At 64.2% G+C, this 54,480-nt stretch carries 60 protein-coding genes (2 of these 60 cut by a window edge); 34 read left to right on the plus strand and 26 right to left on the minus strand.

Annotated elements, in window-relative coordinates:
* The 3 genes in view from G1E_RS04155 to G1E_RS04165 are tightly spaced (each overlapping or abutting the next) and all read right to left on the minus strand, a layout consistent with a single transcriptional unit that may run on beyond the window.
* A protein-coding gene (locus G1E_RS04155; RefSeq protein WP_009686508.1) for a lipocalin-like domain-containing protein crosses the window boundary here: on the minus strand, positions 1 to 887 show its 5' portion. Its footprint begins 169 nt before the window's first position; only the first 887 of its 1,056 coding nucleotides appear in the window; its start codon is at positions 885 to 887; its stop codon lies beyond the left edge, outside the window.
* On the minus strand, positions 877 to 3,339 hold the full coding sequence (locus tag G1E_RS04160; RefSeq protein ID WP_009686507.1) for an FtsX-like permease family protein: 2,463 nt from the start codon (positions 3,337 to 3,339) through the stop codon (positions 877 to 879). The genes G1E_RS04155 and G1E_RS04160 overlap by 11 nt, the downstream gene beginning before the upstream one ends.
* On the minus strand, positions 3,336 to 4,004 hold the full coding sequence (locus tag G1E_RS04165; protein WP_009686506.1) for an ABC transporter ATP-binding protein: 669 nt from the start codon (positions 4,002 to 4,004) through the stop codon (positions 3,336 to 3,338). Before G1E_RS04165 ends, G1E_RS04160 begins: the two co-directional genes overlap by 4 nt.
* Positions 4,005 to 4,205: 201 nt before the next feature.
* Here G1E_RS04165 and G1E_RS04170 point away from each other — a divergent pair, with 201 nt between their 5' ends.
* Together G1E_RS04170 and G1E_RS04175 are read left to right on the plus strand one after the other, a co-directional pair.
* Complete coding sequence (locus tag G1E_RS04170) at positions 4,206 to 5,273, plus strand: aromatic ring-hydroxylating dioxygenase subunit alpha (RefSeq protein ID WP_009686505.1); 1,068 nt, start codon at positions 4,206 to 4,208, stop codon at positions 5,271 to 5,273.
* A 12-nt stretch (positions 5,274 to 5,285) separates the two neighbouring features.
* Positions 5,286 to 6,236 (plus strand): PDR/VanB family oxidoreductase, encoded by a 951-nt coding sequence (locus G1E_RS04175; protein ID WP_009686504.1) that lies wholly within the window; start codon positions 5,286 to 5,288, stop codon positions 6,234 to 6,236.
* On the opposite strand, the gene G1E_RS04180 is transcribed toward G1E_RS04175, so the two are convergent.
* Together G1E_RS04180 and G1E_RS04185 are read right to left on the minus strand one after the other, a co-directional pair.
* Positions 6,216 to 6,956 (minus strand): GntR family transcriptional regulator, encoded by a 741-nt coding sequence (locus G1E_RS04180; RefSeq protein WP_009686503.1) that lies wholly within the window; start codon positions 6,954 to 6,956, stop codon positions 6,216 to 6,218. The two genes, G1E_RS04175 and G1E_RS04180, sit on opposite strands and share 21 nt — an antisense overlap.
* A gap of 56 nt (positions 6,957 to 7,012) precedes the next feature.
* Positions 7,013 to 8,350, minus strand: coding sequence for an MFS transporter (locus G1E_RS04185; RefSeq protein ID WP_009686502.1), 1,338 nt, complete (start codon positions 8,348 to 8,350; stop codon positions 7,013 to 7,015).
* A gap of 562 nt (positions 8,351 to 8,912) precedes the next feature.
* Between G1E_RS04185 and mrdA the strand changes: the two genes are divergently transcribed.
* Entirely contained in the window at positions 8,913 to 10,808 is a 1,896-nt protein-coding gene (mrdA, locus tag G1E_RS04190; protein WP_047149654.1) for a penicillin-binding protein 2, read from the plus strand.
* Positions 10,809 to 10,869: 61 nt separating this feature from the next.
* Here mrdA and G1E_RS04195 read toward each other — a convergent pair whose 3' ends face one another.
* Entirely contained in the window at positions 10,870 to 11,502 is a 633-nt protein-coding gene (locus tag G1E_RS04195) for a glutathione S-transferase family protein (RefSeq protein WP_009686498.1), read from the minus strand.
* Between the two features lie 189 nt (positions 11,503 to 11,691).
* Here G1E_RS04195 and G1E_RS04200 point away from each other — a divergent pair, with 189 nt between their 5' ends.
* Positions 11,692 to 12,009 (plus strand): DUF2388 domain-containing protein, encoded by a 318-nt coding sequence (locus G1E_RS04200; protein ID WP_009686497.1) that lies wholly within the window; start codon positions 11,692 to 11,694, stop codon positions 12,007 to 12,009.
* 60 nt (positions 12,010 to 12,069) lie between these two features.
* Here the strand turns inward: G1E_RS04200 and glcC are convergent, their stop codons facing one another.
* Positions 12,070 to 12,834 (minus strand): transcriptional regulator GlcC, encoded by a 765-nt coding sequence (gene glcC / locus G1E_RS04205; RefSeq protein WP_009686496.1) that lies wholly within the window; start codon positions 12,832 to 12,834, stop codon positions 12,070 to 12,072.
* A gap of 195 nt (positions 12,835 to 13,029) precedes the next feature.
* On the opposite strand from glcC, the gene glcD reads away from it, so the two are divergent.
* The 6 genes from glcD to G1E_RS04235 all read left to right on the plus strand — a co-directional run bounded on the left by glcD (position 13,030) and on the right by G1E_RS04235 (position 19,205).
* Positions 13,030 to 14,529, plus strand: coding sequence for a glycolate oxidase subunit GlcD (gene glcD, locus G1E_RS04210; RefSeq protein WP_047149655.1), 1,500 nt, complete (start codon positions 13,030 to 13,032; stop codon positions 14,527 to 14,529).
* Entirely contained in the window at positions 14,529 to 15,581 is a 1,053-nt protein-coding gene (glcE, locus tag G1E_RS04215) for a glycolate oxidase subunit GlcE (protein ID WP_047149656.1), read from the plus strand. The genes glcD and glcE overlap by 1 nt, the downstream gene beginning before the upstream one ends.
* A 9-nt stretch (positions 15,582 to 15,590) precedes the next feature.
* A complete protein-coding gene (glcF, locus tag G1E_RS04220) occupies positions 15,591 to 16,826 on the plus strand; it encodes a glycolate oxidase subunit GlcF (RefSeq protein WP_009686491.1) in 1,236 nt (411 codons plus the stop codon).
* The gene (locus G1E_RS04225) at positions 16,819 to 17,217 is read left to right on the plus strand and encodes a heme-binding protein (protein WP_047149657.1); all 399 of its coding nucleotides are present in this window, start codon (positions 16,819 to 16,821) and stop codon (positions 17,215 to 17,217) included. The genes glcF and G1E_RS04225 overlap by 8 nt, the downstream gene beginning before the upstream one ends.
* Positions 17,218 to 17,348: 131 nt before the next feature.
* On the plus strand, positions 17,349 to 17,687 hold the full coding sequence (locus G1E_RS04230; RefSeq protein WP_033691133.1) for a hypothetical protein: 339 nt from the start codon (positions 17,349 to 17,351) through the stop codon (positions 17,685 to 17,687).
* Positions 17,688 to 17,771: 84 nt separating this feature from the next.
* On the plus strand, positions 17,772 to 19,205 hold the full coding sequence (locus G1E_RS04235; protein ID WP_009686488.1) for a PLP-dependent aminotransferase family protein: 1,434 nt from the start codon (positions 17,772 to 17,774) through the stop codon (positions 19,203 to 19,205).
* Here the strand turns inward: G1E_RS04235 and G1E_RS04240 are convergent.
* A complete protein-coding gene (locus tag G1E_RS04240) occupies positions 19,198 to 20,391 on the minus strand; it encodes a CynX/NimT family MFS transporter (RefSeq protein WP_009686487.1) in 1,194 nt (397 codons plus the stop codon). The genes G1E_RS04235 and G1E_RS04240 overlap by 8 nt on opposite strands.
* 200 nt (positions 20,392 to 20,591) lie before the next feature.
* On the opposite strand from G1E_RS04240, the gene G1E_RS04245 reads away from it, so the two are divergent.
* Positions 20,592 to 21,032 carry a carboxymuconolactone decarboxylase family protein gene (locus G1E_RS04245; protein WP_009686486.1) on the plus strand — a complete coding sequence of 147 codons (441 nt, stop codon included), beginning with the start codon at positions 20,592 to 20,594 and terminating at the stop codon, positions 21,030 to 21,032.
* Between the two features lie 45 nt (positions 21,033 to 21,077).
* Here the strand turns inward: G1E_RS04245 and G1E_RS04250 are convergent, their stop codons facing one another.
* On the minus strand, positions 21,078 to 22,088 hold the full coding sequence (locus G1E_RS04250; protein WP_009686485.1) for an AraC family transcriptional regulator: 1,011 nt from the start codon (positions 22,086 to 22,088) through the stop codon (positions 21,078 to 21,080).
* A 170-nt stretch (positions 22,089 to 22,258) separates the two neighbouring features.
* On the opposite strand from G1E_RS04250, the gene G1E_RS04255 reads away from it, so the two are divergent.
* The 3 genes from G1E_RS04255 to G1E_RS04265 are packed head-to-tail and all read left to right on the plus strand — an operon-like array spanning position 22,259 to position 24,898.
* On the plus strand, positions 22,259 to 23,443 hold the full coding sequence (locus tag G1E_RS04255) for an acetyl-CoA C-acyltransferase family protein (RefSeq protein ID WP_029887040.1): 1,185 nt from the start codon (positions 22,259 to 22,261) through the stop codon (positions 23,441 to 23,443).
* 12 nt (positions 23,444 to 23,455) lie between these two features.
* On the plus strand, positions 23,456 to 24,304 hold the full coding sequence (locus tag G1E_RS04260) for a 3-hydroxybutyryl-CoA dehydrogenase (protein ID WP_009686483.1): 849 nt from the start codon (positions 23,456 to 23,458) through the stop codon (positions 24,302 to 24,304).
* A gap of 12 nt (positions 24,305 to 24,316) precedes the next feature.
* A complete protein-coding gene (locus tag G1E_RS04265) occupies positions 24,317 to 24,898 on the plus strand; it encodes a TetR/AcrR family transcriptional regulator (protein WP_009686482.1) in 582 nt (193 codons plus the stop codon).
* Positions 24,899 to 24,946: 48 nt separating this feature from the next.
* Here G1E_RS04265 and G1E_RS04270 read toward each other — a convergent pair whose 3' ends face one another.
* Genes G1E_RS04270 through G1E_RS04290 form a run of 5 tightly spaced genes read right to left on the minus strand, consistent with a single transcriptional unit; the run spans position 24,947 to position 31,447 of the window.
* Complete coding sequence (locus tag G1E_RS04270; protein WP_009686481.1) at positions 24,947 to 25,324, minus strand: response regulator; 378 nt, start codon at positions 25,322 to 25,324, stop codon at positions 24,947 to 24,949.
* Between the two features lie 45 nt (positions 25,325 to 25,369).
* Positions 25,370 to 26,596, minus strand: a complete 1,227-nt coding sequence (locus G1E_RS04275) for a hybrid sensor histidine kinase/response regulator (RefSeq protein ID WP_009686480.1) — start codon at positions 26,594 to 26,596, stop codon at positions 25,370 to 25,372.
* Positions 26,590 to 27,165: a chemotaxis protein CheB gene (locus tag G1E_RS04280; RefSeq protein ID WP_009686479.1), complete on the minus strand. Its 576-nt coding sequence runs from the start codon at positions 27,163 to 27,165 to the stop codon at positions 26,590 to 26,592. Before G1E_RS04280 ends, G1E_RS04275 begins: the two co-directional genes overlap by 7 nt.
* Positions 27,162 to 27,983, minus strand: a complete 822-nt coding sequence (locus G1E_RS04285; protein WP_009686478.1) for a protein-glutamate O-methyltransferase CheR — start codon at positions 27,981 to 27,983, stop codon at positions 27,162 to 27,164. The genes G1E_RS04280 and G1E_RS04285 overlap by 4 nt, the downstream gene beginning before the upstream one ends.
* Positions 27,980 to 31,447, minus strand: coding sequence for a response regulator (locus G1E_RS04290; RefSeq protein WP_047149658.1), 3,468 nt, complete (start codon positions 31,445 to 31,447; stop codon positions 27,980 to 27,982). Before G1E_RS04290 ends, G1E_RS04285 begins: the two co-directional genes overlap by 4 nt.
* Between G1E_RS04290 and G1E_RS28220 the strand changes: the two genes are divergently transcribed.
* Positions 31,446 to 31,613 (plus strand): hypothetical protein, encoded by a 168-nt coding sequence (locus tag G1E_RS28220; RefSeq protein WP_155273753.1) that lies wholly within the window; start codon positions 31,446 to 31,448, stop codon positions 31,611 to 31,613. The two genes, G1E_RS04290 and G1E_RS28220, sit on opposite strands and share 2 nt — an antisense overlap.
* Before the next feature lie 82 nt (positions 31,614 to 31,695).
* Positions 31,696 to 32,046, plus strand: a complete 351-nt coding sequence (locus G1E_RS04295) for a response regulator (protein ID WP_009686475.1) — start codon at positions 31,696 to 31,698, stop codon at positions 32,044 to 32,046.
* A 60-nt stretch (positions 32,047 to 32,106) separates the two neighbouring features.
* Here the strand turns inward: G1E_RS04295 and cobF are convergent, their stop codons facing one another.
* Together cobF and G1E_RS04305 are read right to left on the minus strand one after the other, a co-directional pair.
* Positions 32,107 to 32,856: a precorrin-6A synthase (deacetylating) gene (gene cobF, locus G1E_RS04300; protein WP_009686474.1), complete on the minus strand. Its 750-nt coding sequence runs from the start codon at positions 32,854 to 32,856 to the stop codon at positions 32,107 to 32,109.
* Between the two features lie 68 nt (positions 32,857 to 32,924).
* Positions 32,925 to 34,214: an OprD family porin gene (locus G1E_RS04305; RefSeq protein WP_047149659.1), complete on the minus strand. Its 1,290-nt coding sequence runs from the start codon at positions 34,212 to 34,214 to the stop codon at positions 32,925 to 32,927.
* Positions 34,215 to 34,574: 360 nt separating this feature from the next.
* Here G1E_RS04305 and G1E_RS04310 point away from each other — a divergent pair, with 360 nt between their 5' ends.
* The 3 genes from G1E_RS04310 (at position 34,575) to G1E_RS04320 (ending at position 36,015) form a co-directional block, all read left to right on the plus strand.
* Positions 34,575 to 34,934, plus strand: a complete 360-nt coding sequence (locus G1E_RS04310; protein ID WP_009686471.1) for a histone-like nucleoid-structuring protein, MvaT/MvaU family — start codon at positions 34,575 to 34,577, stop codon at positions 34,932 to 34,934.
* 226 nt (positions 34,935 to 35,160) lie between these two features.
* Positions 35,161 to 35,688, plus strand: a complete 528-nt coding sequence (gene gloA, locus G1E_RS04315) for a lactoylglutathione lyase (protein WP_009686470.1) — start codon at positions 35,161 to 35,163, stop codon at positions 35,686 to 35,688.
* Positions 35,689 to 35,772: 84 nt separating this feature from the next.
* Complete coding sequence (locus G1E_RS04320; RefSeq protein WP_009686469.1) at positions 35,773 to 36,015, plus strand: hypothetical protein; 243 nt, start codon at positions 35,773 to 35,775, stop codon at positions 36,013 to 36,015.
* Positions 36,016 to 36,088: 73 nt separating this feature from the next.
* Here the strand turns inward: G1E_RS04320 and G1E_RS04325 are convergent, their stop codons facing one another.
* The gene (locus G1E_RS04325; RefSeq protein ID WP_009686468.1) at positions 36,089 to 36,910 is read right to left on the minus strand and encodes a shikimate 5-dehydrogenase; all 822 of its coding nucleotides are present in this window, start codon (positions 36,908 to 36,910) and stop codon (positions 36,089 to 36,091) included.
* Between the two features lie 159 nt (positions 36,911 to 37,069).
* Here G1E_RS04325 and G1E_RS04330 point away from each other — a divergent pair, with 159 nt between their 5' ends.
* Positions 37,070 to 37,417, plus strand: a complete 348-nt coding sequence (locus G1E_RS04330) for a hypothetical protein (RefSeq protein ID WP_009686467.1) — start codon at positions 37,070 to 37,072, stop codon at positions 37,415 to 37,417.
* A 94-nt stretch (positions 37,418 to 37,511) separates the two neighbouring features.
* Positions 37,512 to 37,694, plus strand: coding sequence for a hypothetical protein (locus G1E_RS04335; RefSeq protein ID WP_009686466.1), 183 nt, complete (start codon positions 37,512 to 37,514; stop codon positions 37,692 to 37,694).
* 97 nt (positions 37,695 to 37,791) lie between these two features.
* Here the strand turns inward: G1E_RS04335 and G1E_RS04340 are convergent, their stop codons facing one another.
* A complete protein-coding gene (locus G1E_RS04340; protein WP_009686465.1) occupies positions 37,792 to 38,103 on the minus strand; it encodes a hypothetical protein in 312 nt (103 codons plus the stop codon).
* Positions 38,104 to 38,262: 159 nt separating this feature from the next.
* Here G1E_RS04340 and G1E_RS04345 point away from each other — a divergent pair, with 159 nt between their 5' ends.
* Complete coding sequence (locus tag G1E_RS04345; protein ID WP_047149660.1) at positions 38,263 to 39,087, plus strand: S24 family peptidase; 825 nt, start codon at positions 38,263 to 38,265, stop codon at positions 39,085 to 39,087.
* A gap of 38 nt (positions 39,088 to 39,125) precedes the next feature.
* Here G1E_RS04345 and G1E_RS04350 read toward each other — a convergent pair whose 3' ends face one another.
* Positions 39,126 to 39,446 (minus strand): DUF1654 domain-containing protein, encoded by a 321-nt coding sequence (locus G1E_RS04350; protein WP_029887030.1) that lies wholly within the window; start codon positions 39,444 to 39,446, stop codon positions 39,126 to 39,128.
* 226 nt (positions 39,447 to 39,672) lie between these two features.
* On the opposite strand from G1E_RS04350, the gene G1E_RS04355 reads away from it, so the two are divergent.
* Entirely contained in the window at positions 39,673 to 40,347 is a 675-nt protein-coding gene (locus G1E_RS04355; RefSeq protein WP_009686461.1) for a polysaccharide lyase family 7 protein, read from the plus strand.
* A 281-nt stretch (positions 40,348 to 40,628) separates the two neighbouring features.
* Positions 40,629 to 41,555: a D-alanyl-D-alanine endopeptidase gene (pbpG, locus tag G1E_RS04360; RefSeq protein ID WP_029887028.1), complete on the plus strand. Its 927-nt coding sequence runs from the start codon at positions 40,629 to 40,631 to the stop codon at positions 41,553 to 41,555.
* Between the two features lie 30 nt (positions 41,556 to 41,585).
* Here the strand turns inward: pbpG and G1E_RS04365 are convergent, their stop codons facing one another.
* Complete coding sequence (locus G1E_RS04365; protein WP_009686459.1) at positions 41,586 to 42,032, minus strand: hypothetical protein; 447 nt, start codon at positions 42,030 to 42,032, stop codon at positions 41,586 to 41,588.
* Between the two features lie 173 nt (positions 42,033 to 42,205).
* On the opposite strand from G1E_RS04365, the gene G1E_RS04370 reads away from it, so the two are divergent.
* From G1E_RS04370 to G1E_RS04410, 9 genes are all read left to right on the plus strand, one after another.
* The gene (locus tag G1E_RS04370; RefSeq protein ID WP_047149668.1) at positions 42,206 to 43,540 is read left to right on the plus strand and encodes a lysine N(6)-hydroxylase/L-ornithine N(5)-oxygenase family protein; all 1,335 of its coding nucleotides are present in this window, start codon (positions 42,206 to 42,208) and stop codon (positions 43,538 to 43,540) included.
* Positions 43,541 to 43,716: 176 nt separating this feature from the next.
* The gene (locus tag G1E_RS04375; RefSeq protein ID WP_009686456.1) at positions 43,717 to 44,910 is read left to right on the plus strand and encodes a PepSY domain-containing protein; all 1,194 of its coding nucleotides are present in this window, start codon (positions 43,717 to 43,719) and stop codon (positions 44,908 to 44,910) included.
* Entirely contained in the window at positions 44,907 to 45,446 is a 540-nt protein-coding gene (locus G1E_RS04380; RefSeq protein WP_009686455.1) for a hypothetical protein, read from the plus strand. Before G1E_RS04375 ends, G1E_RS04380 begins: the two co-directional genes overlap by 4 nt.
* Positions 45,443 to 45,763 (plus strand): hypothetical protein, encoded by a 321-nt coding sequence (locus tag G1E_RS04385; protein ID WP_009686454.1) that lies wholly within the window; start codon positions 45,443 to 45,445, stop codon positions 45,761 to 45,763. The genes G1E_RS04380 and G1E_RS04385 overlap by 4 nt, the downstream gene beginning before the upstream one ends.
* On the plus strand, positions 45,760 to 46,329 hold the full coding sequence (locus G1E_RS04390; RefSeq protein ID WP_047149661.1) for a DUF6162 family protein: 570 nt from the start codon (positions 45,760 to 45,762) through the stop codon (positions 46,327 to 46,329). The genes G1E_RS04385 and G1E_RS04390 overlap by 4 nt, the downstream gene beginning before the upstream one ends.
* Positions 46,330 to 46,345: 16 nt before the next feature.
* Positions 46,346 to 47,248 (plus strand): metal ABC transporter substrate-binding protein, encoded by a 903-nt coding sequence (locus G1E_RS04395; RefSeq protein ID WP_009686452.1) that lies wholly within the window; start codon positions 46,346 to 46,348, stop codon positions 47,246 to 47,248.
* Positions 47,245 to 47,991: a metal ABC transporter ATP-binding protein gene (locus G1E_RS04400; RefSeq protein ID WP_009686451.1), complete on the plus strand. Its 747-nt coding sequence runs from the start codon at positions 47,245 to 47,247 to the stop codon at positions 47,989 to 47,991. The genes G1E_RS04395 and G1E_RS04400 overlap by 4 nt, the downstream gene beginning before the upstream one ends.
* The gene (locus tag G1E_RS04405; RefSeq protein ID WP_009686450.1) at positions 47,991 to 48,890 is read left to right on the plus strand and encodes a metal ABC transporter permease; all 900 of its coding nucleotides are present in this window, start codon (positions 47,991 to 47,993) and stop codon (positions 48,888 to 48,890) included. The genes G1E_RS04400 and G1E_RS04405 overlap by 1 nt, the downstream gene beginning before the upstream one ends.
* Positions 48,887 to 49,750 carry a metal ABC transporter solute-binding protein, Zn/Mn family gene (locus G1E_RS04410; RefSeq protein WP_047149662.1) on the plus strand — a complete coding sequence of 288 codons (864 nt, stop codon included), beginning with the start codon at positions 48,887 to 48,889 and terminating at the stop codon, positions 49,748 to 49,750. Before G1E_RS04405 ends, G1E_RS04410 begins: the two co-directional genes overlap by 4 nt.
* Before the next feature lie 100 nt (positions 49,751 to 49,850).
* On the opposite strand, the gene G1E_RS04415 is transcribed toward G1E_RS04410, so the two are convergent.
* The 6 genes from G1E_RS04415 to G1E_RS04440 form a co-directional block, all read right to left on the minus strand.
* Positions 49,851 to 50,906 (minus strand): DUF1615 domain-containing protein, encoded by a 1,056-nt coding sequence (locus G1E_RS04415; protein WP_305728869.1) that lies wholly within the window; start codon positions 50,904 to 50,906, stop codon positions 49,851 to 49,853.
* A 23-nt stretch (positions 50,907 to 50,929) separates the two neighbouring features.
* Positions 50,930 to 51,481 (minus strand): hydrolase, encoded by a 552-nt coding sequence (locus tag G1E_RS04420; RefSeq protein ID WP_009686446.1) that lies wholly within the window; start codon positions 51,479 to 51,481, stop codon positions 50,930 to 50,932.
* Between the two features lie 57 nt (positions 51,482 to 51,538).
* On the minus strand, positions 51,539 to 52,258 hold the full coding sequence (locus tag G1E_RS04425) for a thioesterase II family protein (protein WP_029887292.1): 720 nt from the start codon (positions 52,256 to 52,258) through the stop codon (positions 51,539 to 51,541).
* A complete protein-coding gene (locus G1E_RS04430) occupies positions 52,255 to 52,476 on the minus strand; it encodes an MbtH family protein (RefSeq protein WP_009686443.1) in 222 nt (73 codons plus the stop codon). The genes G1E_RS04425 and G1E_RS04430 overlap by 4 nt, the downstream gene beginning before the upstream one ends.
* A gap of 92 nt (positions 52,477 to 52,568) precedes the next feature.
* Entirely contained in the window at positions 52,569 to 52,970 is a 402-nt protein-coding gene (locus G1E_RS04435; RefSeq protein ID WP_033691107.1) for a hypothetical protein, read from the minus strand.
* A gap of 66 nt (positions 52,971 to 53,036) precedes the next feature.
* Positions 53,037 to 53,921, minus strand: a complete 885-nt coding sequence (locus G1E_RS04440; RefSeq protein WP_047149663.1) for a LysR family transcriptional regulator — start codon at positions 53,919 to 53,921, stop codon at positions 53,037 to 53,039.
* Positions 53,922 to 54,067: 146 nt separating this feature from the next.
* Between G1E_RS04440 and G1E_RS04445 the strand changes: the two genes are divergently transcribed.
* Positions 54,068 to 54,480 carry the 5' end (the start) of an alpha/beta hydrolase gene (locus G1E_RS04445; protein WP_009686440.1) on the plus strand. The gene runs 607 nt beyond the window's last position, so 413 of the gene's 1,020 nt are visible here — the first part of the coding sequence; its start codon is at positions 54,068 to 54,070; the stop codon falls past the right edge of the window.

Here is a 54,480-nt window from a genome sequence, read left to right on the forward strand (position 1 = left end):
TGCTTGCCATTGCCCTGTCGGGCCCAGGCCAGCGGCTGCAAGCGGATCTGTGCCGGCAACAGCGCTACCCCCTGGCCCTGCGGGTCGATCCAGGTGCCGGCGCGATACGCCTCCCCGTGCGCTTCGCGCACCTGAAACAGCATCAGCTTGGCGCCGCTGTCCAGGTGCAGCGAGAACCAGTCCCAGCCCGTTTGCCCGGCATCCAGCGGCTGGCTGCTCCATTCCCGGTCCAGCCAGGCCTGGCCAGCCACCGCGATGCACAGGCCGTCGCGCTCGACCTCGCCGCGCACCCGGTAGAACGGCTGGCTGTAGTAGTAAGAAGCCTGGCCCTTGCCCGACTTTTCGCTGTAGCCCTGCTGGCCGTGCAGCACCAGAGGCCGCTCGCTGCGCAACTGCAGGTCGTAGCGAAAACCTTTGCCAGCGGCCGTCATGCGCAGGTTGTCGATACCGCCCGGCCCCTGCAGCGACCAATCGTCGATCCACGCCCGAAACGGCTGGGCCTGCACACCCGCCTGGCCAATCCCGCCACGGGCCAGGGTTTCAGCTGACCGATGGCCGCCGGGGCCGGTCAACGCGGCGTGGCCCATCCACAGGTTCGGGCTCTGCCAATCGCCGGTCTCCGGGCCGGGGCGCAGGGCTGAGCGGAACAGCGTCCACTGCGCGCCCCAGTCACGCCCTTGGGTGTCTTTGAGGTTGGCGGTGACGTACCACCACTCGATGCGGAAACCATCGTGGGCCGCATGGTCCCGTGGGAATTCCAGGCGATGGCCGCGGGTGACCTGGCTGAACCCGCCTGCCGGCTGGCCGAGGCCGGCATAGCTTTGCGGTGCCGGCTGATCACAACCGCACAACAGGCTGCAGAGCAACAGCCAGGCTTTACGTTTCATCGGCAAACGGCCTCAACAGTTCGCGCGGCTGACGCCGGGCCAGTTGCCAGAGTGGCCAGGCGCTGGCCAACAGGCTGGTGAGCAGGCCCAGCAGGGCCAGTTGCAGCAACTGGGCGGGAAACACATGCAGCGGCAAACGCCAACCGAATGCCTGAACATTCACCACCGCGACCAGGCACCAGGCCAGCAACAGGCCCAACGGCAGCGCCAACAGCACGGTCAGGCTGCTGAGCAGCAGTGCCTGGCCAAGGCTCAGCCACACCAGCTGGGTACGCCGTACCCCCAGGGCCCATAGCGGCGCCAGCTGGCGCAGACGGGACTGGCCCAAGGTCAGCAGGTTGATGAACAGCGCCACGCCGGCCACGCCCAGGGTCAGGCTGTTGAGCGCGGCGGTGGCGGCGAAGGTGCGGTTGAATACCTCGGTCGACCACCGCTTCAACTGCGCCTGCTGCACGACCCGGCTGTCGTCGAGGTGAAAGCGCTGTTGCAACGCGGCTTTCAAGGCGGCCCCCTGGGGGTCGAGCAGGTCGACGCTCAAGCCTGTCAACGCAGCATCCGGCCAATGCGCGCGCAGCGATTGGGCATTCACCAGCATTTGGCCCTTGGGGTTGCCATAGTCGGCGTACAGGCCAACGACGAGCAAGCCGCGAGACGGGTCCGTGGGCAGCTTCAGGTGGTCCCCCAAGTGCAAACGCAACCGCCGCGCCAGCTGCTCACTGAGCATCACGGCCTGCCCCTCGGCCAATAGCTGCCAGGCCTGCGGCTGCTGTTCCAGCAACGGCCACCGGCTGTGATAAACGGGATGGTCGACAATGCCCTGCACCTGGACCGGCCAGCCTTGCACCTGCGTTTCGACGCGCCAGCCAGGCAGAACCACCCGCACGGCAGGTTGCTGCCCCAGCCACTGGGCTATCTGCAGGCCTTGCGCGGTATCGCTTGGGCTCACGTACAGGTCGGCGGACAAGCGCTGGTCCAGCCAGCCGACAAAGGTCTTGCGAAAACCCTCGGTCATGCTGCCCACACCTACGCTGGCAGCCAGCGCCAGCAGCAAGGCCATCAGCGCCAGGCTCAAGGCAGACAACTGCTGGCGGCTGTCGGCAACGAACCACTGGGCCAACGGCCGCTGACAACGGCGCGCCAACCAGGCCAGCACCCTGTCGAGCCAGGCTGGCAACGCCAATGCCGCCCCCAGCAACAGCGCCGCCAGCATACCGAAGGCGCCGGGCAGGCTGTCACCGAACACCCCGCAAGCTGACGCCAGCACCAGCAACAGGCCCGCTACCCAAGCCTGACGGCTCAGCCACGGCCCCTGTGCCAAGCGCCATGCTTGCGGCTGCGCCAACGCCAGCAAGGGCAAGCGTGCGGCGCGCAGGATGCTGCCCAGCCCGGCCAGCAGTGCACCGAGTACGCTCACCATCACGCCCCACAACCACCACTGCGCAGGCAGGTTCAGCGTGCCTGCGACCTGCGCGCCATACAGCCCGCGCAGACTGGCGGCGACATCGGGCAGCAACCAGGCCGCCACCGCGTAGCCACTGGCTACCCCGGCCAGCCCGCCAAGCACTGCGAACAGCCCCAGCTCCAGACCCAGGGCACACAGCAGGGTAGCCAGGCTGACACCACAGGCGCGCAGGTTGCGAATCAGCCCGCGCCGCTGTTCCAATGCCAGGCCAATCGCGGCATGGGCGATGAACAGGCCGACGACGAAGGCCAACAGGCCTAGCGCAGTGAGGTTGAGGTGGAAGCTGTCGGTCAGGCGCTGCAAACCGCCATCATCCTGCCGGGGTTGCACGACAAGGTCAGCCGCAATGTCGGCAGGCAAAGGCCCCGGGCTTGCCGCTACCAGCAGGCGTGACAACTGCCGCGGTGCCTGCAGCAAGGCCTGCGCATGGCCGATATCGACCACGATCACCCCGGGGGCCAGCTCGGCTTGCACCAGCAACGGCGGCAGCGGTTGCCCATCGCGGTCGTGGGCCACCTGCCCTGCGGTCATGTTCAACAGGCGCAAGGTGTCTGGCCCGACCCAGGCCTGCCCGGGCACGCCGATGAACGCCTGCAGGTCGAACGCCTGGGGCTGCACCCCGGCGATACTGCTGGCCGCCGGCAGGCTCAATGGCTCGATGCCGATCAGGCGCACACTGCGCCCGGGCTCGCCTGGCAGGCGCAGGCGCCCCTCCAGCACCGGCGACACCGCCCAACCCAGCCTGCGCAGTTGCACGTACAGCGCCTGGTCAAAGCGTTCGCCGTGGCGTGGCAGCAGTTGCGTCTGCAGCGGCCCGGCCAGTACCGCACTGGCCCTGGCGTAGTCGCTGCGTGCCTGGCTGTTCAAGGCCTGCACCCCGGTCCATAGCGCCGTGGCCAGCCACAGCCCGGTGAAGATGCTGAAAAACTGCACGCGGTGGCGCCGCCAGTGGCTGAGCAAAGCCAACAGGGCCAGCGACAGCAGCCTCATGCGCCCTGCCCGCTGCGCACACGGCCACCCTGCAGGTAGCAACGTTGCTGCAGCCGCGCCGCCAGCCGGGGGCTGTGGGTGACCATCAGCAGGCCGCTGCCAGCCTCGCTGACCAGTTGCAGCAACAGGCTCAGCACTTCGTCGCTGGTGGCTTCGTCAAGGCTGCCGGTGGGTTCGTCAGCCAATAACCAGGCCGGGCGCCCAGCCAATGCGCGGCCGATGGCCACGCGTTGCTGCTGGCCGCCCGACAGTTGTTCAGGGTAACGCCCGAGCAGGTCAGCCAGGCCCAGGCGTTGAGCCAGGTGGGCGCCCCATTCGGGGTCGTGCCGGTTGGCCAGCCGGGCCTGGAATGCCAGGTTGCTGCCCACGTCCAGGCTGCTGATCAGGTTGTACTGCTGGAACACCAGGCCAATCCCCTGTCGCCGCCACAGTGCCAGGGACGCCTCCGAGCGGCTGTCCAGGGCACTGCCGTCAATCAGGATGCGCCCGCTGTCGGCACGGTCCAGGCCGGCCACCAGGTGCAGCAAGGTGCTCTTGCCACTGCCAGACTCGCCCATCAAGGCCAGGCTGCTGCCGCGCGCCAGGCACAGGTCGACGCCCTGCAACACCGGCAACGGCCCTTGGGGGGTGGCAAATGATTTGTGCAGGTTTTCGATGGCCAGCATCGGGGGGGCCTTGGGGTCTCGGGTGACTATCCAGTAATAGCAGGTCACGGACACATAGGAGAGACGCGCCCATCAATGGATCCACAGACGATTCGATAATCGCACAAATAGCGCTATTCATTGCGTAAATGCAGATTGACCACGCACGCGCATATGGCTCTAATGGATCCATTAAACAAAAACAAAACTTGGAGAGCCTTCATGTACCCGAAAAACACCTGGTACGTTGCCTGCACCCCTGACGAAATTGCCGACAAGCCCTTGGGCCGACAGATCTGCGGCGAAAAAATCGTCTTTTACCGTGGCCAGCAGAACCGTGTAGCCGCTGTCGAGGACTTCTGCCCGCACCGAGGCGCGCCGTTATCCCTGGGCTACGTGGAAGACGGCAACCTGGTCTGCGGCTATCACGGCCTGGTCATGGGCTGCGACGGCAAGACGGTGTCGATGCCTGGCCAGCGGGTTCGCGGCTTTCCGTGCAACAAGGCGTTTGCCGTCGTGGAGCGCCATGGCTTCATCTGGGTCTGGCCTGGCGACCAGGCGCAGGCCGACCCAGCGCTTATCCCGCATTTGGAATGGGCAGACAATGAAGAGTGGGCGTACGGCGGAGGGCTGTTCCACATTGGCTGCGACTATCGCCTGATGATTGACAACCTCATGGACCTGACCCACGAAACCTACGTGCATGCCTCCAGCATCGGCCAGAAGGAAATCGACGAAGCCCCGCCCGTCACCACCGTCACCGGCGACGAAGTGGTCACCGCCCGGCACATGGAAAACATCATGGCCCCGCCCTTCTGGCGCATGGCCCTGCGCGGCAACGGCCTGGCCGACGATGTGCCGGTGGACCGCTGGCAGATCTGCCGCTTCACCCCACCCAGCCACGTCCTGATCGAAGTGGGTGTGGCACATGCCGGCAAGGGTGGCTACCACGCTGCAGCGCAGCACAAGGCCGCGAGCATCGTGGTCGACTTCATCACCCCGGAAAGCGACACCTCGATCTGGTACTTCTGGGGCATGGCGCGCAATTTTGCCGCGCACGACCAGAACCTGACCGCCGACATCCGCGAGGGCCAGGGCAAGATTTTCAGCGAAGACCTGGAAATGCTCGAGCGCCAGCAACAGAACCTGCTGGCCAACCCTGGGCGCAACCTGCTGAAGCTGAACATCGATGCCGGTGGCGTGCAATCGCGCAAGGTGCTGGAGCGGATCATCGCCAAAGAGCGTGCAGCACAGCCGCAACTGATCGCCACCAGCGCCACCCCTGCCTGAGGAGCCACCGACATGATCGATGCCATCGTGGTATCCCGTAACGATGAAGCGCAGGGTATCTGCAGTTTCGAGCTGGCCTCGGCAGATGGCAGCCTGCTGCCGGCATTCAGCGCCGGGGCCCACATTGACGTGCACCTGCCCGATGGCCTGGTGCGCCAGTATTCGCTGTGCAACCACCCGCAAGAGCGCCACCGCTACCTGATCGGCGTACTCCATGACCCGGCTTCGCGGGGCGGCTCACGCAGCCTGCACGAGCAGGTGCAGGTCGGCGCGCGGCTGCAGATCAGTGCGCCGCGCAACCTGTTCCCGCTGGCCGATGGGGCGCGGCGCAGCCTGCTGTTTGCCGGCGGCATCGGCATTACCCCGATCCTGTGCATGGCCGAGCAGTTGGCCCACAGTGGCCACGATTTCGAGCTGCACTACTGCGCCCGCTCCAGTGAGCGTGCCGCATTCGTCGGGCGTATCCGCAACGCGCCCTTTGCCGACCGCTTGTTCGTGCATTTTGACGAGCAGCCGGAAACGGCGCTGGACGCTCGCCAGGTGCTGGGCAACCCGCAAGCTGACGTGCACCTGTATGTGTGCGGGCCGGGCGGGTTCATGCAGCATGTGCTGGGCAGCGCCAGGGAGCTGGGCTGGCAGGAGGCCAACCTGCACCGCGAGTATTTCGCAGCCGCACCCGTGGACGCCAGCAACGACGGCAGCTTCTCGGTACAGGTCAACAGCACCGGCCAAGTGTTCGAGGTGCCAGCCGACCAGACCGTGGTACAGGTACTGGAGCAAAACGGCATCGAGATCGCCATGTCGTGCGAGCAAGGTATTTGCGGCACGTGCCTGACCCGCGTACTGCAGGGCACGCCAGACCACCGCGACCTGTTCCTGACCGAAGAGGAACAAGCCCTCAACGATCAGTTCACGCCTTGCTGCTCGCGCGCGAAAACACCGTTACTGGTGCTGGATATCTGAAGCGGCCAGCGCACTGGGAAGGATCACCTGCATGCCGGTGCCCGAGGCGTTTGCGCCGAAGGTTTCGGCATAGCGCAAGGTTGCATTGGCATGCTCGCGCATGATCGCTTCGGCGCGGGCACCCTGGCGGTTGACCAGGGCATCGAACACGGCATGGTGCTGCATGTGGGCGAAGTTGAAGCGCCGGTATTCACGGGCCAGGTCGTGGCGGTCTACCGCCAGCGCCGTGACCGAGGCGAATGGCAGGTGGTCGTTGCGCGCCAGCGCCACGGTAATGGCCGGGTTGTGGCTGGCTTCGATGATCACCTGGTGAAAGCGCATGTTCAGATCGTGGTAGGCCTGCAGGTCTTCTTCGGTCACGAAGCCCTTGTCGAACAGCTGGTCGCCCTCTATCAGGCACTGCTGCAGTGCCGCACGGGCCGGCGCGGCCAAGCCGCGCTCGGCAGCCTGGCGGGCGGCCAGGCCTTCGAGCACACCGCGCACCTCGACTGCACCGGCAATGTCATCGGCGCTCACCGAACGCACTTGAAAGCCCCGGCCGCCGAAGCGGACCAGCAGGCCTTCCTGTTCGAGCGTGCGAAAGGCCATGCGCACCGGCATGCGTGAAACGCCGAACAGTTCGGCAGTGGGAACTTCCATCAGGCGCTCGCCGGCCGCCAGCTCGCCTGAGGCGATCATCTTGCGCAACGCGACCAGCACCATTTGACCGGGCTTGCTCATCCAGGCAACTTCCAGGGAAACGAGCCGGCATCTTAGCGCAAGCCGGGCTCGAGTAGTCAGTGGCTCAGCGCATCGCTGACCGCCACTGGGGCCGGCCTGGGTGAGCGCAGCAGTAGCAGGCACCCCGCCGCCAGCATGAACACACTGGCAAACACCCCATACAAGTGCAGCGGCTGCCAGCCGCCATCGAGCAGCACACCCGCCACGGTGGGCGACACAATGGCGCCCATACGCCCGATGCCGATGCCCCACCCCACGCCGGTGGCGCGCACCGATGCGTCGTAGACCACCGGCGACAAGGCATACAAGCCGGCCACGCAGCCGTTGGCGAACAGCCCGATCAACAGGCCCAGGGCCAATGCCGCGCTAGCCGAGCCCCCGTTGGCCACGAACAGCACCAGCAGCGCCGCAGTGGTCAGCATGAACAGCGCCAGCACGCGGGTAAGCGGCCAGCGCGAGGCCAGCCCGCCGATCAGCGCCGCACCGAGGATGCCGCCCACGCTCAACAGAACACCGCCCGTAATGCCTTGCTGCGCGGACAGCCCGGCAGCCACCAGCAGCTTCGGGGTCCAGCTCATGACGAAGTAGAAACCGAACATGACCAGGAAGAACAGCAGCCAGATCACCAGCGTGGTCCGGCGCATGGCCGGCACCAACAGTTGCCGGAAACCGCTGGCACTGCCCGGCACCCTGGCCGCAAGCGCTGGCAGCTGCGCCAGTGCCGGGTGGCCTAGCCTTACGGCCAAGCGATTGACCCGCACCAGGGCGTTGGCTGGCCGGCGTGCCAGCAGAAAGTCCAGCGACTCCGGCAACCACAACCAGACCAGCGGTAACACGCAGACGGTGACGATGCCGCCGAACAGAAACACCGACCGCCAACCCCACTGCCCCAGCAGCCACACCGCCAGTAAACCGCCCAGGGTTGCCCCCAGGGCATAGCCGGTGGACTGCAGGCTGACCGCCAGGCCGCGCCAGCGTTTGCTGGCATATTCGCTGGCAATGACGTTGCTGCTGGCCAGGATGCCGCCAATGCCCAGGCCCGTCAGCCCACGCAACAGGGCCAGTTGCATCGGGCTCTGGCTCAACGCCGAGAGCAGCATGCCGACCCCCGACAGCACCAGGCATAGCAGGATCAGCGGGCGCCGCCCGAAACGGTCAGCCCAGGGTGCGATGAACAGCGAGCCCGCCGCCATGCCGAACAGGCCGGCACTGAGCAGCAAGCCCACCTGCGCCCCGTTGAGGTTCCACTCGGCAGACACCGAGGCAGCGGTAAAGGCCATGACCAGCACGTCGAAGCCGTCGATCATGTTGAGCAGGATGCATATGCCGATGGCCAGGCACTGAAAGCGCCCCATCGGGTCGTTGTCCAGGCGCTGCTTGAGGTCGTTATTCATAGCGCCACCTGCCGCTTTGCAGGTGGCACAACGGCAACGCACGCGCAGGCAAAGCGCAAGGAACCCTGACGGTTCCATACCCTGGAAAAGCCATTCATGACTGAACCCTTCTTGTAGTTGTCGGCGCATCAGGCTGGAGGGCTCCAGCCGATGTCAGGCGCTAATCAAACAAATAATGGATCCACAAACAATCCATGGGGCTAAAGCAAGCACGGCTCAGGCCGGTGATGACATTCTGATCAGCCCAAAAACCAAAAATTTAAATCTTAATTATCAGTACTTTACATATTCATGATTACCGTTAATTCGCGTTCGTTTATCGAACAGATTCAGTGCATGGATCCATATCGATCACGGCATTACCGCATAGGCCTGTCATCGCACCCGGCGCCATGAACAAATCTTCATATAGCGCCCCAGCGCCCTGACCATGCGGCGCACAGCGCAAGCCAGGCTACCGCCAGCCACCACCAGGCTTGAGGCTGCCGGGTGGGTTGCGTAGCATCCCCCGCCCGTTCGCGCGCCTGCACATCGGCGCGAAACCCGCACAAAAGAGCCCCGAATGCCGCAACCTATCCCCCTCAAGGACCACGAAAAGGAAAAGCACCTGGTCAACCGCCGGCTTCTGGCCTGCGCCGCCCTGGTCTTCAGCCTGTGTGCCGTGCTGGTGGGTCGGCTCTATGTGCTGCAGGTGCTGCAGCACGACCAGCAGAGCGCCGTCTCGGAAAACAACCGCGTGCATGTGCTGCCCATCGCCCCTGAGCGCGGGCTTATCTACGACCGCAACGGCGTGGTGCTGGCCGACAACAAGCCCAGCTTCGACCTGACCATTACCCGCGAGCGGACCGGCGGCAATTCGGCCAAGGTGCTCGATACCCTGACCCAGGTACTGGGGCTGAACGAGGACGACCGCAAGCAGTTCGACAAGGACCTGCGCCGGGGCCGCAAGCCGTTCGAGCCGGTCACCCTGATAGTGGGGCTGAGCGAAGAGCAGATCGCCCTGGTGGCGGTCAACCAGTTCCGCCTGCCGGGCCTGGAGGTCGAACCACAGTTCATCCGCGAGTACCCGCTGGGCGCGCATTTCGCCCATTCGGTTGGCTACGTGGGGCGCATCAACGAGAAGGAGGCCAAAGTACTCGACAGCACCGAATACCGGGGCACCCAGTCGATTGGCAAGACCGGCATCGAGCGCTTCTACGAAAGCCAGCTGCATGGCCATGTGGGCTATGAGGAAGTCGAGACCAACGCCCAGGGCCGGGTGATGCGCGTGCTCAACCACAAGGCCCCGACACCCGGGCAGGACATCGTGCTGACACTGGACGCCCGCCTGCAAGTCGCTGCCGAAAAGGCCCTGGGCGACCGCCGTGGCTCGGTGGTGGTGCTGGACCCGGCCAATGGTGACGTGCTGGCCATGGTCAGCAACCCCAGCTTCGACCCCAACCTGTTCGTCAAGGGCATCAGCTTCAAGCAGTACGCACAATTGCGCGATTCGATCGACCGCCCACTGTTCAACCGCGTGCTGCGCGGCCTGTACGCGCCCGGCTCGACGGTGAAGCCGGAAGTGGCCATCGCCGGCCTCGACAGCGGCGTGATCACCCCCGGCAGCCGGGTGTTCGACCCGGGCTACTACGAGCTGCCCAACTACGCCCACAAATACCGCAACTGGAACCGCAGCGGTGACGGCTGGGTAGACATGTACACAGCCATCATGCGCTCCAACGACACTTACTTCTACGACCTGGCGCACAAACTGGGCATCGATCGCCTGCACGACTACATGGCGGAGTTCGGCCTGGGCCAGAAGGTGTCGCTGGACATGTTCGAAGAGGCCGCCGGCCTGATGCCTTCGGCCCAATGGAAACGGGCCACCCGGCGCCAGGCCTGGTTCCCTGGCGAAACACTGATCCTTGGCATCGGCCAGGGCTACATGCAGGTCACCCCGTTGCAGCTGGCCCAGGCCACCAGCCTGCTGGCCAGCAAGGGCGTGTGGCACCGCCCGCACCTGGCCATGACCGTAGGCGGCGATGCACCGGTCGACCCCCACCCGATGCCCGACATCGTGCTGCATGACAAGCACGCCTGGGACCAGGTCAGCCAGGGCATGCAGATGGTCATGCACGACCCGCGGGGTATCGCCCGTGCGGCCGCGGCCGGCGCGCAGTACCGGATTGCCGGCAAAAGCGGCACCGCACAGGTGGTGGCGATCAAGCAGGGTGAACGCTACAACCGTGACAAGACACTGGAACGGCACCGCGACAATGCCCTGTTCGTCGGCTTTGCCCCGGCTGACCACCCGGCCGTGGTGGTGGCGGTGATGATCGAGAACGGCGAAGCCGGTGGCCGGGTGGCGGGGCCTGTGGTGCGTGAAGTGATGGACGCCTACCTGCTGGACGAACAGGGGCACCTGAAGCCCGAGTATGCGGGTGCCGTGCCACCGCGCACTACGCCGCATACCTGATGCTGCGCGGGCCTGCTGGCTGAGCGGGCCCGTGCTTCAAGCCCAGAGCAGCCCCGTGCCCTCAGTGCTGCCCACCGGTACGAGGCATCAGCTCGTAGGGGTGCTTCCACCCTGGCATGGCTTGGATGCGTGCCTTCCATGCCTCGATGTGGGTGAACTCGGCCAACGCCATACCGGTGTCCTCCGGCATGAACACATACCCCGCCAGCGACAGGTCGGCGATGGTCAACCGCCCGCCCACCATGAACGGGGCCTTCGCCAGATGGGCATCGACAATGCGGTACGCGGCGGTGGCACGCTCGCGCAAGAACTGCGTCACGTCGGTTTCGCCCGTGTTCTTCAGGCAGAACAGGAAACGCAGCGCCGCGTAATAGCTGGTGAACTTATGGTTGTCGAACAGCATCCAGCGCCAGATTTCGCGCTTTTCGTCCGCGTCGCGGGGGCCGAATTGCCCGGTCTGCTGCGCAAGGTACTCCAGAATCAGCGCAGACTGGGTCAAGGACTTGCCAGCGTGCTCCAGCACCGGCACCTCACCCTGTTCATTGACCTCATCGCGCCAGGCTTGCTCGCGGGTCTGGCCGTTGAAGAAATCGACGAACACCGGCTGCCAGTTCTGGCCAGTCAATTGCAGCATCAGCGCGGCCTTGTAGGCGTTGCCGGATTCGGCGAAGCAATGCAGCTTGTAGTCAGGCATGGGCGAACCTTGCGGTGGCTGTGATGAGCGAATGGCAGAGCAGACCACGCGCACCGCGAGGCGGTCAATGCCCGGTACCACCTGCGGGCATGCATTCTGCCAACGAACAACGGAACTACTTTCACACTGATGCTTTCTTAACCTCTGAGTGGTTTATTCCTTGGGCTTCACCCTTCTGGAGAACACGACATGCGCCACCTACTCATCGCCCCTGCGCTGCTGCTCCTGCTGCCTGCCGGTGCCGCACTGGCCCGCGTCGATGCGGGCGACGTCGCCACCTCGGCCGGTGTTTCCGCTTCGCTGTATTCCACCTTCAAGGATGACAAACGGATCATTCCTGCCCGCGACGAGCTTTCGGCGTTCGTTGCCAGTGGGGGTGCGATTCGCGGCGCTTATGTCGAAGCCGCACTGGAACAGGCCCGCAAGGACCACCCAGGGCTACAGGCCGACGACGAAGAGCTGGCCAGGGCCATTCTGTCGCAGGATGACCGCATCGCTGATCGTTGAATCAGACTTGCACCTGCCTCTGCGTGAATCTACCCACGCCGGGGCCGGCGCAGGTTCGGCTCACCCCCAACCATCCATACGCATGGTCGCCCTGACCAGGCGCTGCTCCTCCTGTTCGATCTCCCGCAAACTGTCGCGAATGCCATGGATGTGCTCGCGCGCCGCGCGCTGGGCCTGTTCCGGCAACTGCTCCATCACCGCGTGATACAGGCGTGCATGCTGGCGATCGATCTGGCGTTTCTGCGCCGGCCGGCAGTACAGGTTGTTGACCGACGCAAACACTGTGTTCAGGGTCAGATCGCTCAGCGATTGCAGGGTATGTACCAGCACGGGGTTGTGCGAGGCCTCGCTGATCGCCCGATGGAACGCATGATCGCGGTGGGCGTGCTCACGGGCATCAATGGCCTCGACGGCCTGATGCGCGGCCAGCATCTCCTCATAGCGGCGGCGGATCAGCAAGCGGTCCACGTCGGTGGCGCGCAACGCTGCCAGCCGGGCAGATTCGGCCTCGAGCAAGGCGCGCACTTCCAGCAAGTCAAACAATGTGCGCGGCTGTGAGCTGAACAGATGCATCAACGGCGTGTAGCCCGCGTGCCCGGTGAGGTCGGCGACAAAGGAGCCGCGCCCGTGCTCGGTGTCGATGATGCCGCGCCCGCGCAGCACCCGCAGCCCCTCACGCAGTGCAGAGCGCGAACACCCCAGCTTCTCGACCAGCCGCCGCTCCGAAGGTAATGCCTCGCCCACCTTGAGCACGCCTTCGACAATCAGCCGCTCGACCCGCCCGGCCACCTGGTCGGCCACCTTCGCCCTGCCCTCGTTCGCCATAGCGCACCCTCCTGCTGGTAGGACCACTTGCACACCCGCCTGCAATCTAGCCAAGCCAGGCCACCAACGGCCAGTACCCAGCGGAAAAACTGGTAGGACCAGTGGCGAGCCCACTCGACCCAGACTAGCACCGCGCGCAGGCTGCAAGCGTGACCGCTTTGCCAACAACAATAAAAACCGTTGCCGAGTGAGCCAATGACCATTCTCTACGACGAACGCGTCGATGGTGCGCTGCCCAGCAGTGACCGCGAGGCGCTGTTGCGGGCATTGCAGGCTGCCCTGCCCGACCTGCACGTTTTGCACCGCGAAGAAGACCTCAAGCCCTACGAGTGCGACGGCCTGTCGGCCTACCGCACCGTACCGTTGCTGGTCGTGCTGCCCGAACGCCTGGAGCAGGTGCAGACGCTGCTCAAGCTGTGCCATCAACGCGGCGTACCGGTAGTGGCGCGTGGCGCCGGTACCGGCCTGTCCGGTGGCGCCCTGCCACTGGCCAAGGGCATTCTGCTGGTCATGGCGCGCTTCAACCGCATCCTGGAGGTCAACCCGCAGGGTCGCTTCGCCCGGGTGCAGCCCGGGGTACGCAACCTGGCCATTTCCCAGGCCGCAGCCCCCCATGGCCTGTACTACGCACCTGACCCCTCTTCGCAAATAGCCTGCTCCATCGGCGGCAACGTGGCTGAAAACGCCGGCGGCGTGCACTGTTTGAAGTACGGCCTGACCGTGCACAACCTGCTCAAGGTCGAAATACTCACCGTCGAGGGTGAACGCCTGACCCTTGGCAGCGATGCCCTCGACTGCCCTGGCTTCGACCTGCTGGCGTTGTTCACCGGCTCCGAAGGCATGCTCGGCATCGTCACCGAAGTGACCGTCAAGCTGCTGCCCAAACCGCAAGTCGCACGGGTACTGCTGGCGAGCTTCGACAGTGTCGAGGACGCCGGCCGCGCCGTGGCCCAGATCATTGCTGCCGGGATCATCCCCGGCGGCCTGGAGATGATGGACAACCTGGCAATCCGCGCCGCCGAGGACTTCATCCACGCGGGCTACCCGGTGGAGGCGGCGGCCATCCTGCTGTGCGAGCTGGACGGTGTCGAGGCCGATGTGCACGCTGACTGCGAACGGGTCGCGGCCGTGCTGGCGCAAGCCGGCGCCCGCGACGTGCGGCTGGCCTGCGACGAGGCCGAGCGGGTGCGTTTCTGGGCCGGGCGCAAGAATGCCTTCCCGGCCGTGGGGCGCATTTCACCCGACTACTACTGCATGGACGGCACCATCCCACGCCGCGAGCTGCCGCGCGTGCTGAAAGGCATCAGCGACTTGTCCAGCGAATACGGCCTGCGCGTGGCCAATGTGTTCCATGCCGGCGACGGCAACATGCACCCGCTGATCCTGTTCGATGCCAACCTGCCGGGTGAACTGGAGCGCGCCGAGGCCATCGGCGGCAAGATTCTCGAACTGTGCGTGGCCGTGGGCGGCAGCATCACGGGTGAACACGGGGTCGGCCGGGAAAAGATCAACCAGATGTGCGCACAGTTCAACAGCGACGAAATCACCTTGTTCCATGCGGTGAAGGCTGCGTTCGACCCACAAGGCCTGCTCAACCCCGGCAAGAACATCCCCACCTTGCACCGCTGCGCCGAATTCGGCGCGTTGCACGTGCACCACGGGCAACTGCCTTTTCCCGAGCTGGAGCGTTTCTAATGAGCATGGACCACGACGACAGCCAGGCCCTGCTCGAACAGGTGAACCAGGCGCTGAACCAAGGGACGGCACTGCGCATTCAGGGTAGCGGCAGCAAGGCCATGCTCGGCAACCCGGTGGTGGCTGAAGTGCTGGACCCCCGCCGCCACCGGGGCATCGTCAGCTATGACCCGACCGAACTGGTGCTGACCGCCCGCGCTGGCACGCCGCTGCGCGAAATCGAGGCAGCGCTGCACCAGGCCGGCCAGATGCTGCCGTGCGAACCGCCCCACCTGGGGCCTGATGCGACGTTGGGCGGCATGGTCGCGGCCGGGTTGTCCGGCCCCAGGCGGCCCTGGGCGGGGTCGGTGCGCGATTACCTACTGGGTACACGCGTGGTTACCGGCCACGGCAAGCTGCTGCGCTTTGGCGGCGAGGTCATGAAGAATGTCGCTGGCTACGATGTGTCGCGCCTGATGGCGGGCAGCTTCGGTTGCCTGGGCTTGTTGACCGAGGTGTCGCTGAAGGTGCTGCCACGCCCGCGCCAGTGCCTGAGCCTGCGGCTGCCGATGGGCCGCCACGAGGCGTTGGCCGAACTGGCCGAATGGGGCCAGCAGCCGCTGCCGATCAGCGCCGCCTGCCACCACGGCGATGCCCTGTACCTGCGCCTGGAAGGCGGCGAGGGTTCGGTGCATTCGGCGCGCCTGCGGCTGGGCGGTGAAGCGCTGGACAGCCGGTTCTGGAACGACCTGCGCGAACAGCGCATGGCCTTTTTCAACGGCCCCGCCCCGCTGTGGCGGCTGTCCGTACCCATTGCCTGCGGCGAGCTGGCATTGCCCGGCGAGCAATTGATCGACTGGGGCGGTGCCCAGCGCTGGCTCAAGTCTGACGCAGAGGCGCACAACATTCGCGAGGCGGTTGCCAGGGTGGGCGGCCACGCGACCGCCTACACCCCTGGTGCGGCCAGCAGCCCGCCACTGCCCGCTGCGCTGATGCGCTACCACCAGGCGCTCAAGCAACAGCTCGACCCCCAGGGGGTATTCAACCCCGGCCGCCTGTACCCGGACCTGTGAGGCCAGACCATGCAAACCAACCTCAGCGAAAGCGCTCGCCGCCTGCCCCGTGCCGACGAAGCCGAAAGTATCCTGCGCGCCTGTGTGCACTGTGGTTTCTGCACCGCCACCTGCCCCACCTACCAGTTGCTGGGTGACGAACTGGATGGCCCGCGCGGCCGCATTTACCTGATCAAGCAGATGCTCGAAGGCGAGCCGGTCAGCGCCAGCACCCAACTGCACCTGGACCGTTGCCTGAGCTGCCGTAACTGCGAGTCAACCTGCCCGTCCGGGGTGCGCTACCACGACCTGCTGGACATTGGCCGCGCCGTGGCCGAGCAGCAGGTGCCGCGACCACTCGGCCAGCGCCTGCTGCGCCAGGGCCTGCGCGCGGTGGTCCCGCGCCCGGCACTGTTCAAGGCGCTGACCCGCAGCGGCCAGGCCCTCCGAGCGCTGCTACCGGCCACGCTCAAGGGCAAAGTGCCGGCATCAGTGACACCGCCCGGCGTGCGCCCGTCGCCGCGCCATGCCCGCCGGTTGCTGATGCTCGAAGGCTGCGTGCAGGCGGCGTTCTCGCCCAATACCAACGCCGCTGCCACGCGGCTGCTCGACCGGCTGGGGATCAGTGTGCAGCCGATCCGCCAGGCAGGCTGCTGTGGCGCCGTGGACTATCACCTCAACGCCCAGGCGCAGGGCCTGCAGCGTGCAAGGCGCAACATAGACGCCTGGTGGCCCGCCATCGAGGCGGGTGCCGAGGCCATCGTGCAAACGGCCAGTGGCTGCGGCGCGTTCGTGCGCGACTACGGCCACCTGCTGGCACAAGACCGCCAATACGCAGCCAAGGCGGCGCGCGTCAGCGCGCTGGCCCGCGACCTGGTGGAGGTGCTGGCTGCCGAGCCCGTCGAGCAGTTAGGCCTGTGCGCTGAACAGCGCCTGGCCTTTCACTGCCCATGCACCCTGCAACATGCCCTGAAACTGGGCGGGGCGGTGGAGGCATTGCTGACCCGCCTGGGCTTCACCCTGACCGCCGTGCCCGATGGCCACCTGTGTTGCGGGTCGGCGGGCACCTATTCGCTGACCCAGCCGGACCTGGCCCTGCAACTGCGCGACAACCGCCTGAACGCGCTGGAAAGCGGCAAGCCGCACATCATCGCTACGGCCAACATCGGCTGCCAGACCCACCTCGCCGGTGCAGGGCGCACCCCCGTCAGGCACTGGGTGGAAATCGTCGAAGCCGCCTTGCGGCCGGAGAACGCCCATGCATAGCAAACCCGTGATCCGCCTGGCCGAGGTTACCCGTGTACTTGAGGCTGCGCGCCAGCATGCGTTGGCCGAACAGTGGCCTGTGACCATCGTGGTGGTCGACGACGGCGGGCACCCTCTGGCCCTGCAGCGTCTGGATGGGTGTGCGCCAGCCGGTGCCTACATTGCCATGGAAAAGGCCCGCACCTCGGCGCTGGGGCGCAAGGAAACCCGGGACTACGAAGACATGGTCAATCGCGGGCGCACCGCGTTCGTCACCGCACCGCTGCTGACCTGCCTGGAGGGCGGTGTACCGCTGCAGGTGCAGGGCCAGGTGGTGGGTGCCATTGGCGTGTCGGGGGTCAAGCCCGACCAGGACGCACAAGTGGCCAAGGCGGGCGCAGCAGCCTTGTGAAGGCTGCACAGAGGGTTGCCACTCGGGCAGACTCAGAATTCCCCTACAAAATGTTCGGACGCGTCTTACTTGCCGCCTCAGCGTTGAGAAAACAAGATCGGCGCAGCATGACCAGCCAGGGGAAACGCCGCATGCACCCGTACGCACGCTCCATTGCCGAACTGCGCAGCAGCCTGCGCGAAATGCTCGCCCATGACATCAGCAACCCTGATGACGACCCGCACCTGTCAGGGGTGATGTTCTTCTGCGCTACAGACGAACAGACCCGTTTGCTGATCGAGCGCATCGAGCTGCTGGCCAGCGAGGTGCTTTTCGACCCGAACGGGCGCGCCATTGCCGAGCACATGCGCGCGGCGGCAATCGACGGCGTATGCATCAAACGCAACCGCAAGGCAGCCACAGACGAAACCCAGATACGCATTGCGCTGGCGGGCAAAGGCTACATCACCATCAGCACCGCCCGGCTCTGACAGCCGTAGCGCAAGGCTCGCGGCCCGGCGCACACGGCGCAGCCAATCCGCTATCCTGTGGGCACCCCCGCTCCGGACCGTTCCATGGAACTGCACATTCGCCTGGATGGCCGCAAAGGCCTCACCGACCAGCTTTACCAGCAATTGCGCGCTGGCATCGACAGTGGCCACCTGGCAGCTGGTACCCAGCTGCCACCCACCCGTCTGCTGGCCGAACAACTGGGTGTGTCGCGCAAGACGGTAGCCGAAGCCTACTCACGCCTGACCTATGACAACCTGCTCAGCGGTGTGGTGGGCCGTGGCACATTCGTCACACCGCGCCAGCCGCTGCGCAGCAGCGAACCTGGCGCCATCACCCTGGCCGCCAGTGCATCGCTCGAACGCTGGCAAGCGCGCGCCACGGTGCTCAGCCAACGCCAGGCGCAGGCCCCTTCACGCTACGATTTCATCGGCGGCGTATCGAGCAAGGCCCAATTCCCCTTCGACCAGTGGCGCAGTTGCCTGAACTACGCCCTGCGGCGCAGCCAGCGCCACCCCGACCGGCATTTTACGGCCCAGGGTTTGCCTGAACTACGCCAGGCCATCGCCCACCACATCGCCTACACCCGTGGCGTGCACTGCAGCGCAGCCGACCTGCTCGTGTGCAACGGCGCCCAGCAGGCCCTGGACCTGATCGCCCGCGTGCTGGTCGAGCCAGGTTGCCAGGTGGCCATGGAAGACCCCGGTTACCCACCGGCACGGCAGCTGTTCATGGCCCTGGGCGCGCATCTGCAGTCGGTACCGGTCGACGACCAGGGCCTGTGCGTCGAGCACATCGCCGACGGCACCCGGCTGATCTACGTCACGCCATCGCACCAGTTCCCGCTGGGCATGCCGATGAGCGAGGCGCGCCGGCACGCGCTGCTGGCGCGGGCTGCGCAGCTGGGGGCGCTGATCATCGAAGACGACTACGACTGTGAATTCCGCTACCAGGGGCCCGCTGCGGATGCCTTGCAGCGCCTGGACCGACAGGGGCTGGTGGCCTACGTGGGCACGTTTTCCAAGACCCTTTTGCCTGAGCTGCGCCTGGGCTACGCCGTGCTGCCGCCTGCCGTACTGCAGGCTGCCTGCGTGGCCAAGCACCTCAGTGACTGGCACAGCCCGAGCTTGCTGCAGTGGGCCTTGGCGCGTTTCCTTGCCGAGGGCCACCTGCACAAGCACATTCGCCGTTGCCATGAGGTCTACAGCGCGCGCCGCGAACGCATTCTGGCGCGCCTGCAGGGCGACCTGGCCCCTTGGTTCAGCGCGGTTCCGGCCAGCGCCGGCTTTCATCTGAGCGCGTTGGCCAGACCAGGGGTCGACGTGGAATTGCTGGCCAACATGGCGCGCAAGGTCGAGGTCGGCCTGTACCCACTGGCGCCATTCTTCAGCGAAGCGCCTGCGCGGCAGGGCTTGCTGATGGGTTTCGGTGCCATTGAACTGCTGGATATCGACCCCGCACTGGATCGCGTGCGCGACACCCTGCAGCACCTCAATTGACCGGTGCCGCCTTGCCGGTTGCCGGGCGGGCGATGGCGGCCGAGTAACCGCGCGGGTTGAAAAACGCGGTGACCCACAGCATGGCCAGCACGGTGACCGTCAACAGTGTCCACGACGCCTGGAAGTCACCACTGACATCCCGCAGCCAACCGGTGATGTAGGGCACGATCCCGGTAATGATGAAGCCGATGCCCTGCACAAATGCCGCCAGGCTGCCCGCCTCGGCTGGCGTTTGCAAATGCTCCAGGGTCAGCGTAAGGCACTGGCTGAAGCAAGCGCCCAGGCCGAAACCGATCAGCGCCACCCACAGCCCCGGGGCCACGGTGGGGGCCAGTAACAGGCCGAGAAAGCCGACCAGCTGGATTGCCAGCGCCAGCCACAAACCGGGGCGCCGGTCAGCATAGCGCCGCAGCAACAGCGGCAAACCGAGCGCGCCGGCCACCTGGAAAAAGGTCATCAGGCCCACCAGGTCGGCGCCACCCTGGGCGCTGCCGCCGTGCTCGGTGTGGTAGGCCGGCAACCACGCCACCATGCTGGTGTAACCGCCATTGATCAAGCCGAAGTACAGGGCCAGCAACCAGGCCCGGCGCGTGCCGAACCAGTGTCCACCGGATGCCCCTGCCAGCTTCGCTGTGCCATGGCGTGGCCGCAGCACGGCCCAGGCCAGCAACGCCAGCACGGCCGGCACCGCCCACAGGCCCAGGCCGGCCTGCCAGTGGCCGAAGTGCGCACTGATGTGCGGGCCCAGCACTGCCGCCAGGCCACCGCCACTCATCAGCGCCGCCGAATACAGGCCCATGGCCGCCGCCAGGCGGCGGGGGAACCAGCGGTTCACCAGCCCCGGCATCATGCCCTGTACCACCGCTACGCCCAGGCCAGCGACCACCGCACTGGCGATCAATGCCCAGGCACTGTCCAGTTGCAGGCGCCACAGGCAAGCCATGGCAATCGCCGCCAGGCCGCCCAGCATACCGCCGTGCTCGCTGAGCCAGCGCCGCAGCCACGGCTGCAGCAACGGCACCAGGCCCATGCAGAGCACCGGCAAAGCGGTCAGCAGGGCGGCCTGCTGGTAGCCCAGCCCGGTAGTGGCGCGCATGGGCTCGAGCAAGGGGCCGATACTGGTCAGGATCGGCCGCAGGTTCAGGGCCAACAAAATCACCAGCAACAGGTTCAGCGCAGGTCTCATGGTCGTTCGTTTCTCTTCGTGCAAGATCGACCATTATCCCGGCTTGGCTGGCTGCGCAGAAATGAAGAGATTGGATGCCTGTCAGTGGCCAGCTGAATGGACATTGGCCTCCTGCGCAAGCGTGCAATTGGCTATCGGGGTGGCCAATCAACGGCGCTACAGTAGCGCCATCACCCCCCACATCCGCATTGGAGACAGCCATGCACAACCGTATCGAATGGGCCAAGCACGCGCCCGAAGCCTACAAAGCCATGGTCGGCCTGGAACAGGCGCTGGCCAGGTGCGGCCTGGAAAACTCGCTGCTGGAACTGGTGCGCCTGCGCGCCTCGCAGATCAACGGCTGCGCCTATTGCGTCAACCTGCATGCCAACGATGCGCGCAAGGCCGGTGAGCCCGAGGCACGCCTGCAAACACTGTGCGTGTGGCAGGAAACCGCGTACTTCACCCCGCGTGAACGGGCAGCACTGGCCTGGCTCGAGAGCCTTACCCGCCTGCCTGAACGGGGTGCGCCGCAGGGCGAATACGAAGCCCTGCTGCAGCACTTCGAGCCGGCCGAAGTGGTCAACCTGACCTTGGCGATCGCCACCATCAATGCCTGGAACCGCTTCGGGGTGGGCTTCGCCATGGTGCCGGCGGGCTGAGTGTTGGCGCGGTGGCACCCGCGCAAGGGTCGGCACTGGCCAAGATCAGCGCCCGGCCAACCGTGCGCGGTAGCTACCGGGGCTCTGCCCGGTCCATTTCTTGAACGCCCGGTGGAACGCGCTGGGCTCCTGAAAGCCGGCCTGCTCGGCGATCTCGGCAATGCTCAGCACGCCTTCGCGCAAGCGCTCGAAAGCCATCGCCCGGCGTACCTCGTCCTTGATCTGCTGGTAGGAGCGCCCCTCGCGCTCCAACTGCCGGCGGAAGGTGCTGGCACTGATACCCTGCTGCTGTGCCAGCGACGCCAACGTGGGCCACTGCCCATAGCCACGCGCCCGTAAATGCCGGTACACCTCGGCCACCAGGCCGTTCTGGTTGCGAAAGCGAATGACCAGCCCCTGCGGCGCGCTGCGCAGGAAGGTTTTCAGCGCCGCCACGTCCTGGACCACCGGCCGGCGCAGGCAGGCACTGTCGAACTCCACCTCGGTACGCCCGCTGCCCAGGCGCAGGTCCGGCCCCCACAACAGCAGGTCATCCTCCTGGGCTGGGCGGGCCACTGCCAGTTCGGTCCGGTCAATCGCCACCCTGCGCCCGCCCAGCCAACACAGCAGGCCGACCATCAGCACCAGGTAGGTTTCCTCGGCGTATACCCGGGTCAACGGGTCGGCGATGCTCGACTGCACGCTGATCAGCGCCCGGCTACCGCGCACGGTCAGGCTGCCGCGCAGATCGTGCAGGAACAGACCAAAGCCTGCCAGGCACTGGCGTAGAGCCTTTTCCAGGTTGGGTTCCAGGATCAGGCCCCGACAGATCAGGGCGAAACTGCCCAACGGCATGCCATGGCTGTCGAGGCGGAAGAACTCATCGTCCAGGCGCCGGATCATTGCCAGCCACAGCTCGGCGAAGGCCCGGGCCGGCACCCGCGCCTGCGGCTGGTCGAGCAGGTGCGGGTCGATGCCCACCGCACGCAAATGCGCGTCACGCTCGGCGGGGCAATCGCGCAGGGCATGCAGCATGGCGTTGAGGAAGTACACGGCGACCGAATCGCTATCGCGCATGGCGGTGTTCGCTGTCTATGCTGAGTGGCAAAAAGTGCCAGGTTGTTTGAACAGTTCCGGCATAGGCTGCGACAGAGCCTTTGCCTAGACTCGGACCCACTTCGGGACCTCGCCGGCCATTCTCGCAGAGCCTGGCCCAGTCCCGCCATGCCTATGCAATCGGAGCCTCTATGAGCAGCGCAGAAATCTACGTCGTCAGTGCCGTCCGTTCAGCCATCGGTGGCTTTGGCGGCTCCCTCAAGGACCTGCCGCTGGCCGACCTGGCCAGCGCCATCACCCGCGCCGCCATCGAGCGCTCGGGGCTGGCCGCCGAACAGATCGGCCATGTGGTAATGGGCACGGTGATCCCTACCGAACCCCGTGATGCCTACCTGGCACGGGTTGCGGCCATGAACGCCGGCATCCCCAAGGAAACGCCGGCGTTCAATGTCAACCGCCTGTGTGGCTCGGGCCTGCAGGCCATTGTTTCGGCGGCCCAAGGGCTGCTGCTGGGCGACACCGACGTGGCCATTGCCGCTGGCGCCGAGTCCATGAGCCGCGGCCCTTACCTGCTGCCACAGGCACGCTGGGGCGCGCGCATGGGTGACCTGCAAGGCATCGACTACACCGTCGGGGTACTGCACGACCCCTTCCAGCACTTCCACATGGGCATCACCGCCGAGAACGTCTCGGCCAGCCAGGGCATTACCCGCGAAATGCAGGACGAGCTGGCCCTGACCAGCCAGCGCCGGGCCGCTCGCGCCATTGCCGAGGGCCGCTTCACCAGCCAGATCGTGCCGCTGGAACTCAAAACCCGCAAAGGCAGCGTGCAGTTCAGTGTCGATGAACATGTGCGCGGTGAGGTCACCGCCGAGCAACTGGCCGGCATGAAGCCGGTGTTCAAGAAAGACGGCACCGTGACTGCCGGTAACGCCAGTGGCATCAACGACGGCGCCGCTGGCCTGGTGCTGGCCAGCGGTGACGCGGTGCGGCGCCTGGGCCTCAAGCCACTGGCCCGGCTGGTGGGCTACGCACATGCCGGGGTGGAACCCGAGTTGATGGGCCTGGGGCCGATCCCCGCCACCCGCAAGGTGCTGGAGAAGACCGGCCTGAAGGTGCAGGACCTGGATGTGATCGAGTCCAACGAAGCCTTCGCCGCCCAGGCTTGCGCGGTGGCCCGCGAACTGGGCTTCGACCCGGAAAAGGTCAACCCCAACGGTTCGGGCATTTCCCTGGGCCACCCGGTGGGTGCCACCGGCGCGATCATCGCCACCAAGGCCATCCATGAATTGCAGCGCATTCAGGGGCGCTACGCCCTGGCCACCATGTGCATCGGTGGCGGCCAAGGCATCGCCGTGGTCTTCGAGCGGGTTTGAGGAAACTGAAAGATGAACATTGAACAGATCGCCGTGATCGGCGCCGGCACCATGGGCAACGGCATCGCCCAAGTGTGCGCGGTGGCAGGCTACCAGGTGCTGCTGGTGGACGTGGCCGACGCCGCCCTGGAGCGCGGGCTGGCAACGCTGGGCAAGAACCTCGAACGCCAGGTCAGCAAAGGGACCCTCGCCGCCGAGCAGGCAGCGGCAGCCAAAACCCGGGTCCGCACCAGCACCGACTACGGCCAGCTGGCCACGATGCAGATGGTGATCGAAGCGGCCACCGAGAACCTGCAGCTCAAGCAACGCATCCTGCAGCAGGTGGCAGGCAACGTCGCCGCCGATTGCCTGATCGCGACCAATACCTCGTCGCTGTCGGTGACCCAGTTGGCCGCCAGCATCGACCACCCCGAGCGCTTCATTGGCGTGCACTTTTTCAACCCGGTGCCGATGATGGCGCTGGTCGAGATCATTCGTGGCCTGCAGACCAGCGACGGTACCTACGCCCAGGCATTGCTGGTGACAGAGAAGCTGGGCAAGACCCCGATCGCTGCTGGCAACCGGCCGGGCTTCGTGGTCAATCGCATCCTGGTGCCGATGATCAACGAAGCGATATTCGTACGCCAGGAAGGCCTGGCCAGCGCCGAGGACATCGACACCGGCATGCGCCTTGGCTGCAACCAGCCGATCGGCCCACTGGCGCTGGCCGACCTGATCGGCCTGGACACCTTGCTGGCGATCATGGAGGCCTTCCATGAGGGCTTCAACGACAGCAAGTACCGCCCTGCCCCGCTGCTCAAGGAGATGGTGGCGGCCGGCTGGCTGGGGCGCAAGAGCGGCCGCGGCTTCTTCATCTACTGAGGCCCAGGCGCCATGCCCCCGATCAATGCCGCGATGCGTTGTGCCAATTTCGAAGAGCGACGTGAACAGGCCATGGCGCTGTTTGCCGAAAAAGGCTTTGGCCAGGTCAGCATGCGCGAATTGGCCGCACATGTCGGGCTGACGGCCGGCTCGCTGTACCACCACTTTCCCAGCAAGCAGGACCTGCTGTTCGACTTGATCGAGGAACTGTACGAGGAGTTGCAGGCCCTGCTGGACCAGGGGCGGCGGGCCATGGCCCGCGGCGCTTCAGCCTTGAATTGCCTGATCGCGGCGCATTGGCAGTTGCATGCCGAGCGGCCGCTGCAGTTTCGTTTGGCTGAGCGTGATTTCTGTTGCCTGAGCGAGGCCCAGCAGGCACGCCTGACGCAGTTGCGCGGGCGTTATGAGGCCGGGCTGTTGCGGCTGATCGCACCGCAGGCGAAGCTCCAGGGGCCAGCTTTGGTGGCCACCGCCCAGGTGGTTGCAACGCTGCTGAACCGATTGCCCGGCGCGCTGCAGGCATTGCCTGAAGCGCAAGCGCTGGTGTTGATGGAGAGCATGTTGCTGGGTGGGCTGGAGCGGACCTTGCGTTGATCAGCACCGGCCCGTCAGCGCGCGCCGGTGACAGGGCCTTGACGGGTATCAGCGCAGCAGTGCCTGAATCTGCTCGTGCAAGGTGTCCAGGTCGAACGGCTTGGCCAGGATCGGCGCCTTGCGGGTGATCGGGCTTCCGGACTCGAGGATCTCGGCGGGGTAGCCGCTGATGAAGATCACTTTCAGGTCGGGCCGCAACTTCACCGCCGGCTCGGCGATTTCTACCCCGGAGATCCCGCCCGGCAGGCGGAAGTCGGTCACCATCAGGTCCAGGTGCGGCTTGCTGGCCAGAATGGCGAACGCCTGTTCACCGTCCTCGGCGACCAGCACGTGGTAGCCCTCGCCCGCCAGGTAGTCCCGCAGAATCATGCGTATCGCTGGTTCGTCCTCGACCACCAGCACTACGTCTTGTGCATCTTCACTCATGTTAACGCCTTGAAAATTCTTCCAGTTGGCCATCAGACCCCAGGCTTATGCAGAGGTTGCCCACGCCTGGTCGTTTAGTTGTTCCACTGCAGCCAGGGGCAGTTGCAGGGTGAAGGTCGCACCTTTGCCCACCTCGCTTTGCACCACAATCCGCCCGCCATGCGCTTGCACGATCTGGTCGGAAATATACAGGCCCAAGCCCAGGCCACCCGTAGCTTGCTGAGTTGCGACGCGCTCGAACTGCTGAAAGATACGTTGCTGGTTAGCCATGTCGATACCAATGCCTTGGTCCTGCACCTGCACGCACGCCAGGCCGTCCTGCTCGTACAGCCTTACCTGCACCGGTTTGCGTTCACCATAACGCAAGGCATTGGACAACAGGTTGGCCAGTACTTGTTCAATCCGAAATTCGTCCCACTCACCCTGCAGTGGCTGGCAATGCTGCAACTCGATGAACGTATCCAGTGCCGTGGCCTGGGCGGTGAAATTTTCCACCAACCGCTGCACCAGCTCGCTCAGGTCGAACGCTTTGGGCCGCAGCGACAGCTTGCCGGTACGAATGCGCGAAACATCGAGCATGTCTTCGATCAGGCGGATCAGGCTGTTGATCTGGCGCTCGTCGCGCTCGACCATGGCCTGCAGCTTGTCGGCGCTGAACGCCGCCAGGTTGCCCCGCGCCAGGTGCAGCTTGCGCAGTTGGGTTTCCAGGATCAGCCCGTTGAGCGGTGTACGCACCTCGTGGGACACGATCGACATGAAGTCATCGCGCATGCGCACCGCATGCTCCAGCTCACCGCGCGCCGCCTGCAGCTGGCCCAGCAGCACTTCCTGCTCCTGGCGGCTGCGCTCCAGCGCCTGCAACTGGCGGTCAAGCACCTTGCGCTGGCGGTAAAGGTCGACGAACACCGACACCTTGCTCTTCACCGCCGCGGTATCCAGCGGTTTGTGCAGGAAGTCCACGGCGCCACTTTCGTAGCCCTTGAAGGCGTAGTTCATTTCACGCCCGGCTGCGGTGACGAAAACGATAGGGATGTGGCGGGTTTTTTCCGTACCGCGCATCAGTTCGGCCAGTTCGAAGCCGTTCATGCCCGGCATCTGCACATCGAGAATGGCCAGCGCGAACTCGTGTTCGAGCAACAGCGACAAGGCGGCTTCGGCAGACTGGGCCTGGTGCACCTCACGGTCCTCGCCCTGTATCAGGGCATCGAGGGCCAACAGGTTCTCTGGCAGGTCGTCGACGATCAGCAGTTTGGCGATAGTGTTGCTTAGCATGCGCTGGGTTCCAGGGCGGCGAGCAACTGCTCGATCCCACTCAAGGTAAGAATATGGTCGGGCTGATGGAGGGCCAGGGCGGCCTCGGGCATCAGCGCCACCTGTGCGTCGCGAGGGTCCTGGACGATGGTCCGGCCGCCGCTGTTCTTGATGTAAGCCAACCCCTGGGCACCGTCTTCATTGGCACCGGTGAGCAGCACGCCAAGCAGGCCGGCACCGTAGGCATCAGCCGCGGAAATGAACAGGTAGTCGATGGCCGGCCGGGAAAAATGCACCGGTGGTTCCTGGCTCAACGACAGGGTGAAGTCGCGTTCTACCGATAAATGATAGCCCGGCCCGGCCACGTAGATCTGGCCAGGGCTCAGCGGTTGCTTGTCACGTGCCTCACACACGGGACGAAGCAGGCGGCGTTGCAGCACCTCGGCCAGTTGGCTGTGGCGGTCATCCGGCAGGTGCAACACACAGACTACCGGAATGGCGAACCCCGACGGCAACCCGCCCAGCACGGTGAACAGCGCGGACACCCCGCCGGCCGAGGCGCCGATCACCACCGCTTGTACGCCCTTCATGATTTGCGATAGATCCGTTCAGGCTTGACCAGCGGCTCGAAACCGTCGCTGTAAGCGGAAAAGTCGACCGACTCCTTGCTGCCCAGCACCAGAAAACCGCGATGGCACAGCGATTCATGGAACAGGCCCAGGGCGCGGTCCTGCAGCTCCTTGTTGAAGTAGATCAGCACATTGCGGCAAGACACCAACTGCGTCTCGGAGAACACGCTGTCGGTGGCCAGGCTATGGTCGGCGAAGGTCACGTTTTCACGCAGGGTGCTGTCCATGATCGCGTTGCCATAGGCTGCCGTGTAGTACTCGGCGAAATCCCGGCGGCCACCGGCGATGCGGTAGTTCTCGGCGTAGTCGAGCATGTTCTGCATCGAGTAGATGCCCTGCTTGGCTTTGTCCAGCGAGTGCGGGTTGATGTCGGTGGCGTAGATGATGGTGCGCTCGAGCAGGCCTTCTTCGCGCAGCAGGATGGCCATCGAATACACCTCCTCGCCCGTGCTGCAGCCGGCGATCCACACCTTGATCGATGGCCAGGTACGCAACAGCGGCACCACCTCGGTCCGCAGCGCCAGGAAATGGCCCGGGTCGCGGAACATCGCGCTGACCGGAATCGTCAGGTACTGCAGCAACTGCATGAACATGCCAGGGTCGTGCAGCACGCGCTCCTGCAAGGCCGATACCGTCTGGCAACCGAACTGGCGCAGCGCGTGCAGGATCCGGCGCTTGATCGAAGCGCCGGAATAATTGCGGAAATCATAGCTGTACTTGAGGTAGATGGCCTCGATCAGCAAGCGGATCTCGATATCGGTGTTACGTTCGCTAGTCAAATTCGCTCCAGTTGCGGCAGCCATACGCGGATCAGCGAGAACAGGCGGTCCAGGTCGATCGGTTTGGCCAGGTAATCGTTGGCGCCGGCCTGCAGGCAACGGTGCTGGTCATCTTTCATGGCCTTGGCAGTCACCGCAATGATCGGCAGCTTGCGCCAGCGCGGTTGCTGGCGGATCAGCCGGGTGGCTTCGAAGCCGTCCATTTCCGGCATCATCACATCCATCAGCACCAGGTCGATGTCGTCATGCTGCTCCAGGCGCTCGATGGCCTCGCGGCCGTTACGGCCGATTTCGACGATCGCGCCCTTGTGCTCCAGTGCACTGGTCAGTGCGAAGATATTACGCACATCGTCATCTACCAGCAGCACCTTGCGCCCCTCGAACACTTTGTCGCGGCTGCGCGCCGTCTTCAGCATACGCTGGCGTTCGTTGGACAACTGCGATTCGACCTTGTGCAGGAACAGCGTCACTTCGTCGAGCAGCCGCTCGGGTGAGCGGGCGCCCTTGATGATGATCGAGCGCGAGTACTTGAGCAGGTCGGTTTCTTCTTCGCGGGTCAGGTTGCGGCCGGTATACACGATCACCGGCGGGAAGGCGCGGATATCTTCGGCAGTCATGCGCTTGAGCAGTTCGTTACCGAGCATGTCTGGCAGCTTGAGGTCGATGATCATGCAGTCGTAGATGTTTTCCCGCAGCAGTGCCAAGGCCTCCTGCGCCATGCCTACGGCGGTGATCTCGACGTCGTCGTCACCGATCAGGCGGGCGATGCTTTCGCGCTGCAGGTCGTCATCTTCCACCAGCAGAATGTGCTTGAGCTTCTGCGTCAGCTTGGCCTCCAGGCGCGCGAAAACTTCCTTGAGCTCTTCGCGGCTGGTGGGTTTGACGGCGTAGCCCACTGCCCCCATGTGCATGGCGGCCTCGACACGGTCCTCGACGGAAATGATATGCACCGGAATGTGCCGGGTATCGGCCTGTTCTTTCAGGCGTTGCAGCACGGTCAGGCCGGAATGGTCAGGCAGGCGCATGTCCAGCAGGATCGCATCGGGTATGAACCGGGCGGCCAGCTCGAAACCTTCGTCGGCCGCATGCGCCACCAGGCAGCTGTAACCCAGCTCGTGGGCCAGGTCGAAGAGAATGCGGGCGAAGTTCGGCTCGTCTTCGATCACCAGGATGCAGCGGTTACTGAAAGGCGCCCGGTCACGGTCGTCGGTGAAGGCCAGTTGCGGCAGCTTCGGCGCCTGGGCAGTGGCGAGTTGCGGTACTGGCGGCAGGGTATCGACAGCCGGGCGCAGGCTAAGGGGCTCGACCTCCTGCTCCAGGTTCTCGTAGCGTTCGGGTAATACCAGGCTGAACACACTGCCCTGCCCGGGGCTGCTCTCGACACTGATCTGCCCGCCAAGCAGATGGGCAAGGTCGCGAGAAATCGACAGCCCCAGCCCAGTCCCGCCATACCGGCGGTTGCTGGTGCCATCGACCTGGTGGAACGCACCGAAGATTGCCTGCTGCTGGTCGGCAGCAATGCCGATGCCGCTATCGCGCACGGAAAACACGATGCCGCTGTCTGGCTGGTAGCCGATGTTCAGGCTGACCTGGCCGCGCTCGGTGAACTTGATGGCGTTGGACAGCAGGTTCTTGAGGATCTGCTCCAGTCGCTGGCGGTCGGTGAACAGGGTGGCAGGCACCTGAGCCTGGGCGGTGACCTCGAAGGCCAGTCCCTTTTGCCCGGCCAACGGCTCGAACATGTCGCGCAGGCCTTCGACCAGGCGGTCCAGGTGAGTGGTTTCAGGTCGCACTTCAAGCTTGCCGGCCTCGACCTTGGCGATGTCGAGGATATCGTTGATCAGGTTGAGCAGGTCGTTGCCGGCCGAGTAGATCGACTCGGCGAACTTGACCTGCTCACCGCTGAGGTTGCCTTCAACGTTCTCGGCCAGCAGCTTGGCCAGAATCAGCGAACTGTTCAGCGGCGTGCGCAATTCGTGGGACATGTTGGCGAGGAACTCGGACTTGTACTTGCTCGAACGCAGCAGCTCATCGGCGCGCGCCTGCAGCTCTTCCTGGGCCTGGGTCAGCTCCTCGTTCTTGCGGTCCAGCGCTTCGGTGCGGTCGGACAACTGCTCGTTGGTCTGCTCCAGTTCCGCTTGCTGGGTTTCCAGGTGGGCCTGGGACTCCTTGAGCACGCGGGACTGCTCCTCCAGCTCTTCGTTGGCGGTTTTCAGCTCTTCCTGCTGCACCTGCAATTCTTCGTTCAATTGCTGGGTTTCGGCCAGGACTTCCTGCAAGCGCTGGCGATAACGGGCACTTTCGATGGACATACCCAGGTTGCCCTCCACGCGCTGCAACAGTTCGTCGTCACGCGCCTGCAGCGGCCGCAGGAAGCCCAGTTCGAGCACGCCGTTGATCTGCCCGCCGTCGCTGGCCGGCATCAGCAGTGCACTGCGCGGCAAGCCCTTGCCCAGGCCGGAGCTGAGCTGGAAGTAGTCTTGCGGCAGGTCGTCCAGGCGCAGCAGCCGCCCTTCACGCACGGCCTGGGCCAGCAGACCCTCACCATCACCCAGCACCTGCTCGCGCGCCTGCTCTTCGGCATCCAGCCCATAGCAGGCAACGCGTACCAGGCGGCCATGCTCGTCGCGCACGTACAACGCCCCGACCACACTGCCCAGGTAAGAGGCAAAGAACCGCAGAATGTTGTCGCCGAGCATGTTCAGGGTCAGCTGCCCAAGCACTTGTTGAGCCAGCTGGGTCTGGCCGTTGCGCAGCCAGGCCTGGTGCTCCAGGCGCTCGGCAGAACGTTGCTGGGCCTTGAGGTTGTCGTCGTAACTGCTGGACAACGCCAACAGATCGCGGCGCCCCAGGTACGCCAGCAAGGCGCTGAGGCCAACGATCAGCAGCACGAACGCCGAAATGGAGGTTACGGTGACGGTGCTGACCTTCTCGTTGCGTGCCATGCGCAACTGCTGCTCGGTGGCAATGAGGTCGGCGAATTCCTTGCGAATCTCGTCTGTCAGGCGCTTGCCGCGGCCGTTACCGATCAGCTCCCGGTAGGGGCCATCATTGCGGCGCAGGGTGATCATGCCGCTGCCGAAGTCATTCCAGGCTTGCTGCAAGGCGATCAGCCGGTCGATACGGTCAACTTGCTGCGGGTTGTCCTCGACCATGCCTTTCAGGCCCTGCAAGCTGCTGAGAATGCGCGGCTTGGCCACCTCATAGGGGTCGAGGAAGCGCTCGTCACCCGTCAGCAGAAAGCCGCGCATGCCGGTTTCCATGTCGATCGACAGCTTCACCGCTTCGTTGGCATTGCCAATGACCCGGTCGGTGTGTTCGACCCATTGCATGGCCGACAGCAGGTAGTTGATCACCGCGACGAAGGCCACGGCACCTAGCAGGCCCACACCCAGAGGAAGGCCGATGTTGCGGCTCAACAACTTGCGGAAGCTGCGCTGGTCCATCGAGGCTGCTTGAATCATGAGAAAACGCCCGAGCAAGAAAATCCATGGAAAAGAATGGCGGAACAATCGTTATGGTTATGTGCCGCTGCGCCGTGCCGACAAGCGAAGTCTAACCAGCTTTGACGGCTCTGGCAGGGCATTTAGCCAGTATTTGAAAGTGCTGTGTGCCAATCGTTCCATCTGATTGCAAGTATCGGTATCCTCGGGAACTTCTGCTGTCGCCTTGTGCACAGATCATAGACATTCACTTGCACAGGACCCGAACCATGCACCTTTTGGTAGTCGAAGACGACGACATCGTACGTATGCTGATGGTCGAAGTGCTCGATGAGTTGGGCTACTCGGTGATCGAGGCGGAAGATGCCAGCGCGGCGCTCAAGGTGTTGGAAGACCCGAACCAGCCGTTGGCGCTGATGATGACGGATGTGGGCCTGCCGGACATGCGCGGTGAGGCGCTGGCAGCCAAGGCACGCAAGCTGCGGCCACTGTTGCCGGTACTGTTCGCCAGTGGCTACGCCGAAAACATTACTGTGCCGGAGGGCATGCACATGATCGGCAAGCCGTTCAGCATCGACCAGCTGCGCGACAAGGTGCAGGCGATTCTCGGCACCGCCTGAATTCGGCGGCACCCGCTTACCAAGCGCGCAGGGAGCGCAGGGGCCAAGGAACGGTGCCTGCTACACCTCCCTGCGCAACAGGTAGGTGTCCATGATCCACCCTTTGCGCGCCCTTTCCCGCGCACGCACTTCAAGAATCTGCGCCTTCACCGCCTGCAGCGGCCCGGCGATCAGCCGTTCGTCAGCCGTGCCCAGGTAAGCGCCCCAGTAAATCGTCAAGGCCGGGTCATCGATAGCTGCGAACGCGCACTGCCCATCGAGCATCACCACCACATTGTCGATACTCCCCTGCCCGGCCAGACGCCGACCAGGCAGCACGGTCAGCGGTTCGCCAATGCGGTTGAGCGCAACACGGTGGCGCGCCGCCAGTGCCTGCACGCTGCTGATGCCCGGAATGACCTGCAGGTGCAGCGCGCCAACTCGCTCGCAGACCAGGTCGAGGATGCGCAAGGTGCTGTCATAGAGCGTGGGCTCGCCCCACAGCAGAAAGGCGCCGGTTTCGCCGTCGCCGAGTTCCTGTTCGATCAGTTGCGCATACAGCGCTGCACGTTGGACGTGCCAGTCCTGTACCGCCTGCACATACGCGTCGGCCTGCCCATCGCGCAGCGGGTCGGCGACCTCAACCAGCCGATAGCCGCCCTCGGGCCGGTACCGCTGCAGGATGGCCTTGCGCAGCTGCACCAGCTCGTTCTTGACGCTGCCTTTGTCGAGCACGAAGAACACGTGGGCCTGGCGCAACCCGTCGACGGCTTCGTACGTGACCTGGCGTGGGTCACCCGGGCCGATGCCGATCAACAACAGCTGTTTCATTGTGCTGCCCTCCGGTGCTGTTCAGCAGCCATTGTCGGGCGCCACCAGGCCGCTGGCAAAGCACCCGTTCAGAGCAGCGAGAAGTTGTAGCTGACGATCACCCGCGTTTCGTCCATATCCCGCGCCCACCGCTCATAGTTGCTGCGGTAGGTGGAATTACGCAAACGCACGCTGACGTCCTTGAACGTGCCACTTTGCACTTGGTACTTGAGCTCGCTGTCGCGCTCCCACTCCTTGCCTTCGGCATGGCTGCCTGGCACCTGGATATGGTCACCGTTGATGTACCGGGTGAAGAACGTAAGGCCAGGCACACCCAACGCCTTGAAGTCATAGTCATAGCGCACTTGCCAGGAGCGCTCCTGGGCGGCGGCAAAATCATTGACCTGTGCATAGTTGACCAGGTACGGGTTGCTGCCATCCAGGTAGGGCATGGCGCTGTCGCCATACATGCGCTGCCAGCCAGCACTGAGCTTGTGATCACCCAGGCTGTAGCCGAGCATGCCGCTGACGGCGCGGTGGTCGATAGCGCCAGCGCGGGCGTTGCCGATGTCGTCGCTTTTGATCAGCCGCAGGTCGGCAGCAAGGCTACCCACCGGCAGCGGTTGGCTGGCCACCAGGCCGAAATACTGCTGGCGATAGATGTTCTCCAGCCTGGCCACTTGATACTGGGCACCGAAACGCTCGTTGACCCGGTAATCGACCCCGGCGAGGTCGAAGTGGTCGGCTTCGATGTCGCAGGCGTAACGCTTGTTCTTGCAATGCACGCGAATGTTTTGGCGGTCGGTTGAATCCCTTGCGGTGTACCGATCCAGGCGTGCCAGGGTGAACTTCAGATCGCGGCGTTCCTCGGAGGTCAGCATGGCGCCCTGGAACATCGTCGGCAGCAGGCGGCCATCGTTGTACTTGAGCAGGGGCACATCCGGCATCATCGAACCGTATTTGAGCACCGTGTTGGAAACTTTGACCTTGGCCGCCAGGCCCATCTTTGCATACTGGTCGGCGGAGTGCCGAGGGTTGTGCCCGGAAGACGGCAGCAAGCCGCTGTTACTGTCGGCGGGGCTGGAGTCCAACTTCACACCGAACATGCCCAGCGCATCCACACCGAACCCTACCAAGCCTTCGGTGTAACCCGACTGTACATTGAGGATAAAGCCCTGGGCCCACTCTTCTCGCTTGGACGCCCCTTGGCCGGAACTGCTGTGGCCGTCACGGAAATCCCGGTTGAAGTAGACAGTGCGTGCTTCAACCTTGGCACTGCTGTCTTCAAGAAAACCGCCAGCCTGGGCGTTGGCACCGGCACATAACAGGAACAGGCTGGCGACACGACGCCCGGGGGCGAGAGGATAGGGGGAAAACATGCAGGGAAACATCCAGATTCAAAGCGGGTTAACAACCGGTGGCAACGACTTGCCACGGTAATGGGACATGACCGCGCAACAGCCAGCCATACTTTGAAATGATCGCGTAACGGCTCTGGCGCGGGCCATTGGACCATGGTCTAAGCGCCCTGCCAGGCCGCTTCGGCGAGTCGCCTGTATCGCGCGTGGGTAACTAGGAAAGTTCCCCGCTTATTTGCAATAAGTTAGCAGTTTACCCCGCCCCAATGTGTGACTACACTCGCTATCAACGAACAGTAAAACCCACCTGCGTGGCCGGCGTATTCATGCGTTCCAATGTTCGTCACGCCCCGCCACAGCCGACGTACAGGAGTGATTACAGTGTCCAGACTTGCAGAGTTTCGTGCTGCGGAAAAAGCGCTCCAAGAACAGATGGCCCAACTGGAAGCGTTGAAAAAAGATGCCGGGTTAAAGCGCGAAATCGAGTTCGAGCAGAAACTCGTCAACCTGATGAAAAGCTACGACAAAAGCCTGCGCGATGTCATAGCCATACTTGACCCCAAAGCCGGGGGGCGCACCACCGGCCCTGCCCCCAAACAGCACCGTCGCCCGCGGGTGGTGAAGGTTTACACACACCCCGAGACCGGCGAGCGGATCGAGACCAAAGGCGGCAACCACCGCGGCCTCAAAGCCTGGAAAGAGCAGTATGGCGCCGCCGAGGTGGAAAGCTGGGCTCGCTGATGAAACATCAACACGTGCTTCACACTTTTTTCACAAGGGCTGGCTCAGTATCGAGGCAGCTAAAGGACTAGCGACCCCATCACGCGCCCGCACATGCGGGCCTCTAATTCCAGCGCCCTGCACTCGTGCAGGGCGCTTTCATTTGCGCAATCGGCGCACTGACGTATCATGGCCAGCCTGTCTGTTTTGCCGGCGCCCCGTGCCCGGCCCTGCCTCAGGAGTTCCCATGAGCCTGCACGATCTGCAAACCTTGCCTGGTGTCACCGCACAACCTGACGCCGCCACCGCCCAATTCGTCTTCAACCACACCATGCTGCGGGTCAAGGACATCGAAAAGTCCCTGGACTTCTACACCCGTGTGCTGGGCTTTCGCGTGGTAGATAAGCGTGATTTCCCCGAAGCCGCTTTCAGCCTGTACTTCCTGGCCCTGGTCGACCCGGCGCAGATCCCCGCCGATGATGCCGCCCGTCACCAGTGGATGAAATCGATCCCTGGCGTGCTGGAGCTCACCCACAACCACGGCACCGAAAACGATGCCGATTTCGCCTATCACGATGGCAATACCGACCCACGCGGCTTCGGTCACATCTGCGTGTCGGTACCCGATGTACGCGTCGCCTGTGCGCGCTTCGAAGCGCTAGGTGTACCGTTCCAGAAGCGCCTGCAGGACGGGCGCATGAACCACCTGGCGTTCATCAAGGACCCGGATGGCTATTGGGTCGAAGTGATTCAGCCGGCCGACCTCGCAGGCTAAGCGTTCGTCGGGGGCGGGAACCACCGCCCCCTTGCTGTGGTATATGAAGGTAATTGCTTCCCATGCCACAGCGAGGTAAGAACCATGCAATCCCTTCACTGTGAATACCGCAAGCACACCATCACCGCCAGCGTGATGCCCCATCCTGACTCGCCCCTGCCCTACGCCGCCGGTTGCCTGATCACCGCCCCTGATGGCCATACCAGCAGGCGCCTGTCGATGCCGATGAAGTTCTTCTCCGACCTGGAACGTGCCCAGCATGTGTCACTGGCCCACGGTCGAGCGCTGGTCGACCAGCAACTGGACGCCGGCACCAAGGTATTCTGATTGCCCCCTTGGCCTGTAGCGGCCTCTTCGCCAGCACCGCTGCCATACCGCGAAGGGGCCGCTGCTGGTGCATTCAGATATCGCGAGCGTACGCCACGGCGGCATCGACTTGCGCCGGCGTCGGCCTCACACCTGTGTACAGCACGAACTGCTCCAGCGCCTGCAGCGCAATCACCTCAAGCCCGGTAATCACGGGCTTGCCCAGCGCTTGGGCGCGGCGAATCAACGGTGTTTGCGCGGGCATGGCCACCACATCGAATACCCGCTCTGCAGCAGCGATGGCGATGTCCGAAAACGCCAGCTCTTCAGCTTCTGCGCCCCCCGCCATGCCGATCGGCGTCACATTCACCAGCATCGGCGGGCAGATATCGCCGAGTTCTGGCAGCCAGCGGTAGCCGCACATATCCGCCAGCTGCTGCCCCGCCTGGGCATTACGCGCGACGATGGTGCCTTCGGCAAAGCCGGCATCGCGCAAGGCGCTGGCAACGGCCTTGGCCATACCGCCGCTGCCGCGCAGGGCGAAAGCGGTTGCCGGGTCGACCTGGTGCCGGGTCAACAACTGGCGTACGGCCAGATAGTCGGTGTTGTAGGCTGTGAGGCGACCGTTGGTGTTCACCAAAGTGTTGACCGACTCGATGGCCGCTGCCGACGGGTCGATCTCGTCTACCAGCGCCATGCACGCTTCCTTGTATGGCATCGATACCCCACACCCGCGTATGCCCAAGGCTCGAATTCCCGCTACCGCGGCCGGGAGGTCGTCGGTGCGCATGGCCTTGTAGTAAAAGTCCAGGCCCAACTGTTGGTACAGGTGGTTGTGAAAGCGCACGCCGAATGTACCGGGGCGGCCTGCCAGGGAAATGCACAGCACGGTATCCCTGCCGGGAGTTGTCGACATAGCCTGCTCCTGAGTCATGACTGAAACGTTTGTGCAGCGTACCAGAGGCAACCGCTGTTCGTCCCTTACACAACCTTTACCATTGCCCTGCGCGCAATTGACAAATACCGGAGTCATATTAGTGACACCCCACTTTAGGGGTTTACTCGCGAGGTTGATATGAACCGTCTCATTCCCGGAATCGCCCTGCTGGTCGGCGCTTTGGCCATCAGCGGGCCTGCAGCTGCCCACGGTGGTTACGGCCATGGCGGCGGTTGGTACGGACCGGGCCCGCTACTGGGAGCTGCCGTGGTTGGCGCGGTGGTTGGCGCTACGGTGTCTGGCGGGCACGACCGTACGGTGTACGTGGAACGCCAGCCGGTGTACTACCCGCCGCAACCGGTGTACGTGCAGCCGCCGCCGCAGCCCGTCTATTACCAGCCTTATTATGCGCCGGCCCCGCCACCGCCAGGCTACCGGGCCTACTACGGCCCGCCACGGGTGTATTACGGCCCGCCACGCTGGTAAGGGTTGATAGAAGTAATGACCACTATCGACAACGTTGATTTCAAACCCTGGTAGCGGCTACGTATGGTAGGCCCATGTTTCACAGGAGGTCCCCATGGCCACTATCCAGATCATGTCCGTTGTCGGCAGCGCTGTTCCGGTTTCACTGCGTGAACAAGGCCTGTTGGCCTGCTGGTACCTGGTGCGCAACGGCGAGGCTGTGAGTGGGCCGGTGCCGACCCTCGCCCAAGCCCGCGCATTGGCTGAACTGTTGCAACCAGGCACCTTGGTGGCCTGACCCGAATTTGTTGTGCGTTGCTCCCTACGCCCTTGTGCCCGCCGAAATGGCGGGCTTTTTTTTGTGTGGCCATGGTGGGTGCGGGTCGTCGGTCGTTTCACGCCTTGGCCCGGGCCAGTTGACTGGTCAGGGCCACGACCCTGCCTTGCAAGCGGCCGACGGTGACCACCAGTTCATTGCGCTCCTTGGCGAACTGGTCAGCCTTGGCCTCCGCCTCACGGCGGGCATCGCGCTCGCTATCGAGCAGCTCGGTCAGGCGGCGAATCACGGCAATGTCTGCATTGTCCAGCGCGCGGTCTGCCGCATCTCTGGACAGCCATTTGCGCAGCCATAGAAAGGCCCCGAACAACACGGTGCCTGTACCACCCAGCCACGTAAGGGTGCCTGGGCCGAGGTCGGTGGGATCCATGTAAACCTCTTTACTGACGAGATGGGCAATCCACGGCATTGCATCGCCGTGGCTTTTATTGTCTGAAGGTTTAATTTAGCCTAGGGGTAAATTTACCTCAAGGGAAATTTAGCCATGCGCACATTTAGCAGAGAGCTAAACACTGGCATGCTTCGCCTTATGGACATCTATGAAATCCGCAAGCAGAACCTGGTCAAGCTGATCGCCGACCAGAAAAAGGGCGCCTGCGCCGAGCGCTGGGGCATGGCGCCTGCGCACCTGAGCCAGATTCTCTCCAACAGGACCGCCAAGAACCTGGGCGACGACGTGGCGCGGCGGATCGAGGGTATCGAAGGCTTGCCACGCGGCTGGTTCGACGCGCTGGCGCCCGGCGATCACCCGCAGGCCTCGGGCGGGCCTGCCGACGGCGCGGTGTGCGCCGCCGACCTGGTCAAGCAGATGCTGGCAAAAAGTGGCAAAGGCATCCCCGAAGAAACCCGCCAGAGGCTGCTGGCCGCGGCTGCCGAGCCCGCGGAAACCGTATTGCTGCAGGCCGACCACGGCCGGCCCGGCCTGGTGGGCGATGAGGTATGGATTGCCCACTATGATGTGCGCGCGGCCATGGGCGGCGGCCAGATCCCCCATGACTACCCGGAAATGTTCAAGGATGTGCGGGTCAGCCCCAGCCACCTGCGGGAACTGGGTGTGGAATTCAGCGAGCACCACCACCTGAAGATGGTCACTGGCTGGGGCCAATCGATGGAGCCCACCATCAGGCACCGTGACCCACTGATCGTCGATGTCAGCATTCGCGAGTTCGTGGGCGACGGGATCTACTTTTTCGCGTGGGGTGACCATATCTACATCAAGCGCCTGCAGATTGCCGATGACGATCATTTCGAGATGATTTCCGACAACTCACGGCACAAGGACCGCCTGATTCGCCGCGAAGAAACCTATATCCAGGCCAGGGTCCTGCTGGTGTGGAATGCCCACCTCGTGTAAGGCGCCACCTGCCCCGGCAGCGGCCTGGCGCCGGTATTTCAGAACGGCGCAGCAGGCATCAGTGACCCACAGCCCTGCTCGACGCTCACTTCGTCAAACTGCTGGCCGGCGTGGCGCTGCCAGCGCACCAGCACGCTGCCATCAGGGTTGAAGGTCAGGTCCAACTCGGGTGTTTCCAGCAGCAGCCCCATCACCTCTTCCCATTCCGCGTCGCCATCGCTGTGCAGGCGATGCACCAGTACCCAGCGCTGGGTCTGGGCCACAGGGTGGTTGATCATCGACGATACCCGCAGGCTCAGGCGCTCTACACCCGACATTCCCGGGGGCTGAAGGGTGGTCGACGCTGTTTGCATAGGCATATTGTCATCCTGATATATGTATATTTGTACAGTACCCGGCGAAAGCTTATCGCACAGCCAAATCCAGCGTAAAGGCCTTGCCCTGAAAATTTTCGCCAACAGGTAATTTCACCCACAGCGCAATTTTTAGCTTTAAGCTATTGACATTTAATTTAGCCATTGGCTAACTCTCAACCAGGCAGCATTCAGTCTGCCCTTCAAACCTGGCTGTTCATGAGGAGTTACCATGGCCGTAGACATCAGCAACCTGTTGATCGCCACCCCGGTGGCAGTATCCGCAACCAACCCCGTTGCCCTGGAACTTGACGGTGACGAAGTCATTGCCCGCCTCCCAGAGGTGGTCACGTTACTCAGTGACGGCTCGATCCAGTTTTCTGCGCCAACCAAAGGGGCGTCGAGCAAGAGTACCCACCGCACCCGCTGTGAATGGACCGAGACCCGTTCCTGGACGCTGGCCAGTGCCGCGGATCATTGGAGCCGTCAAAGCATGACGTTGACCAAGGTCAACGCCGCGCAGAAGGTGGTCATTGCCCAGATGCACGTGCGCGGCGACGACGGCCCGCCCGTCAAGGTGTTCTGGAAGAAAGGTGATATCACCTTGGGCTTTCGCCAAGCCTATGACCAGGCTGACCCAGTGAATTCGACGGTGCTCAAGGGCGTACCGCTGGGCGCGCAGTTCGGCATAAGCCTGCACGTCACGGCACAGGGCCTGGTCACGGTCACCGCAACCTGCAAGGGAGCAACCGGTACTTCAGGTGGTTTGCAACTCGACGGCAGTTGGGCTTCGCGCCTGTTCGAATTCCACGGCGGCGTTTACAACCAGGTCGACTACAACGACCAAACGCCGGTCGACGATGGCTCGATCTGCATTATCAGCGACCTGACGTTGATACATGGCTGAGGCGACAACGCCCTTTGCGTGCCGGCCCTCCTGTTCACGGGTCGGTACCGGACCTGATCAGAACTGAGCGCTCAGTTTGCCCCCGCCCCTATCACCGTTCGGCGCACTTCATGAACAGCACATGAAGGGTACACAATGGGTACGGGATTAAATTTCGTTCACGTTGCGCCCTTTAGATATAAGGCATTCGACAGCCGTTCAGCCATACTCCAGAATGCAGCGGTTTTTGGGGGAAAACCCTTGCACAGCCAACGACATACCAACCTTTAGTGAGCCTCAACGTGAAAACATCCCTGTCCATTCTCAGCCTGCTGCTGTTGCTCACAGGTACCGCGACGCTGCCGTCGACCGCTGCTGCACAACCCCCGGCCAAGGTGCAACGCGACCCCTCCAAACTGCACCTGGCTTCGGGCAGCGCGCTGCTGATCGACCTCAATACCAACCAGGAGCTGTACTCGAACCACGCCGACCGCGTGGTGCCGATCGCTTCGGTGACCAAACTGATGACCGCGATGGTGGTGCTGGACGCCAAGCTGCCCATGGATGAGATGCTCACCATGACCATCGCCAACAACCCGGAGATGAAGGGCGTGTATTCACGGGTACGCCCCGGCAGCCAGCTCAATCGCCGCGAGACCCTGCTGATTACCTTGATGTCTTCGGAAAACCGTGCAGCCAATAGCTTGGCCAATGCCTACCCCGGTGGCTACCCGGCATTCATCAAAGCGATGAACGCCAAAGCCCGTAGCCTGGGCATGGCCCATACCCGCTACGTTGAGCCTACCGGGCTTTCGACGCAGAACGTGTCGACTGCCCGCGACCTGTCCAAGCTGCTGATGGCCTCGCGCAAGTACCCTATGCTGAGCGAGCTGTCGACCACCCGCGAGAAGACCGTGGCCTTCCGCAAGCCCAATTACACCCTGGGGTTCCGTAACACCGACCACCTGGTGAACAAGAGCAACTGGGACATCAAGCTGACCAAGACCGGTTTTACCAACGAAGCCGGGCATTGCCTGGTGCTGTTGACCCGAATGGATAACCGCCCTGTGGCGATGGTCATCCTGGATGCCTTCGGCAAGTACACCCATTTCGCCGATGCCAGCCGCTTGCGCCAATGGCTGGAAACCGGTGCAGCCAAGCCAGCGCCGGCCGTGGCCATGCAGTACAAGGCGGATCGCCAGGGCAAAGGGCGGGTGGCGGCCGAGTAAGCAGGCCCGAAGCAACAGGCCATGGCGCCGTCAGGCCGTGGCGCTGACCATCCCGCCGGAGCTGCTGCCACCCTCTTGCTGCAGCAGCTCCAGCAACTGCGCGGTGGCGGCCATGATCTGACCGTTGAGGGTAGCGATGCTTGCCTGCTTGGCACCGACCGCAGCCGCCTTGGACGTCTCATCCATCTTGCTGTTCTGCAACGCGGCAAGCTGCTTCTGCTCCTCGGCCAGTTGCTTCTGCAAGTCCTTGATCAACTGCCGCAGCTCGCTTACCGCCTCCGACTCACCGCTGTCCGCTGTATCCGCTGACTGTGCCTGGCTACCCGCGGACACCTTAAGGCTGTCGCTGCTGATTTGCAGCGGGCCCACCGCTTCGCCGGCCTGCTTGGCCTGGTCGCGTTCAGCGGCGGCATTAGCGCTGAGCGCCTGCGCCGATACGCCATTGATCATGAGGTTGCCAGCTGTGATGACGGCCATGTCGGTCCCTGTCTGAAAGATCGGGCTTTGCGTTAACCACCCTATCGGCCAATTCGCGCCGCGCTTTAGCCCAATTAAATTCCCGGTCGGCTGGCTCGTTCCACCTCATGTACTTGCACAGCGGCCGAAGCCCCGGCGGGCGTGCCTATTCGAGCATTCAGGGAATCACCATCATGAGCCAGCCCACACAGCAGGACACCATCAAAGATCTGATCGGCGTGGGCTTCGGCCCTTCCAATCTGGCCTTGGCCATTGCCCTGGAGGAACTGGCAGAGTCACAGGGCCATGCCCTGGACGCGCTGTTCATCGACAAGCAACAGGACTACCGCTGGCACGGTGAAACCCTGGCGACACAGAGCGAGCTGCAGATCTCGTTCCTGAAAGACCTGGTGTCGCTGCGCAACCCCACCAGCCCCTACAGCTTCGTCAATTACCTGCACCAGAAACAACGCCTGGCGGACTTCATCAACCTGGGCACTTTCTACCCCTGCCGCCTGGAGTACAACGACTACCTGCGCTGGGCCGCCGAACACTTCGCCGGCCAGGCCGTCTATGGCCAGCAGGTGCTGCGGATCGAGCCGCAGGTACAGGGCGGCCGGGTGGAGCACCTGCGCCTGGTGTCGCGTGATGCGCAAGGCCGCGAATACAGCCGCCGCACCCGCTCGGTAGTGGTCGGCAGCGGCGGCACACCGAAAATTCCGGCGAAGTTCGGTGCTTTCAAGGATGACCCGCGGGTGTTCCACCATTCTCAGTACCTGAGCAGCCTGAACAAACTGCCGTGCACGCAGGGCGCCCCGATGCGCATCGCCGTGATCGGCTCGGGGCAGAGCGCCGCCGAGGCGTTCATCGACCTCAACGACAGCTACCCTTCGGTCAAAGTCGACATGATCCTGCGCGGCTCGGCCCTCAAGCCCGCCGACGACAGCCCGTTCGTCAACGAGATCTTCTCGCCGGACTACACAGACCTGGTCTTCAATGAGCCAGCCGAGCAGCGCAGCAAGCTGCTGGGCGAGTACCACAACACCAACTACTCGGTGGTCGACCTCAACCTGATCGAGCGCATATACGGCATCCTCTACCGGCAAAAAGTCGCCCACCAGTATCGCCACAACGTCTTGTGCCGCCGCCAGGTCGATGCCGTGGTCGCCACCCGCGAGGGCCTGGAGCTGACCCTGCGTGACCTTGCCACCGACCAGCAGCAAACGCACCGCTACGATGCCGTGATTCTCGCCACCGGCTACGAACGCCGCTCGCACCGCGACCTGCTGGCACCCCTGGCCGGGTACCAGGGCGACTTCAGCGTCGACCGCAACTACCGCGTGCTGGCCAGCCCCGACCTGCAAGCCTCGGTCTACCTGCAGGGCTTCTGCGAAAACAGCCACGGGCTTAGCGACACCCTGCTCTCGGTGCTGCCGACACGTGCCGCGGAGATAGCCAGGGCCCTATACCAGGACCTCGCACAGCTGCACGGCAAACCTTCTGCGGCAGTGGCACTGACCAGCGCCTGACCGCCAGAACACGAGCCGCCCTGGCCGACCTGACGCCCCCTGCGCAGGTCGGCTTTGTCGTTTGAAACATTTGCTTTCATTTTAATCGGCAGGATTTCGATTCTCATTCGTCCTTATCAGTACAGCCCTCTTTGGTTGGGCGCACGCTCGACCACCCATAGCAGAAGACCCGTCTGATGGCCAAATCGTTGAAAAAATCCAAATCCAGGCTGTGGTTCCTGGTGCACAGCTGGCTCGCCTTGCCGATCTGGTTCTTTGTATTGATCGTCTGCTTCACGGGCATGCTCGCGGTGGTCAGCCAGGAAATCGTCTGGCTGGCCAACCCCGATGTACGTGCCAGCAAGCCGGACACCGACGCCGAACGCCTGAGCTTCCAACAGGTGCTGAACGCCCTGCATGAAGCAGAGCCGGATATGGTCGTGCGCTCCATCATTCAGCCTGAGGGCTCACACTTCGCCCTCACGGCCAATGTGACCTTCCCGGACGGTACCACCCCGACCTTGTACGTCAATCCTTACACCGGTGCGATTCAGGGCAAATCCCCCGACTTCAACTTCCAAGCCTTCACCCGCGCCCTGCACGGCTGGTGGCTGGTGCCCTTCACCAACGGTTTCAGCTGGGGCTGGTACCTGGTGTCGATCCTCGGCCTGCCCATGTTCGCTTCGCTGGTAACCGGGCTGGTGGTGTACAAAAAGTTCTGGAAAGGCTTCTTCAAGCCGGTACGAACAGGGCACGGTTCGCGCATCTTCTGGGGCGACCTGCACCGCCTGGCCTGTGTCTGGTCGATCTGGTTCATCGCGGTCATTTCCATCACCGGTACCTGGTTCTTGATCCAGGCGATTCTGTTCGACAACCACATCAGCATTTCCAGCGAGCCGATCGTGCCGGTCATCGCTCGCGAAGAAGTGCCCCAGACCGCCGATGGCAGCCCAGCCCCACGGATCGACCTCGATGAAGCGGCACGCATCGCTGGCCTGGCGATTCCAGGGCTGGAAATCAACTTCATTGCGTTGCCTGCCACCGCTTACAGCCATATTTCCATGGGCGGGCGGAGCTGGTATCCGCTGATGGCCCAAAGCGCCGAGGTCAACCCCTACACGCGCAAGGTGGACAGCCAGTTCCTGCTGGGCGACCGCTCCGCCCTGGAGTTCGTCACCGAGTCCATGCGCCCCTTGCACACCGGTGACTTTGGCGGCCTGCCGATCAAGCTGATCTGGTTCTTCTTCGGCCTGGTGCTCACCCTGATGGTGTTCAGCGGCTTGCTGATCTGGACCAAACGTACGGCGCAAGCCACCGCTGCCGCGCTGAAGCGTAGCGAACGCGCACCCCATACTGCGCCCACTCGGACCTCGCTGGAGATGCAACGATGAGCCACACCCAGGCCGTGCCCGTCAGCCCGCTGAAACAGTGGTGGTTGAAGTGGCGTTTCCACTTGAACATCCTGCTGATCCTGATCCCGCTGGGTTTCATGCCCAAGTATTTCAGCGACGCAAAGCTGTTCCGCGGCGAGGCAGGGCTGGGGGCGAATGTGATCACCGGCATCCAGGCCGGCCCCTACACCCTGGACGTGGCGGAACTGCGTGACGAAGCCCCCCGCAGAGACGGCCCGGCAGGCGACTTCAAGGTATTCAGGGCAGCGCTGTGCAAGGCGTGCGTCAACGACGTGAAGGCCGTTTACCTGCGCATCGGCAAACCGCGCAGCCTGCGGGCGGCTGGCACGATCTTCTTCGGCGCGCCCTACGCTATGGCCACCAATCTGCCGATCCCCCCACGCACCAAACCCGACGCCCAGATCTGGATCACCGTGGAAGGCTGGGACGGCAGCATGCACCAAGCGTCTGTCCCGCTGGCCAAGGCATCGCCAGCCACCGTGGCCTGGCTCGAGAACAAAGGAGGCAAGAAATGAAATACCTGCTGCGCACCCTCGCCCTGCCCTTGCTGGCACTGGCCGCAAGCCCGGCACTGGCCCACAACCCCATGTGCGAATGCGAAGAACTGGCCAGCGGCCAAGTCAAGTGCACCGGTGGTTTCTCGGACGGCAGTGGCGCCCCCGGGGTAACCCTGGATGTGATCGGCTATGACGAGCAAGTGCTGGTCGGCGGCAAGCTTGGCGACGATTCGACCCTGACCTTCAAGCGCCCAGACGGCGAATTCTACGTGCTGTTCGACGCCGGCCCCGGGCACGTGGTGGAAGTCGACTACGCCGACATCGCCCAGCCATGAGCCGCGCTCACGTGATTCGCCCGGCCGGAGCCGGGCACGAAACCCTGTACGTGTTGTTGGCCAGCCTGCTGATAGTGGCGTTGGCGGCTGGCGTGGTGTGGCTGCGCGGCGAGCGCGAGGACGAACAGGCCATCGCCACCCACCAGATCGACGCCCGCCGCGACCTCACTGCGGCCGAGCAAGGCCTCTACACCGACCTGCGGGTGGCATTCGACGAGATCCAGTTGCTGCGTGAAGAAAACGCTGCTGCACCTGGGGTACAGGCCCTGGCCGATGAAGGCCTGCCACCATTCGTGGTCGACGCCGGCAGCCAGAGCCGGGGCAGTCACCAGTGGACCTGGCTGGTGCCCGGCGCCTACCTGGGCCGCAGCCAGGCACCCGAAATTGCCGGCAGCCTGCTGCTGATCCTGCCACCCGACAGCACCGGCCAGGCCGATATCTGGTTGCGCCGCGACAGCGCCGCAATCATCCCGGATGACCTCGGCCAGGCGGCACTGATCGCCGCTGGCTGGCAACAGGTGGTCAGCCACTACGACGCCGGGGTTACCCGCGAACACCGCCACTGAACCGAAGGACTCGCCCATGTTTCGCTCCGCCCTCGCCCTGCTCCTGGCCCTGGCCCTGCCGGCAATGGCCCTGGCCGATAACGACAAGCCGCTGCGTATCGGCATCACCTTGCACCCCTACTACAGCTACGTGAGCAACATCGTTGGCGACAAGGCCGAGGTGGTGCCGCTGATTCCGGCGGGCTTCAACCCGCACGCCTACGAGCCCCGGGCCGAAGACATCAAGCGCATCGGCACCCTGGACGTGGTGGTGCTCAATGGCGTTGGCCATGACGACTTTGCCGACCGCATGATCGCTGCCAGTGAGAAACCTGATATCGCCACGATCGAGGCCAACCAGAACGTACCGCTGCTGGCAGCTACCGGCATTGCCGCACGCGGTGCCGGCAAGGTGGTCAACCCGCACACTTTCCTGTCGATCAGCACGACCATTGCCCAGGTCAACAATATTGCCCGCGAGCTGGGCAGGCTCGACCCGGACAATGCCCGGTACTACACGCAGAACGCCCGGGCCTACGCCAAACGCCTGCGTGGCTTGCGTGCCCAGGCACTGGCCAAGGTCACCGAGGCCCCCAGCGCTACCTTCCGCGTGGCCACCATCCACGCTGCCTACGACTACCTGGTCCGCGACTTCGGCCTGGAAGTGACCGCCGTGGTCGAACCCGCCCATGGTATCGAGCCAAGCCCGGCGCAGCTGAAGAAGACCATCGACCAGCTCAAGGCACTGGACGTGAGGGTGATCTTCTCGGAAATGGACTTCCCCTCAGCCTATGTCGAAACCATCCAGCGTGAGTCTGGTGTGCGCCTTTACCCCCTCACGCACATTTCCTATGGCGAATACACCAAGGACAAGTACGAAGTGGAAATGAAGCGCAACCTCGACACCGTGGTCCGCGCCATTCAGGAGAACCGCGCATGACCGCCGCTGCCAACCTGGCAACCGCCTGCGGGCCGCGCATCACCTTTGCCGGTATCGACCTGACCCTGGGCCGCACCCGTATCCTCGAACAGGTCAGCTTCACCGTCGCCCCGGGCAGCGTGCACGCCATCGTCGGCCCCAACGGCGGCGGCAAGAGTTCGCTGATCAAGACCCTGCTCGGGCAAATGCCCCACCATGGTGAACTGACCCTGCACTGGCCAGGGCAAGGCGAGGTGATCGGCTACGTCCCGCAGGCCCTGGAGTTCGACCGCGGGCTGCCAATGACCGTGGATGATTTCATGGCTGCCATGTGCCAGCGGCGCCCGGCCTTCCTGGGTTTGTCGCGCAGGGTGCAGCCTGCCATCGATGCTGCGTTGGCGCGGGTTGGCATGCTGGAAAAGCGCAAGCGGCGCATGGGGGCCTTGTCGGGCGGTGAGCGCCAGCGGGTGCTGCTGGCCCAGGGGCTCATCCCCGAACCACAACTGCTGGTGCTGGACGAGCCGATGTCGGCGCTCGATGAAGCCGGCATTCAGGTGTTCGAACAACTGCTGCTGGCCTGGCGCCAGGCGGGAACCACTGTGTTGTGGATCGAACACGACCTGGAAGCGGTGCTGCGCCTGGCCGACCGGGTTACCGGGCTGAGCCGCCAGGTACTGTTCGACGCCCCGCCAGCCCAGGCCCTGACGCCGGAGCGCCTGCTGGGCCTGTTTTCCGTCCACCCGCGTAGCGAGAGCATTGCCTGATGAGTTTCGAAACCCTTCGCCAAACGGTCCAGGACTGGGCCACTGCCGGCTACCTGCCCGAGGCGCTGGCCTATGGCTTCGTGGTCAATGCCTTGCTCGCCGGCCTGATGATTGGCCCGGTGCTGGGTGGCCTGGGCACCCTGGTGGTGGTCAAGCGCTTTGCATTCTTTTCCGAAGCGGTCGGCCATGCCGCACTGACCGGCGTGGCTATCGGCATCCTGCTGGGCGAGCCCTACACCGGGCCTTATGGCAGCCTGTTCGGTTACTGCCTGCTGTTCGGCATCCTGCTGAACTTCCTGCGTAACCGCACCGGGTTGTCACCGGACACACTGATTGGCGTATTCCTCTCGGTGTCGCTGGCGCTGGGCGCCAGCCTGCTGCTGATGCTGGCGGGCAAGATCAATGTGCACATCCTCGAGAACGTGCTGTTCGGTTCGGTGCTGACCGTGAGCGGGCAGGACCTGGTGGTACTGGGCATCGTCGCCATACTGGTGCTGGCCTTGGCGCTGCCGCTGTACAACCGCATCATGCTGGCCAGCTTCAACCCGCAGTTGGCGGCTGTACGCGGCGTGGCGGTGAAAACACTGGACTACCTGTTCGTGGTGCTGGTGACCCTGGTCACCGTGGCTGCAGTGAAGGTGATCGGAGCCATTCTGGTCGGTGCGTTGCTGGTGATCCCGGCTGCCGCCGCGCGCCTGGTCAGCCAGTCACTGAAGGGCTTTTTCTTCCTCTCGGTGCTCATCGCCACCATCAGCACGTTGTTCGGCATCCTGCTACCGATCGTGTTCGACCTGCCGGTGCCGTCGGGCGCCGCGATCATCCTGGTCGCCGGTCTCTGCTTCGCCCTCGCTGCGCTCGCCCGCGCCCTCGTTCCCCGCCTGCAAGGAAACCCGGCATGAACCTGAAACACCTGACCCTGGCACTGGCCCTGGCCAGCCTGCCGTCGCTGTCTTTCGCCACGCAGGTGCTGACCACCTTGCCGATCACCCACAGCCTGGCCAGCGCCCTGCTCGAGGGGACCGGCGTACAACTCAAGCGCGCAGCCCCGGCCAACCTGCCGGCCAGTCGCCAGCCGTCGTACTTCAGCGGCCGTGGTGGCGCCAGCCTGGACAAGGCTGCGCAACAGGCCGATGCGGTGATCGGCGTACGTTCGATCTGGCGCGACGACCCGTTATACCCGATGGCCCGGCGCAGCAATATCCGCATTGTCGAGATCGATGCCGCACGACCGGTGGACGGCGCCTTGCCAGGTATTGCGGTGAGTGGCGACGATGCCTACAACGCCTACCCGTGGCTGAACCCGACCAATCTGGGGCGCATGGCCGACGTCGTGGCCAACGACCTGGAACGCCTGGCGCCGAGCGAAAAAACGAAAATCCAGGGCAACCTGGCCGCGCTCAAGCGCCAGCTGTTGGAACTTGCCGCCAGCAGCCAGACGCAGTTGGCCAAGGTCGACAACCTCACAGTGGTCAGCCTGTCGCCGCGGTTGGGTTACCTGGCCAGCGGCCTGAACCTGGATGTGGTGCAGCAGCCGCTGCCAACGGCGTGGGATGCTGCCGCGCTGAAGGCGCTGGAGGCCAACCTGAAGGCACAGGATGTAGCGTTGGTGCTGGACCATCGCCAACCGGAGCCGGCGCTGGCCGCAGCGATCCAGGCGGCCGGCGCGAAGCTGGTGGTGGTGGACAGCGACCCGGATGATGCGTTTGCCGGGTTGAAGGCCAGTGTCGAACAAGTCGTCGGGGCACTTGGCGAAAGCTGATCAACAGTCCGTCGCAAATCCTGGGGCCGCTTTGCGGCCCTTTCGCGCTGCAAGACCGCGCCCGCCTCGGCAGTGGCGACATTGACAGTGCACCTGGGCGCTAGCGCTTCATGCACCGTTGGTAACGCTCGTCCACCCGCCCTGCAAACCACGCCGTGGTCAGCTTGCGGGTAATCTTCGGGCTCTTCAGTTCGATCCCCGGCAGCACCGCTCGCGGGAGCGGCTTCCCAGCGGCCGCGTCGGCCAGGGCAAATACCCCGGCGTACAGCTTGCTGTCCTCGAACGCCAGGCTGTCGCCGTCCTCCAGTTGGCGGCGAATCTGCGGGTTGCGCAGCCCCAGCTTCCCGCCCACTTTGCGCGCCGCCGTTTCGGTCGCGCCCGGCATGATCGACCCCGGTGCGATCAGGTCGCCGTCCAGCGCCAGGCGCACACCCGTGACCTTGCTCAGCGCCGCTTGAAACGCCGCATTGCGGCTGGCGTACCAGCCCGCATTGAAATCGGCGAAACGATAGAGCGGGCGTTCGTAGCTGGCTGGGTAACCCAACAAGTGGGCGATACCGAAGTACATGCCACCGCGCCGGGTGAACACCTCCTGGCGAATGCTGCCGTCAAGGCTGTAGGGGTACCCCTGTGCATGCTGTTCGGCAAAGTCGATGCTGACCTGCATCGGCCCGCCGGTGTGCACCGGGTTCAGCCCGCCAAGCAAGGTCCTGCCCAACGGGAGCCGGGCAATGACCTCGTCGTACAATTCGCTCAACTGTTTCTCGCTGCGCACTGCCTGTAGCCGCTGCTGGTAGCTTTGGCCGTTGCCAGACGGCGTTTTCAATGCTCCATCGATCAGCAACCTGGGGATGTGCAGGCGCGCGGCGCGGCGGTCGATTTCTTCACGGGCGATACGCCCCAGGCTGGGCACCTGTGGATCGGCGGTGAAGGTCGACTCCTGCTCGGTGACCGCCAACACGGCACACAGGTTGCTCTTGCTGGGGGGGATGCGCTGGGCCTCGAAGGCCACCTGGATGTCCTTGGCCCAGCCCTCGCGGTCGCGGGCTTGCGTGGGCAGCAACCGCAGCAGTTGGGCGCGAACCTCGGCCGGGTCCGCTGCGGGCACTTCTTCGCGGCGCCCGGCGCAACCTTGCAGCAGTGCAAGGGCCATCATGCCTGCCGCCCATAACCGGCCGTTCAGGGCTGTTCACCGACCAGGTAGGTCTTGCTGATGTGGCGGAACAACGGATGCGCCGCACTCCCCATCAGCTCGAACAGCACCATTTCCCGGGTCACTACCTGCGCACCGGCTTCGCGCATGCGCGCCAGGCCCGCCGCCTTGCTGGCCGCCGTGCGGCTGTCACAGGCATCTTCGACCACGAACACCTGCTTGCCTAGCGCCAGCAGGCCGAGCACGGTCTGCAGCACGCAGACATGGGTCTCCATGCCACACACGATCACCTGTTCACGGGCCATCAGGCTGTCGGGCAAGCATTGGGCGGCAACGCAGGAAAAATGGCTTTTCTCCACCACCTGGGCGGCCGGTGCCGCCGCCAGCAACTCGGCCAGGGTGTGGCCCAGACCCTTGGGGTACTGTTCGGAAATCACCACCGGCAGCTCCAGCTCGGCGGTCGCCGCCAGCAGCCAGCGGGCCCGCGCCCAGGTGCCTTCGGCGTCGCTCATGGCGCCGATGAGCTTTTCCTGGATGTCGACGACCAGCAGCGTGGCCTTGTGTGGTTCGATCAGCATGCTCTGCCCCTTGCCTGGGAAAAGGCCTAGCCTCCCCCAGGCAAGCGGTGACGTCAATCAGGCGGACAGGCGCAACGGTTGCAGCGAGGCAGTGAGGGCGTCGAGCACACGGTCTTCATGCTCGTGGATGAAGAAGTGCCCGCCGGGGAACATCTGCAGCGAAAACTCGCCGTGGGTTTCTTTGCCCCAGGCCCGCAGTTGCTCGTCATTGGCCCGGTCATCAGTGCCGGCCAGCACATGCAGCGGGCAGCTCAGGGCCGGCCGCTGACGGTAGGCGTAGGTGCCGCACAGCAGGAAATCGGCGCGCAGTGTCGGCAAGGTCAGGCTCATCAACTCGGCATTGGCCAGCACTTCCTCGGGCGTGCCTTGCAGCTCACGCAGCTCGCTGATCAGCTCGGCGTCGGTTTTGGGCTCGCGCCAGCGCCTGCCATCGTAATCTTCGCGCCGGGTCGGGGCCGCCGTGCCGCAGGCAAACAACGCCAGCGGCGCCGGGCAGCCCAGCGCTTGCAGCTCATGCGCCAGCTCGAAGGCCAGCAAGGCACCCAGGCTGTGGCCCAGCAACGCGTAGGGTGCATTGGCGGCCAGGCGCTGCTCGCTGGCCAGTTGCCGGGCCAGCGCCTGCATGTCGGTGTGCAGCGGCTCGGCCATGCGGGAGCCGCGCCCGGGCAGCTCCACCGGGCGTACCTGCACCCACGACGGCAGCTTGCGCCGCCAGCGGCTGTAGACCATGGCGCTGGCCCCCGAGTACGGCAGGCACAGCAGGTTCAGTGCGGTCACTGGGGGGCGGCTTCGGCCATTTTCTGGCGCAGGCTGAGGGGGCGCATGTCGGTCCACACCTCGTCGATGTACGCCAGGCATTCCTTTTTCAGGCCGCTTTTGCCCACTGCACGCCAGCCGTTGGGGATGGCTTTGTAGTCGGGCCAGATCGAGTATTGCTCTTCGTGGTTGACCACTACCTGGAACTGGATATCTTCGCGGTCGAATACAGAAGTCATTGCCTGTCTCCTTGAATGATGAGTACCGCTGCGCGCTTGGCGCAGGAGGCTTTCAAGTAGACGTAGCAAGCCGGCGGAAAATTAACTTCATCTCATGCATCGCGCAGCAGGTCGTGGGTATCGAGCAGGCGGAACGCAACCTCGGGATTGCGTTCCAGCCCGCGGCGGATCGCCGCCGGGATCGCCTGCCGGGTCTTGCGGCACAGCCCGGGCTGGTTATCCAGTTCGATGACGATGCCGCGCATGGTCCGCACTTCATTGAAGCCCGGGGCGATGTGCACGCGAATGCCAAGATTGTCGAACAGGCGCTGCTGCAGGCGCTGCAGGTCTTCAAGGTCTTTCAGGTTTTCCAGGCGCTCGAGCAGGCGCTTTTCTTCCTGGCGGGTCAGCAGGAGTATGCGCTGGGCGGTCTGCGGGTGGTCGGCCAGTTGTTCGCGGCCACAAATGCAGGCGCCAGGGGGGCAAGGCTGGCGCAACGGTGGAGAGCTGGTCATGGGCCAAGCATAGCCAGTTTTTGCGGGTGCTTGTAGAAGCGGTCTTTTATCGCCCGCGCCCTGGCTTTACAACTGCAGCAAGCGCTCGCGCAGGAAGTTCACGAACCCCTGCACCGGCCGCGCCACCTGCCGGTGCTGCGGGTACACCGCCGACAGCTGCAATGCCGGCGGCCGCCAGTCATCCAGCACCGTGACCAGGCGCCCATCGGCCAGCGCTTGCCCTACGATGAAGGTCGGCAGGTAAGTCACCCCCATGCCGGCAATCGCCGCGTCCCTTAGGATTTCACCATTGTTCGCGCGCATGCGCCCGGCCACCTGAATCGCCTGGGCCTTGCCAGCCTGCCGAAACTGCCACTGCACCTGCCGCGAATGCCCATACGGCAGGCAGTCATGCCCGGCCAGGTCTTCCGGCCTGGCCGGCACACCGCGCGCCGCCAGGTAGGCCGGGCTCGCGCAGTACACCCGCTGCACATCGGCGATGCGCCGGGCGATCAGGCTGGAGTCCTCCAGCGCGCCAATCCGCAACGCCAGGTCATAGCCTTCGCCGATCAGGTCCACCGCCCGGTCACTGAGGTCCACCTCCACGTCCACCTGCGCATGCAACTGCAGAAACTCGGTCAGCAAACAGCCCAGGTGCGCCATGGCGAACGACAATGGCGCGCTCAGGCGCAAGGTGCCGCGCAAGGCCTGGGCCTGGCCGCTGATGTCGTGCTCCACCTGCTGCACTTCACCGAGCAGGCGCATGGCCGACTGGTAGTACTGCTGGCCCAGCGGCGTGGCATCCAGGCGCCGGGTGGAGCGGTTGAGCAGGCGCACGCCCAGGCGCGCTTCGAGTTGCATCAGGCGCCGGCTCACCGATTGCTTGGACATCCCCAGGCGGTCGGCGGCGGCGGTGAAACTGCCGGCCTCCATCACCTGGGCAAAGATTCGCATGTCTTCGTAGGGGTTCATTGTCTCGCTCTTGGTGACAGTAAAACGCGTTATAGCGGCTTTTTCCCACGAGCGCACCTGCCTAATCTACGCACAGGTCGCAGCGATGGCCCAGCAGGCCAGGCAAGACGCCCACTCCCGACACTTGCACAGAAAAGGATTCGCCCATGAACATTGTCCACAAAACACTCACCGCCTCGCTTCTGGCGCTGTCCGTTTCCAGCGCGTTCGCAGCGGGGAGCCCCGGCGTGGAGCAACGCACCCAGGCCTTCCTCGAAGCCCTGGAGCAAGGCGGCGGCAAGCCACTGGAGCAACTCAGCCCGAAAGATGCCCGCGCGGTGCTGACCGGCGCCCAGGCCTCGGTCGAGGTTGACCTCTCCGGGATCGAGGTGAAGGAACGCACCATCGAGGCCGACGGCCAGTCGATCAAGCTGCAGGTGGTTCGCCCGGCCAATGTCAAAGGGGCGTTGCCGGTATTCATGTTCTTCCATGGCGGTGGCTGGGTGCTCGGCGACTTCCCGACCCACCAGCGGCTGATCCGTGACCTGGTGGTGGGCTCTGGGGCAGTGGCGGTCTATGT

The organism is Pseudomonas sp. TJI-51 (assembly GCF_000190455.2).
GTDB lineage: Bacteria > Pseudomonadota > Gammaproteobacteria > Pseudomonadales > Pseudomonadaceae > Aquipseudomonas > Aquipseudomonas juntendi.

Coding starts and splice junctions, on each gene's coding strand:
- G1E_RS04275 (WP_009686480.1), bottom strand. CDS start 26,596: ATGCTAAGCAACACTATCGCCAAACTGCTGATCGTCGACGACCTGCCA.
- G1E_RS04405 (WP_009686450.1), top strand. CDS start 47,991: ATGAGTTTCGAAACCCTTCGCCAAACGGTCCAGGACTGGGCCACTGCC.
- G1E_RS04375 (WP_009686456.1), top strand. CDS start 43,717: ATGGCCAAATCGTTGAAAAAATCCAAATCCAGGCTGTGGTTCCTGGTG.
- G1E_RS04295 (WP_009686475.1), top strand. CDS start 31,696: ATGCACCTTTTGGTAGTCGAAGACGACGACATCGTACGTATGCTGATG.
- G1E_RS04340 (WP_009686465.1), bottom strand. CDS start 38,103: ATGGATCCCACCGACCTCGGCCCAGGCACCCTTACGTGGCTGGGTGGT.
- G1E_RS04335 (WP_009686466.1), top strand. CDS start 37,512: ATGGCCACTATCCAGATCATGTCCGTTGTCGGCAGCGCTGTTCCGGTT.
- glcF (WP_009686491.1), top strand. CDS start 15,591: ATGCAAACCAACCTCAGCGAAAGCGCTCGCCGCCTGCCCCGTGCCGAC.
- G1E_RS04270 (WP_009686481.1), bottom strand. CDS start 25,324: ATGAGTGAAGATGCACAAGACGTAGTGCTGGTGGTCGAGGACGAACCA.
- glcE (WP_047149656.1), top strand. CDS start 14,529: ATGAGCATGGACCACGACGACAGCCAGGCCCTGCTCGAACAGGTGAAC.
- gloA (WP_009686470.1), top strand. CDS start 35,161: ATGAGCCTGCACGATCTGCAAACCTTGCCTGGTGTCACCGCACAACCT.
- G1E_RS04160 (WP_009686507.1), bottom strand. CDS start 3,339: ATGAGGCTGCTGTCGCTGGCCCTGTTGGCTTTGCTCAGCCACTGGCGG.
- G1E_RS04260 (WP_009686483.1), top strand. CDS start 23,456: ATGAACATTGAACAGATCGCCGTGATCGGCGCCGGCACCATGGGCAAC.
- G1E_RS04400 (WP_009686451.1), top strand. CDS start 47,245: ATGACCGCCGCTGCCAACCTGGCAACCGCCTGCGGGCCGCGCATCACC.
- G1E_RS04440 (WP_047149663.1), bottom strand. CDS start 53,921: ATGAACCCCTACGAAGACATGCGAATCTTTGCCCAGGTGATGGAGGCC.
- glcC (WP_009686496.1), bottom strand. CDS start 12,834: ATGGCGAACGAGGGCAGGGCGAAGGTGGCCGACCAGGTGGCCGGGCGG.
- G1E_RS04250 (WP_009686485.1), bottom strand. CDS start 22,088: ATGCGCGATAGCGATTCGGTCGCCGTGTACTTCCTCAACGCCATGCTG.
- G1E_RS04380 (WP_009686455.1), top strand. CDS start 44,907: ATGAGCCACACCCAGGCCGTGCCCGTCAGCCCGCTGAAACAGTGGTGG.
- G1E_RS04235 (WP_009686488.1), top strand. CDS start 17,772: ATGGAACTGCACATTCGCCTGGATGGCCGCAAAGGCCTCACCGACCAG.
- mrdA (WP_047149654.1), top strand. CDS start 8,913: ATGCCGCAACCTATCCCCCTCAAGGACCACGAAAAGGAAAAGCACCTG.
- G1E_RS04390 (WP_047149661.1), top strand. CDS start 45,760: ATGAGCCGCGCTCACGTGATTCGCCCGGCCGGAGCCGGGCACGAAACC.
- G1E_RS04305 (WP_047149659.1), bottom strand. CDS start 34,214: ATGTTTTCCCCCTATCCTCTCGCCCCCGGGCGTCGTGTCGCCAGCCTG.
- G1E_RS04355 (WP_009686461.1), top strand. CDS start 39,673: ATGGCCGTAGACATCAGCAACCTGTTGATCGCCACCCCGGTGGCAGTA.
- G1E_RS04325 (WP_009686468.1), bottom strand. CDS start 36,910: ATGTCGACAACTCCCGGCAGGGATACCGTGCTGTGCATTTCCCTGGCA.
- G1E_RS04415 (WP_305728869.1), bottom strand. CDS start 50,906: ATGATGGCCCTTGCACTGCTGCAAGGTTGCGCCGGGCGCCGCGAAGAA.
- G1E_RS04430 (WP_009686443.1), bottom strand. CDS start 52,476: ATGACTTCTGTATTCGACCGCGAAGATATCCAGTTCCAGGTAGTGGTC.
- G1E_RS04385 (WP_009686454.1), top strand. CDS start 45,443: ATGAAATACCTGCTGCGCACCCTCGCCCTGCCCTTGCTGGCACTGGCC.
- G1E_RS04395 (WP_009686452.1), top strand. CDS start 46,346: ATGTTTCGCTCCGCCCTCGCCCTGCTCCTGGCCCTGGCCCTGCCGGCA.
- G1E_RS04320 (WP_009686469.1), top strand. CDS start 35,773: ATGCAATCCCTTCACTGTGAATACCGCAAGCACACCATCACCGCCAGC.
- G1E_RS04345 (WP_047149660.1), top strand. CDS start 38,263: ATGGACATCTATGAAATCCGCAAGCAGAACCTGGTCAAGCTGATCGCC.
- cobF (WP_009686474.1), bottom strand. CDS start 32,856: ATGAAACAGCTGTTGTTGATCGGCATCGGCCCGGGTGACCCACGCCAG.
- G1E_RS04180 (WP_009686503.1), bottom strand. CDS start 6,956: ATGAGCAAGCCCGGTCAAATGGTGCTGGTCGCGTTGCGCAAGATGATC.
- G1E_RS28220 (WP_155273753.1), top strand. CDS start 31,446: ATGAGAAAACGCCCGAGCAAGAAAATCCATGGAAAAGAATGGCGGAAC.
- G1E_RS04165 (WP_009686506.1), bottom strand. CDS start 4,004: ATGCTGGCCATCGAAAACCTGCACAAATCATTTGCCACCCCCCAAGGG.
- G1E_RS04175 (WP_009686504.1), top strand. CDS start 5,286: ATGATCGATGCCATCGTGGTATCCCGTAACGATGAAGCGCAGGGTATC.
- G1E_RS04435 (WP_033691107.1), bottom strand. CDS start 52,970: ATGACCAGCTCTCCACCGTTGCGCCAGCCTTGCCCCCCTGGCGCCTGC.
- G1E_RS04330 (WP_009686467.1), top strand. CDS start 37,070: ATGAACCGTCTCATTCCCGGAATCGCCCTGCTGGTCGGCGCTTTGGCC.
- G1E_RS04230 (WP_033691133.1), top strand. CDS start 17,349: ATGCACCCGTACGCACGCTCCATTGCCGAACTGCGCAGCAGCCTGCGC.
- G1E_RS04245 (WP_009686486.1), top strand. CDS start 20,592: ATGCACAACCGTATCGAATGGGCCAAGCACGCGCCCGAAGCCTACAAA.
- G1E_RS04365 (WP_009686459.1), bottom strand. CDS start 42,032: ATGGCCGTCATCACAGCTGGCAACCTCATGATCAATGGCGTATCGGCG.
- G1E_RS04195 (WP_009686498.1), bottom strand. CDS start 11,502: ATGCCTGACTACAAGCTGCATTGCTTCGCCGAATCCGGCAACGCCTAC.
- G1E_RS04370 (WP_047149668.1), top strand. CDS start 42,206: ATGAGCCAGCCCACACAGCAGGACACCATCAAAGATCTGATCGGCGTG.
- G1E_RS04255 (WP_029887040.1), top strand. CDS start 22,259: ATGAGCAGCGCAGAAATCTACGTCGTCAGTGCCGTCCGTTCAGCCATC.
- G1E_RS04200 (WP_009686497.1), top strand. CDS start 11,692: ATGCGCCACCTACTCATCGCCCCTGCGCTGCTGCTCCTGCTGCCTGCC.
- G1E_RS04240 (WP_009686487.1), bottom strand. CDS start 20,391: ATGAGACCTGCGCTGAACCTGTTGCTGGTGATTTTGTTGGCCCTGAAC.
- G1E_RS04170 (WP_009686505.1), top strand. CDS start 4,206: ATGTACCCGAAAAACACCTGGTACGTTGCCTGCACCCCTGACGAAATT.
- glcD (WP_047149655.1), top strand. CDS start 13,030: ATGACCATTCTCTACGACGAACGCGTCGATGGTGCGCTGCCCAGCAGT.
- G1E_RS04350 (WP_029887030.1), bottom strand. CDS start 39,446: ATGCCTATGCAAACAGCGTCGACCACCCTTCAGCCCCCGGGAATGTCG.
- G1E_RS04420 (WP_009686446.1), bottom strand. CDS start 51,481: ATGCTGATCGAACCACACAAGGCCACGCTGCTGGTCGTCGACATCCAG.
- G1E_RS04185 (WP_009686502.1), bottom strand. CDS start 8,350: ATGAATAACGACCTCAAGCAGCGCCTGGACAACGACCCGATGGGGCGC.
- G1E_RS04280 (WP_009686479.1), bottom strand. CDS start 27,165: ATGAAGGGCGTACAAGCGGTGGTGATCGGCGCCTCGGCCGGCGGGGTG.
- G1E_RS04290 (WP_047149658.1), bottom strand. CDS start 31,447: ATGATTCAAGCAGCCTCGATGGACCAGCGCAGCTTCCGCAAGTTGTTG.
- G1E_RS04225 (WP_047149657.1), top strand. CDS start 16,819: ATGCATAGCAAACCCGTGATCCGCCTGGCCGAGGTTACCCGTGTACTT.
- G1E_RS04410 (WP_047149662.1), top strand. CDS start 48,887: ATGAACCTGAAACACCTGACCCTGGCACTGGCCCTGGCCAGCCTGCCG.
- G1E_RS04265 (WP_009686482.1), top strand. CDS start 24,317: ATGCCCCCGATCAATGCCGCGATGCGTTGTGCCAATTTCGAAGAGCGA.